We start from the raw sequence: 56,564 nt of genomic DNA, 5'->3' as shown, positions 1-56,564 counted from the left end.
CGCCCGAGGAGGCCGTCGCACGATCGTGCTGCGCGCCCATGTTGTGGCCCAATTCGTGCGCGAAGGTTTCGTCGCGGCAGAAATAGGTCGTGCCGCCGTCGTTCTGGCGCCCATCGCTGACGACCGAATAACCGTTGGGCGCCGATGACGTGGTGATCGGTTGCTGGCCGCCGCCGAGCAACCATGCGATGCCGCAACCGTCCTGTGCAGTGCGATCGTACTTGCGCACGAACGAGACCAGATCGGCGCCGTATTGGTCGCGCGCCGCACGCAGTGCATTGAAGGCCGGATCGACCGGCGTCGTGCGCGTGCCGGTCATCTTTTCCAACGCGCTGCCGTTGTCGGAGCTGTCCGCATAGTTGACCTGCATGGCGTGGACCATGCGGATACGCGCGGTGATCTGGCTGTTGACGTAGGCCTGATTGGTGACTTCGACCAGGTAGTTGAGCCGGGTGACGGCCTGTGACGCGCCGCCCAAGCCGGTGGCGAAACCGTTGCTGTAACCGACCAGGACATCGACCAGGACCTGGCCGTCGGCCGCGGTCTCGGCGGCGCCGATCGAAGCGCTGGTCGGCGCGACGCTCGATGCCTTCGCCGCCGCGCTCGGTATCAGATAGTCGTCTGCGTTATCGGGGCCGCGCGCGTTGTCGATCAGCGCCAGCTTCGCCGGATCGGTCTCGACCAACCAGGACTTGCCGTCGCGCAAGGTCAACTTCAGCGCGGGCTTGCCGGGCTGGGCGATGCTGCCGAACACGGCGCGTTCGCCGAAAGTGATGATGGCCTCTTGGGCGAGGCCGCCACGTTCGATGCGTCCGACCCAGGTCCAGTCGCCGCTCGGATGTTCGACATGGCGCTCGTAACGGAAGTCGAGTTTTTCGCCCGAGGGCGTGGTGATGCGCAAATGGCCGCCGGCGATCGCGGCGAGCGCGTGCTCCTCGCTCAATTCGACGCGATGCCAGGTATAGGCGCCTTCGGAGAGTGCAGGCTGTTTGGGCGGATAAACGGCCAAATCGCCGCGATCGGGGAGACGTGCGAAGCCGGCCGCGGCGGCCCGTCGCGTCGCAAGCCGCGCCGATACCGGATCTGCGAATGGACTCGGTGCCGTCCCCATTGCCGGAGCGGGCGTCGCCGCTCCGCTCGCAAGCCTTGGACCGACTGAGGAACGACCGGAGTCGGATGACGTGCAGCCGGCCACGAACAGGACCAGCATCCCCAGGAAAGCCAAATTGCGCATCGCGACCAGCCAAATAAAAGCAGCGCCGCATCCTGCATCCGTGGCGGAGATACTTCAATGGCCGTCGAAAACGCACGCGACATCAATTGAGAACCTCGTCTCAATTTTGCGGATGAACTGCTGTACATGGCCTCGCGAGGCCGCCACTGCGCTGTTCAGGCGGCGAGCAAAGGCACTCCGGTCTTGGCCCGCAGTTCGTCTTCGTTCACCCCTGGAGCGGTCTCGACCAGCACCAGACCGCGCTCGGTCACGTCCATCACCGCCAGCTCGGTAATGATGCGATCGACCACGCCCAGGCCGGTCAGCGGCAGCGTGCATTCGGGCAGGATCTTGTGCTCGCCGTTCTTCGCGCTGTGCTCCATCAGCACCACCACGCGCTTGACGCCGGCGACCAGATCCATCGCGCCGCCCATGCCCTTGACCATCTTGCCGGGCACCATCCAGTTGGCCAGGTCGCCCTTGTCGGTGACCTGCATCGCGCCGAGGATCGCCAGGTCGATATGGCCGCCGCGGATCATCGCGAAGCTGTCGTGGCTGCCGAAGTAGCTCGCACCCTGACGCGCGGTCACGGTCTGCTTGCCGGCGTTGATGAGATCGGCGTCGATTTCGCTTTCGGTCGGGAACGGACCGATGCCGAGCAGACCGTTCTCGGACTGCAGCCACACGTCCATGCCGTCGGGAATGAAGTTGGCGACCAGGGTCGGCAGGCCGATGCCGAGGTTGACGTAGGCGCCATCGGTGAGTTCCTGCGCGGCGCGTTGCGCCATTTCATCGCGAGTCCAAGACATTGAGTGTTCTTCCTGTATAGGTGGACGCAAATGGATCATCAGCGGAGAAAATCGGTCTGCCGCGATAGGCTCCGGCAGCTTTCCCGTAATTAGCTGAAAAATCGGATCGGCTAAGGACAGCAGCTGCCTACGCCGAACGGCTACGAGCTCGGAAAGACAGGCGGGAGAGTCTCGACGATCGCTTCGACTTCAAGGCGTCGGTCGACTCGGCACGCGCGAAATCGAAACGACGCGGCCCCTCCTGCTCAGCCAGCCCGCACCGTCCGCTGCTCGATGCGCTTCTCCGGCGTCGCATTGACGACGATGCGATCGACATAGATGCCCGGCAGGTGCACGTGATCGGGATCGATCGCGCCGACCTCGACCAGTTCCTCGACTTCGGCGATGCAGACCTTGCCGGCCATCGCGCAGGCCGGGTTGAAGTTGCGCGCGGTCTTGCGGAACACCAGGTTGCCGGCCTTGTCGGCCTTCCACGCCTTGACCAACGACACGTCGGCCTTGAGCGCGGTTTCCATGACGTAATGGTGGCCGTCGAACTCGCGCGTCTCCTTGCCCTCGGCCACGACCGTGCCGTAGCCGGTGCGGGTGAAGAAGGCCGGGATGCCTGCGCCGCCGGCGCGCAGGCGCTCGGCCAGGGTGCCCTGCGGGTTGAACTCGAGTTCGAGTTCGCCGGACAGGAACTGGCGTTCGAATTCCTTGTTCTCGCCGACGTAGGACGAGATCATTTTCTTGATCTGGCGCGTTTCCAGCAGCAGGCCCAGGCCGAAACCGTCGACGCCGGCGTTGTTGGAGATCGCGGTGATGCCCTTGACCCCGCTGTCGCGCAGCGCGCCGATCAGGGCCTCGGGAATGCCGCACAGGCCGAAGCCGCCGACGGCCAGGGTCTGCCCGTCCGCCACCACATCGTGCAGGGCTTGTTTCGCACTGGGGTACAGCTTGCTCTTCGCGGCGCCGGTGGGCGTCGCGGCGATGGCCTCGGCCATGGGACAACTCCTTTGCGGGATGGGCGCAGTTTAGCCTGCGGCCGGGTCGGGACGTAGCGGACTTTCGGGCAATACCGCGACAATGCCCCGATCGTGTGCCGACGCTAGACTTGCGACATGAGCCGACTCGCCCTGGTCACCGCCATCGCCGCCGCCGGGCAGGACGACGACCTGTCGCCCCTGCTCCAGGCCTGTACCGAACGCGGCATCGCCGCCGAGATCCGCGCCTGGGACGACCCCAGCGTGGCCTGGGCACGATACGACGCCGTACTGCTGCGCTCGCCCTGGGACTACACCGAACGCCTCGACGAATTCCTGGCCTGGTGCGCACGTGTCGACAGCCAGACGCGCCTGCTCAATCCCTGGCCGGTGGTGCACTGGAATACCGACAAGCATTATCTGGCCGACCTCGCCGCACGCGGCGTGCCGGTGGTGCCGAGCGCGTTCGTCGAAACCGACATGGACCCGTTGCCGGCCCTGCAGGAGTTTCTCGCGGCCCATCCGGATGCCGAGGAGTTCGTGGTCAAACCGGCAATCAGCGCCGGCTCGCGCGACACCCAGCGTTATGCGCGCGCGCAGGAATTCGCCGCGGCCAACCACGTCGCGCGCCTGCTCGACGAGGGCCGCAGCGCGATGCTGCAACCCTATCTGGCTTCGGTCGACCGCGACGGCGAGACCGCACTGATGCATTTCAACGGGGTGTTCAGTCACGCCATCCGCAAAGGCGCCATGCTGCAACGCGAGGATGCGCTGAACCTGCGCGCGGTCGAACGCATCACCGCGCGCGAGGCCGGCGACGACGAACGCAGAGTCGCCCTGCATGCGCTGACCGCGATGACCGCGCGGCTCGACCTCGAAGAACCCTTGCCGTACGCACGCGTCGACCTGATCCGCGACGGCGAAGGCCAGCCGCAGTTGCTGGAACTGGAGTTGTGCGAGCCCTCGCTGTTCTTCGCCCACGCCGAAGGCAGCGCCGCGCGGTTCGCCGAGGTGCTGGCCGAGCTGCTGGCGACGATGCAGGTCGATTGAGCCGCTCGCGCTCGCACCGGCGAGCGTCGACACGGCCCTCGCATCGACGAGGCCACAAAGAAGAAACCGGCCAGGCGGCCGGTTTCTTCATGCGCGATCGCGACCGACGGCTCAGGACCGCCCGTACACGTCCTCAAGGCGGACGATATCGTCTTCGCCCAGATACGCGCCCGACTGCACCTCGATCAACTCGACCGGCTCGGCGCCGTTGTTGCGCAGGCGATGGACGCTGCCGAGCGGGATGTAGGTACTCTCGTTCTCGTGCAGGTCGAACACCTTATCGTCGCAGGTCACTTCGGCCACGCCTGACACCACGATCCAGTGCTCGGCGCGCTTGTGGTGCTTCTGCAGGCTCAAGGCCGCACCCGGCTTGACCACGATGCGCTTGACCTGGAAGCGCGGTCCGACATCGATCGAATCGTAATACCCCCAAGGCCGGTAGACCTTGCGATGGAATAGATGCTCCTGACGCCCGGCCTTCTTCAGGCGATCGACGATGGTCTTGACGTCCTGCACCCGGTCCTTGCGCGCGACCAGGGTGGCGTCGGGCGTATCGACGATGACCAGATCCTCCACACCGATGGTGGCGATCAGACGCCGCTCCGAGGCGCGCACCAGGCTGTCGCGGGTATCCAGCGAAATCACGTCGCCTTCGTAACGGTTGCCGTCTTCGTCGCGCTCGGCCACCGCCCACAGCGACGACCAGGAACCGATGTCGCTCCAGCCGCAGCTGACCGGCACCACCGCGGCGCGTTCGGTTTTCTCCATCACCGCGTAGTCGATCGAATCGCTGGGGCTGGCCGCGAATTCGTCCCTGCCGACGCGGATGAAGTCCAGATCGCTTTGCGCCGTCGCATAGGCCGCGGTCGCGGCAGCATGGATCTGCGGCGCATAGCGCGCGAGCTCTTCGAGATAGCGCTCGGCCTTGAACAGGAACATGCCCGAGTTCCAGGAATACGTGCCCTCGGCCAGGTAGGTTTGCGCCGTCGCCAGGGCCGGCTTCTCGACGAAACGGGCCACCCGGTAGCCGTCCTGCCCGAGCGCTTCGCCGCGAGCGATATAGCCATAGCCGGTTTCCGGGTAGTCCGGCTGGATGCCGAAGGTGACCAGCCAGTCCTGCTCGGCAAGCACGGCCGCACGTTCGACCGCGGCCCGAAAAGCCGACTCGTCCTCGATCAGATGATCGGCCGGCAGGACCAGCATCACCGCGTCGGGGTATTGGTCGAGCAGATGCAAGGCGGCCAATGCGATCGCCGGCGCGGTGTTGCGGGCGCTGGGTTCGAGCAGGATGCCGCCGCTGCCCACGCCGATGCCCTGCAATTGCTCGCCGACCATGAAGCGATGCCCCTCGGCGCAAACCGTCACCGGCAGGCCTGCCTGCGGCAGGGCGCAGGCGCGCAGCACCGTTTCCTGGAACAGCGAACGATCGCCGATCAGCGACAGAAACTGCTTGGGCTGGTTCTCGCGCGACAGCGGCCACAGGCGCGAACCGCTGCCGCCGCTCAATACGACAGGATGCAGCATCCCGGCTCCGAAAGATGGGGATGGGCAAGAATAGCCCGGCCGGGCAGCCGGAGGCTTCATGTATCGTGACCGCATGGCCCGTCGGCACGCCGGGCCGCGGCCTATAGAATCCTGCGAACGTCCTATCGGACGCGCGCCGGCGTACCGACGGCGGACTCCGCCCTACCAAGGACAGGCTTGTGGCTCCCGACTCGAACGACGCAGTTACCGACGCTCTGCGCCTCCAGGTTCCGGGCGGAGTCGAGATCCAGGCCACCGCATTCGGCGCACACGCCGTGTCCTGGCAATGCCAGGGCCAGGAACGCCTTTTCCTTAGCCCTCGCGCCAGCTTCGGTGCCGGCAAGGCGATCCGAGGCGGCATCCCGGTGATCTTTCCGCAGTTCGGCGGTCGCGGCAGCGGGCCGCGCCATGGCTTCGCTCGCACTTGCATATGGGAAGTCATCCCCAGCCCGCTGGCGGCTCCAGGCTTGGCGTTCTGTCTGCGGGACGATGAAAACACTCGCCTCCACTGGCCGCACCGGTTCGAAGCCGAGCTGGTCCTGCAACCCAGCGACGACCGGCTGCGCATCGGCCTGACGGTACGCAATGTCGACAGTGCCCCATTCGAGTTCACCGTGGCACTGCACACTTATCTGCGCGTGGCCGATATCGAAGGCACACTCATTCACGGGCTGGAAGACCGGCCGTACCTGGATTCGGCGGACGGCGGTAAACCGGTCGAGGCGACCGATGCCCCGGTGCGCTTCGAGGGCGAGGTCGATCGCATTTACACCGGCACCCACAGGCCGCTGCGCGTCACCGATGGCGACCAATTATTGCGTCTGGAAAGCACGGGCTTTGCCGACACCGTGGTATGGAACCCCGGCGCCGCGCTGACGGCCAGCCTGAACGACCTCGGTGGGGACCAATATCGGCGTTTTATCTGCGTCGAAGCCGGCAACGTACTGGCCCCCGTCCACCTGGAACCGCAAACGGCCTGGGAGGGCGTGCAGACCCTGATCATCGAGCCGCGGGCGGGGACATAAGCCTCCCTGCGCGATAGAACGGTCTCCGCTAGAATTGGCGGTTCTCGGCCGCTCCCGGCCCAGCACCCCCACAAGGAATCCCCGCACGATGAAGATCCTCGTCGGTTACAAGCGCGTGGTGGACTACAACGTCCGCATTCAGGTCAAGCCGGATGGCTCCGGCGTGGTCACCGACGGCGTCAAGCTGTCGGCCAATCCGTTCGACGAAATCGCCCTGGAAGAAGCCCTGCGCCTGCGCGACAAAGGCATCGCCACCGAGGTCGTGGTCGCGACGATCGCCCCGGCCGACGCCCAGGCGCACCTGCGCAACGGCCTGGCCATGGGTGCCAACCGTGCCCTGCACGTGGTCTCGGACCAGCCGATCCAGCCGCTGACCGCCGCGCGCGCCCTGCTCAAGCTGATCGAGAAAGAACAGCCGGACATCGTCATCCTCGGCAAGCAGGCCATCGACGACGACGCCAACCAGACCGGCCAGATGCTGGCCACGCTGTGGGGCCGCCCGCAGGCGACCTTCGCCTCCAAGCTCGAGGTTGCCGACGGCAAGGCCACGGTGACGCGCGAAGTCGACGCCGGCCTGGAAACCCTGGAAGTCGACCTGCCGGCGGTGGTCACCACCGACCTGCGCCTCAACGAGCCGCGCTTCATCAAGCTGCCGGACATCATGAAGGCCAAGAGCAAGCCGCTGGAGACCATCGCGTTCGCCGATCTCGGCGTCGACACCGGCGACACGCTCAAGACCACCCATTACGCGCCGCCGCCGAAGCGCAGCAAGGGCGTGATGGTCAAGGACGCGGCCGAACTGGTCGCCGCACTCAAGGCTAAGGGGCTGCTGTAATGAGCAAGGTTCTGATCGTCGCCGAACATCTCAACGGCAAGCTCAACGCGTCGTCCGCCAAGTGCGTATCGGCCGCGCAGGCATTGAAGCCGGACTCCATCGACCTCGTCGTGCTCGCCGCCGACCCGGCCGCGGTCGCCGCCGAAGCCGCGCAGATCGCCGGCGTCGCCAAGGTGCTGACCGTCGCCAATGCCGCCAACGCCAACGCGGTCGCGCAGGTGCTCGCACCGCAGGTCGCCGCGCTGGCCAAGGGCTACAGCCACGTGTTCGGCCCCAGCACGACCTTCGGCAAGGACCTCATGCCCTGCGTCGCCGCCCTGCTCGGCGTAGCCCAGGTCTCCGACGTCATGGCCGTCGACGGCAGCCACACCTTCAAGCGCCCGATCTACGCCGGCAATGCCATCGTCACCGTCGAAGCCCCGGCCGACCATACCGTGGTCGCCACCGTGCGCACGGCCTCGTGGCCGGAAGCGGCGAAGGGCGGCAGCGCCGCGGTCGAAGCCGCCTCGGTCGAAGCGACTCTGCCGACCCACACCCGCTACGTCGGCCTGGCCGCCGGCAAGTCCGACCGCCCCGACCTGCAGAGCGCCAAGCGCGTCGTGTCCGGCGGCCGCGGCGTGGGCTCGGCGGACAACTTCAAGATCATCTACGACTTCGCCGACAAGCTCGGCGCCGCCGTCGGGGCCTCGCGCGCCGCGGTCGACGCCGGCTACGTGCCCAACGAGATGCAGGTCGGCCAGACCGGCAAGATCATCTCGCCCGAGCTTTACGTCGCGGTCGGCATCAGCGGCGCGATCCAGCACCTGACCGGCATCAAGGACGCCGGCACCATCGTCGCGATCAACAAGGACGGCGAAGCGCCGATCTTCGAGATCGCCGATATCGGCCTGGTGGGAGATCTGTTCAAGCTGTTGCCGGAGCTGGAAGCGGCGCTGGCTTGATCGCGCCAGCGGCCGGGTTGCCCCTCATGCCACGCCACGGCGACGGTCGCCCGGCATGCTGCCGATACGGACATGCCCCCGTATCGGCAGTTGCCCGGACAAGACGCGGCCCCTACGACTCAGGACTCCCGAGCCTTGACGGAACATAAGACCCATCCCGAGCAGAACGGCATCGCATTGTGCGTCGACCTCGACGGCACCCTGCTGAAGTCCGACCTGCTCTATGAATCGCTACTGGCCTTGCTCGGCAAACAGCCGCTATTGCTGTTCCTGCTGCCGTTCTGGCTCTTGCGTGGCAAGGCGGCGCTCAAGCACGAAATCGCCTCGCGGGTCGAACTGGATGCAGGCTCCCTGCCCTACGACGATCGCGTCGTCGAAGCGCTGCGCAAAACCCAAGCGCGGCCGCGTGTGCTGTGCACCGCGAGCAATACCAAGTTCGCCCAGCAGGTCGCCGCACACTTGGGCGTGTTCGATCTGGTCCTGGCCAGCGACAACGGCGTCAACCTGTCCGGTGCCAACAAGGCAAAGGCCTTGGTGGAACGGTTCGGCGAGCGCGGCTTCGACTATATGGGTAACGCAAGCGTCGACCTTACCGTGTGGGCGCGCGCGCGCCACGCCTGGGTGGTCAACGGTCCGCGCGGCCTCGCCGAGCGCGCAGCGCGGGTCGGCACTGTCGCCGAGCAACTACCGCCCACCGCTGCCGGACTCAAGACCTGGATCAAGGCGCTGCGCATCCATCAGTGGCTGAAGAATCTGCTGGTGTTCCTGCCGCTATTGGCCTCGCATCGGTTCTTCGACGCCGAGGCGGTGATCGCTTCGGTGCTCGCCTTCCTCGCTTTCGGCCTGTGCGCCTCCGGCGTCTACGTACTCAACGATCTGCTCGACCTGCCCTCGGACCGACAGCACCCGCGCAAGCGCCTGCGGCCGTTCGCCGCCGGCCGCCTGCCGCTGCTGCATGGCCTGTTCGCAGCGCCGCTGCTGACCCTTACCGGCTTCGCCGTGGCTTTGCTCGCCAGCCCCTGGTTCGCTTTGGTGCTGGTCGGCTACTACGCGATGACCCTGGCTTACTCACTGCGCCTCAAGCGCATCGTCATGGTCGACGTAGTGCTGCTGGCCGGTCTATACACCGTGCGCATCATCGGCGGCGCGGCCGCGATCGGCGCGTCGCTGTCGTTCTGGCTGCTCGCGTTCTCGATGTTCATCTTCCTCAGCCTGGCGATGCTCAAGCGTTACACCGAGCTCTCGGCGATACTCGGTAGCGGCCGCAACACGGCGAGCGGACGCGGTTATTCGGTCGAAGACCTGCCGCTGATCCAGTCACTCGGCGCCGCAGCGGGCTATCTCGCCGTGCTGGTGTTCGCGCTTTACATCAACAGCCCGGAAAGCCTGACGTTGTACGCACGGCCGCAGGTGCTGTGGGTGATCTGTCCTTTGCTTCTGTACTGGATCAGTCGGCTGTGGATCATTTCTCATCGCGGCGCGATGGACGACGATCCGGTGGTATTTGCGGTCACCGACCGCGCCAGCCAGATCGTGATCGCGCTGTGCGGCCTGCTCGCGCTGGGCGCGATCGGATGACCGAGCCCGGCCAGTCCTGGGGCCGTTACCCGCTGGCGCGCCAGCGGATCCTGTCGCTGACCGACCGGCGCCGCGCGTTGCCGGTGTTCGACGGCAGCGCACTGCCCCACGGCAACGGCCGCAGCTATGGCGACAGCTGCCTCAACCCCGACGGCACCCTGTTGCATGCGCGCGGCCTCGACCGCTTCCTGAGCTTCGATCCCGCCAACGGCGTGCTGCGCTGCGAAGCCGGGGTGACCTTTGCCGAGATCATCGCCGTGGCGCTGCCCAAGGGCTGGTTCCTGCCGGTCACGCCAGGCACTCGCTACGTGACCGTAGGCGGAGCGATCGCCAACGACGTACACGGCAAGAACCACCACGGCTCCGGCAATTTCGGCCACCACGTGCGCTGCTTCGAACTATTGCGCAGCGATGGTAGTCGGCAGCTGTGTACGCCCGAGGACGATCTGTTCGCGGCGACCGTCGGCGGCCTGGGTCTGACCGGCGTGATCGTCTGGGCCGAAGTGCAGCTCAAGCGAGTGCCCGGCCCCTGGCTCGAAACCGAATCGATCCGCTTCGACCACCTCGACGATTTCTTCGCCCTATCCGCGGAGTCGGCGCACAGCCACGAATACACCGTCGCCTGGATCGACTGCCTGGCCCGCGGCCGCTCGCTCGGACGTGGCCACTTCCTGCGCGCCGACCATTCGCCCGGCGACACCGCCCTGCGGCCGCCGCCGACGAATGCTCGACTAGCGATACCATTTACGCCGCCCATGTCGCTGGTGAACCGACTCAGCCTACGTCCGTTCAATTGGCTTTACTACCATCGTCAGTGCACACCGCGGCAACGCGCTGCCGTGCATTACGGCCCGTATTTCTACCCGCTCGACGGCATTCGCGACTGGAATCGGATGTACGGCCCGCGCGGCTTTCTGCAGCACCAGTGCGTGCTGCCGCCGGAGACCGCACGCGACGGGATCGCCGCCCTGCTCGGCGAAATCTCGCGTAGCGGCAGCGGCTCGTTCCTCGCCGTGCTCAAGGAGTTCGGCGAGATTCCCTCTCTTGGCCTGCTGTCGTTCCCGCGCCCAGGCACCACCCTGGCCCTGGACTTCCCCAACACCGGGCCGGAAATCTTTGCCTTGCTCGACCGTCTCGATGCCGTCGTCGCCGAAGCCGGCGGCGCCGTGTATCCGGCCAAGGACGCGCGCATGTCCGGTCCATTGTTCCGCAGCGCCTATCCGCAGTGGGAGCGCTTCAGCGCCCACATCGATCCGCAGTTCTCGTCCGGCTTCTGGCGCCGGGTGATGGAGTAAGCATGCACAGAGTTCTGATCATCGGCGCGACCTCGGCGATCGCCGAAGCCACCGCCCGCGTCTATGCCGCACGCGGTGGCGCGCTATTCCTCGTCGGCCGCGATCTCGAACGCTTGAACGCCATCGCCGCCGACCTGGCCGTGCGCGGTGCGGCCAAGACCGCCACGTACGCGCTCGACGTCAATGCCTACGAGCAGCAGCAAGCCGCGCTCGACAGTGCCTGGGCCGAGTTCGGCGAGATCGACCTGGTCTTGATCGCCCACGGCACCCTGCCCGACCAACCGGCTTGCGAGGCCTCGGTCGAGCTGGCCTTGCGCGAGTTCTCGACCAACGGCCTGTCGACCATTGCCCTGGCCACGGCGATCGCGCCGCGGCTCAAGGCCGGATCTACCCTGGCGGTGATTTCCTCGGTCGCCGGCGACCGCGGCCGCGCCAGCAATTACCTGTATGGCAGCGCGAAGGCCGCGGTCAGCACCTTCCTCAGCGGTCTGCGCCAACGCCTCAATGCAAGCGGCGTCAATGTGCTGACCATCAAGCCGGGCTTCGTCGACACGCCGATGACCCAGTCGTTCAAGAAGGGCGCGCTATGGGCCAAGCCGGACGAGATCGCACGCGGCATCGCCGGTGCGGTCGACAAGCGCCGCGCCGTCGCCTACCTGCCGTGGTTCTGGTGGGGGATCATGCAGGTGATCAAGAGCATCCCTGAATTCGTCTTCCGCCGCATCAAGCTTTGAATCGCACACCGATGAACGACAAGCACACCAAAATCGTCCTCACCGGCGCTGCCGGCCTGGTCGGCCAGAACCTGATCGTCGAACTGAAGGCACAGGGCTATACCCGTCTGGTCGCGATCGACAAGCACGCGCACAACCTCGACATCCTCAAGTCGCTGCATCCCGACGTCGAAACCATCCATGCCGACCTGGCCGAACCCGCCGAGCGGGCAAAGTGGGAGCCGGCCCTGCGCGATACACGTTGTCTGGTGCAACTGCACGCGCAGATCACCGGAAAGCACGGTGAACTCTTCACCCGCAACAACCTCGACGCCACCCGCATCGTTCTGGACGCCTGCAAACAGCAGCAGGTGCCCTACTTGGTTCACATCAGCTCCTCGGTAGTCAATTCGGTGGCCGACGACGACTACACCAATACCAAGAAGGTGCAGGAGGCGATGGTCGTCGACAGCGGCCTGCGCCATTGCGTGTTGCGGCCGACGCTGATGTTCGGCTGGTTCGACCCCAAGCATCTGGGCTGGTTGTCGCGTTTCATGGCCCTCACGCCGGTGTTCCCCATTCCCGGCGATGGCAAATTCATGCGTCAACCGCTGTACGAGCGTGACTTCTGCCGCTGCATCGTCAAGTGCATCGAGCGTGAACCGGAAAGCGAGGCCTATGACATCGTCGGCGACACCCGTATCGACTACGTCGACATCATCAAGACGATCAAGCGCGCCAAAGGGCTACGTACCTGGATCGTGCATATCCCGATCGGCTTTTTCGCCTTCCTGTTGCGCACCTATGCGCTGTTCAGTCGCAAACCCCCGTTCACCGCCGACCAGCTCAAGGCGCTGTCCGCCGGCGACGACTTCAAGGGCGTGGACACTCGGGCCGTGTTCGGCGTAACCCAGCATTCCTTCGAGGACGCGGTGCTCGAGAGCTACTGCGACCCCACTTATAGCCACATCGTCCTCAAGCGTTGAGTCTCCCACCATGACCGCTAGCAAGAAAAAGTTCGCCATCGTCGGCGCCGGCCCGATGGGCCTGATGGCCGCCATGGACCTGCTCGTGCAGGGGCATGAAGTCGACATCTACGAGCGCGACGACCGCATAGGCGGCATGTCGGCCAGTTTCAACTTCGACGGTCTGAAAATCGAGCGCTACTACCACTTCATCTGCAAGACTGACTACCCGCTGTTCGAGCTGCTAGCCGAGCTCGGCTTGTCGGACCGCCTTAAGTGGACCGATACCAAAATGGGCTACTACTACGAGGGCAAGTTGTACAAGTGGGGCACTCCATTCGCTCTGTTGGCCTTCCCTAAGCTCGGCCTGATCAGCAAGTTCCGTTACGCACTACACGTCATGGTGACCAAGGGCATCCAGGACTGGACTGCGCTGGACAAGGTCAGCGCCACCGTCTGGCTACGCAAGTGGCTCGGAGAACGCGGCTACGACGTACTTTGGCGCCGCACCTTCTATCTCAAGTTCTTCGAGTACACCGAGAACCTGTCTGCCTCGTGGATCGGCACGCGCATCAAGCGCATTGCCCTGTCCCGGCGCAGCCTGCTCAGCGAGAGCCTCGGCTATATCCAAGGCGGCTCTGACACCCTGCTTGAAGTGATGGAGAAATTCATCCTTGAACGAGGCGGACGGATCCATCTCAAACAAGGAATCGACCAGGTCAACGTCGAGAACGGCTGTGTCGCCGGCGTTCGCATCGCAGGCGAGGATCGTGCCTACGACGCAGTGCTATCGACTGCTCCGATCCAATATGTGCCGCGCATGGTCCCAGGCCTGCCGCGCGAGTTCGCCGATGGCATCCGCAAAATCGAGAATATCCCGGTTGCCTGCGTCATCCTGAAGCTCAAGCACGCCGTGAGCGAGAATTTCTGGATGAACATCAGCGATGCAAGCATCGAGATTCCGGGTGTGATCGAGTACTCCAACCTCAATCCGGGTACCCGCGACGGCGAACATATCCTGTACGCACCGTTCTACATGCCCAAGACCCATCCCAAGTGGTCGCTACCGAACGACCAACTCATCGACGAGGTCATCGGCTATCTGTCCAAGATCAATCCGGCATTCCGGCAGGATTGGGTTCTCGCCCGCCATTGCCACCGCTACGACTTCGCTCAGACCATCTGCCCGCCTGGTTTCCAGGAGATGCTGCCGCCGATGAAGACTCCGGTGGAAGGCTTCTTCATGGCCGATACGTCGTATTACTACCCAGAAGACCGCTCAATCAACGAGAGCATCGCAACGGCTCGGCGCCTAGTCGAGGCGGCAACTAAACAGCCCAATGGCACCGCCTCGGGTAGACACTGAATGATCAGCCGACGCTTCTTGGCCTTTGTAGTGGCTGGCGGCACGGCCGCCTGCGTCAATTTCGGGTCGCGCATACTCTTCAGCAAGCTCATGCCTTATGTGCCGGCGATAGTGCTGGCGTATATCGCCGGCATGATCACGGCATTTGCACTGAACCGGCTATTCGTATTTACCGAAGCCAACAACGAGATCAAGAACCAGGCTTTCTGGTTCCTATTGGTCAACTTGGCGGCGGTCGCTCAGACCGTCGCGATCAGCCTCGCCTTCGCGCGTTGGGTATTCCCGGCGTTGACGATGAATTTTCATCCCGAAGCCATTGCTCATGCGATCGGCGTAATCGTGCCGGTGTTTACCAGCTATATCGGCCATAAGCACTTTACTTTCCGCACCCAGCCTTGAGGCCGGGCTCAATGCGAAGCGAGACAGACCACCTACCCTCGGCGATCATCGCTGAGGCGTCTGCGGCCCGGGTTGCCAAAGTGGCACCTGCCTCAGCAAGGGAATCGCACCGGTGATCGCCTTACGCGCATCGGGATTGTCGAGATAGTAGTATTCGGACATGTTCTCGTTGACGGCGGCCGAAGGATCCTGCGAGCTAAGTAAAGCCGCTTGCGCCGCTGCGACTTTCGGATAGCCCTCGCGCAAGGACCGGATACGCCATGACGTATTGGCGTAATACATCTGCCCAGCGAACACTATCAGTACTACAGATGCAAAACGCTCGATTCTCCGGGGCATATGTCGGGAGAGTATGGCCCAAGCGGCGAGGGGGATCAGCGTTGTGAGGAAGCCGTAATGCAGCTCCAGCCATGGCGTCCAGGGCTGCGCTACCGCGCGCGACACCGCTACCACGAGTATCGTCGCCACGGTCTGTCCCAGCACCGCCAGGATGACCAAGTGCTCGAAGGCATGACGCTCGCGCCGCCGATAACTACCCCAGAACAGCCACAAGGCCAACAAGCTGGCCACACACAGAATCGCCAGCGCTGCTATAAGTTTCACCGTACCCAGCGGAACCGCAAACACTCCCATCCAAGACTTGGACATCCCAAGCACAAATGGAGGAAGGTTTTCGGCCAGGCCATTTTCGGACTGCGAGGTCGCACCAGACGGGCGCCAAGTGGCGATCAATCCGCCGAGGGTTAAGAACCAAAGAGCAACCGACGAGAGTCTCGCGAATCTTCGCGTGTTCGACTGCCGGCGAAGCTCCCAAGCGCACAGCAGCACCAAGGCAGCGCCGAGAAGACCAGAACTGATGATTCCGTTGGCTCCCGACCAGGCGCACAGTGTCAGGCATATAAACGCGTACTCCACGCCATGATGCATCAGGCCGCGCAGATACCATATGGCGAACCATGCACTCAGCGAAACGAAAGCAACCGAGGACACGAACTGAAAACTGAAGCCCCAAGATACGGCGTTGAAGCCACCGCCCAATAGAATCAAGGGGATCACCGCGTCGCCGAAAGACCTGCGGCCGTCGCGCATCAAGCAAGCGATCTGCATCCAGCAGTAAGCAGTCACCGCGGCGAATGCCATGTTCAGCATCATCAGCAAACGGAAGTCGCCACCACTCGACTTGAGCAGCAAATAGTGCAGCAACTTCTGAATAGGGATGCGGTGATCGTTATGCAGCCCGAAAACCCAATCCAGCGTCAGAAGCGATCCTGCCGGCAGGACCGCCAGATAAGACCAGTCATCGCTGAAAGGGTACGACTTCAACAAAGGAAACATCAGCGCCACGAAAACGCCAAGCGTCGCCAACAAGGTCAATCGTGGCGCCGCTTTTTCCAACGATGCGTAATTCATTTCGTTCCCGTTGAACCCTACTTCGACCCCGAAGCACAGCATGATCACTCGACCGCCACTTCCCGACCCAAGTCGCACTGGAACAGCTCGTCGCCCTTGTCGAGAACCAGATACAGACGATAAGTCCCTACGGGAATATCCTTGATCAGACCATAGCGATCGTAACCGGAATTACGATACCTTTCGCCGCCCTTGGCTGCAGCGACGTCGTCTCTGCGTTGGGCGAAATTGAGCGCGACGAAACCATCGAACGCAGGGCTCCCGGTTACCGGCTTCCATTCCAGCAGCATACGCTTTACGGGGCCTTCGGCCGGGAGGGCGGCCCACCCCGAAATCTTCGTCGGCGCGCCCTTCTTGAGTACCTTCGCCGACGACGCAGCGCCGTCCTGCCCAAGATAATCAAGCGCGCATTCGCCGCCGGCAACGGACGCCGTGGTGATAGCGGAGGCCGTCCCATCGAGAAAAGCGACATCGTCGCCATCCTTGAACGAGCGAGGCTGAGCGGGTGCTTGTTGAGCAGCACCGACAACGGATTCCACTGCGGTGCCACCGGGCCCCTTGATCGCCACGTATAGACCAGCCAAGGAGAAGCATCCGACCAGGGTTGCGACGAATCCGAATAGAAACCTGTTGTCTTTCACTCATTACCCCTCTTGCAAGTACTCTCTATTCCGAATGGTCCGCATCCGCCAACAATCGTGTCATTCCCGCTTCGTTTAGGAATCCTCCTGCTCCCGCGAGTCCATGGCATCTTGCTGTTCTTCCTCGGCAGATTCCGCAGCTTCCGGCGGCTCAGATCGTTCGATGTCGGATGACAGGATTACCCGTGGTGCGTCGTCGCTCGAGTGGAGCTCTTGGTCTGTCTCGTCGAGTCCCAAACTGGAGTCCGACGACTCCGTCAAAGCGGCCGGCCCCGAGGAGTTCTCGATTTCGTGTTCGGTGGTCGCTTGCGGCTCGCCATCACCTTCCGCTTGCACCTCTGTCGTGAGCTCCGCAGGAACAGCACCTTGTTCGGCAGCGGACTCTTCGACTTCCGGCGTGGTGCCGTAGCCCACCAACTCCACATGCACGGGACTTGCCTTGATAAAGAATTGCAAGGCGCACAGTTCGACCAGTTCACGAGGTTCTACGTTAGAGATGCTAATCCGATCGAACTTCAGACTACCGTCGGCCGGCAATCCCGCATTCAGGACTCCTGACAGCGGCGGATCCACATTCGCTTGTACATGGCGCACACCATAGCCCGTTTCCTGCAGCATACGAATCGCGCCGTCGAGGGTAAAGAAGCGAATATGGGTGATGTCCAGCAAACCCCACTTCTGATAATCGAAGCGACCATCTACGAGATCGGATATTAATGTGATATTACGCACATTCGGAATGCTGATAACGACTTCAGCATTCTTTGCCAGGAAAGGCCTGATCTGCAGCAACGCCCGCCAAGGGTCGTACATATGTTCGAGCACATCGGCAAGCAACACGGCGTCGACGCTACCGTGGGAGAGGCCCTCGGCATGCAGGTCGATATCTTCCAGCTTCTGGGCGAATACCTTGTCGATGCGCTGAGCCGCGATCGCGGCCGCAGCGGACTCCGGCTCGACGCCCCAAGCCACGAGCCCCGGGATAGTCTGCTTCAGCAGGGCCGAAGTCGCGCCGCTGGCGCAACCGATATCCAACAGCAGCTTGCGGTCAGCCGAAAACAAACCGGTCAATTCGCTCCTGGCTTGCCCACGATAAGAGTCCTCGAACTCTTCGCCGGAGATGGTTTGTCCCAGATGTCGCTCCCACGTATACATAGTTGTCTCCGAGCAAACATCAATGGTAACGATCTTCAGTTCTTCGCTACTGGCCGGGGGCACGATCATCAAAGGCTAACCTCGATTCTGCGACTGAGACCTCATACCTGGTAAGGCAATCCCTTTCGCCACGCCTCGCCCCCTCGGCCACAAGCCGACTTTCGGCACGAAAGTCGCGGAGGTCAGTAGCGCGCCCTCAGAACCATTACAGCCTGCGGCAGATAATTTCTGTCGTCGATATAGTCCAAGACTTCGAAGTACTTGGACCAGTGCGCCCTCACATAACCTTCTGGAATGATCGCTTCGCCATAGGTCTCACCGGGAAGCTCCGGTCCGCCGCTACTGGGCTGATACAGATACTGCCCTTCGTCGTACTCCTTCCGGGCCTTGTCCGCATCCACGAAGGATTGCTGCAGACCCCGATGCCACTCTGTCGCTGGAGGAGCAGCTCGCAGGGACTCGCAAAAGTCGATGAAAGTCCTGCCTTGCGTAGTCAGTACCAACAGCCCGCCGGGAGCGACGATGCGCGCGAATTCCGCGATCCATGCATTGGCAGCCTTCGGGCTGAGATGCGAGAAGACCGAATAGGCGAAGATCAATTTGAACATCCCATCGCGCAGGGGCGTCGGTGGCAGCAGATTGCATTTGATCAGCTGGCCGTACACTCCAGTGCGCTTGCAGATTTCGATCGCGTCGAACCAGGGGTCGATTCCATACAAGCGATCCCAAGGCAGGTCGCGATAGAAGTAGCGCATGTAGCGCCCCCAACCGCAGCCGAAGTCGAGCACGTTGTCGCTGTCGCCCAGCGTCACTCCGTGTTTGGTCATATGCTCGTGCATGACCCGATAGAACACCGATGCTTCGGTCAAGGCATGTTCGTTGGAGGAGCCGACGAAGCCCGCCTGAATCTCGTCGGGCGGAAAACCCGGCAACTGGAACCCGTTCCAGTCCCTATCGGAGACTGAGCCGATCAACGCCTGATACCACTCATCGATGCTGGTGCCACGCGCCGCTTCGTAAAAATCCGATGGCTTCACACTATTCTCCGCTTAGTCGTCGTTGGACAGATCGTAGTAACAGCGATATTGGTCAGACATCATCAGCTCGCGGAACGAGGTATTCTTCCGAAGCAACGGATACTGAGGATGCCGCCTGAACTCTTTGAAAAATCCCTTCAGAAGCGTTTCGGTTTCCGGCTCGGACAGATGAGTCGAAGCGGAGAACGTGTTGCTGGTATGCATCCGGTAGAAGTAACCCGGCAGGTCCACCATCAACAGCGGAGTATGAAAGCTGGCCCTGAGCACGAAATCCCAATCGTGACAGAGCCTTAGCTGGGAGAAACCGCCCAATTTATTGAACAACGCCCTGGTGAATACCAAGTTACCCGTTGTTACGCATACGTTGTACTTGAGCAAATGGACCATGAGCGGATCCGACGACTCGAAACACTCTTCTTGTCGACGATACACTTCTGCGGCCACCGGATGATCTTCGGACAGTTCTCCGCCGTCCTGATCGATTACCGTCACGCGACCGAACGCCAGCCCCGATTTTTCCTTCTCCATTGCGCTGATCAGCGTGGCCAAGCGATTGGCCGGCCATGCATCGTCGGAGTTAATTATCGCGATGTACTCTCCGCTTGAATTCGCGATACCGAAGTTGATCACGTTGAAGGCATCAGCATTAATCGGCATGCGATACAGACGCGCCTTGCCGGACGCATCGAATTCGGCGAGGACCTTCTCGGCGACCTGATAGGTCCCATCCGGAGAACAGTCGTCGATCACGAGCAACTCGAAATCGTCGAAGCTTTGATCCAACACACTGCGGATAGCCTGCTCGACATACCGCTCATGCTTGTAAGTCGGCATGATGACGCTGATCTTAGGCCGGGCGACCTTCTCGATACGAGTCAGGGCATTGTGGCACACCATGAGATTTGCGTAGCCATAACGGCGATCTGGCTCAAGGAACGCGCCCTCGGCCCACTCGTTCCACGCATTGATGAAGACCATACGCTCGCCGGGCGGCGCTTGGCGCACACTCTGGTCGATCAAGGCATTCAACCATTTTCGGAAATCCTTGGGGCTGGATTCGGCAAAAATGTGAGCGCGTTTGCCCTTACGAGCCGTGTTGTCCCAACCCGGCATAGCGCAACGATAAAGCCGATAGTCGGGATAGGTCCGCACCGACTCGGTCGCTACGACGTCCCGATAGTCATAGATGGTGACTTTCGAATCCTCATCGAAATGTTCGTAGCCGCCCTGCTTCTCAGACACCTGTACGCCATGCGGTGGAAACTCCACACCCGCATCGAAGCCCAGCGAAGTAGGATCTTTGAGGCCGAAGCTCTGGGCCGCGACCATGTGGATCTCGCCGACACCTTGTTCGATGCAGCGTTGGCGCCAACGCATCAAGGTTTCCTTAACATCCGGAAGGATAGCGGCGCGATAAATGATCATTACAGGTTTGCCATCGACGCGCAGATAGCGCGGATCGCGAAATGCCCGAATGAGATCGTCGATGATCGCAATGTCGTCCTCGGGCGAATGATTCTGGGCGATCAACACGTCCTGTTCGGAACCGTCCCAACGACGGCTCCAGTTCTCGTTGGCCCAGCACAGACAAAAACCGATATCGATCGAAGGATCCTTGAGAAAGGCCTCGACCGGCGACTCCAGCAGACGATGTCCGTCGAACCAGTAGTAGTGGAAGCAGAACGCCTCGATACCATGCTGCTTGGCCAGCTTGGCCTGGTCGCGCATGATTTGCGGATTGCGCAAGTCGTAGTAGCCAAGTTCGCCGGGCAAACGCGGCTGACAATGGCCTTCGAACATCGGCATAGCCTTGCCGACATTGGTCCATTCGGTGAAACCCTTGCCCCACCATCGATCGTTCTCGGGAATGGGGTGGAATTGCGGCAGGTAGTACGCCACCAACCTGACGCCCACATCCGGTGCGGCTTGCAGTGCGGGTGCCGCGATAAACTCACGATCGCGCTTGGTCAGTACTTCTACCATTTGCCGCTGGAAGGCCGAAGCATCCTGTATCGACCGACCGGCCAGACTCTGGACGTCCCGTTGATTCCCAATCACGCGATTGGCAAGCGCCATTATACCTTGCTCGCGCCATACCCCGGCTAGCTTACGTGCGGCGCTCAACACCAACCAAAACCGTTGCATGTTGACCACGGGCTTGAGCGCAAAAATGCCGGCCGCACAGGTCGGATCGAAACGAATCGCCCTTGCATTCGGCGGAATGTTGACGAGGAACGACACCAGATCCCCCGGAGGCCGGGGCTCCGGATGGAGCATCAGTTTGCCGGCCTCGCCGATGCCTTCGCCGAGATCGAAGTACATGGCAGGGTCGATCCATTTGGAACTACCAACCTTGGTCTCGAAGACGAAGCGGCACGCCCCGGATGGGAAGCATCCGCCGCCTCTGGGCCTGATGAGAAATTGCGGGTCGGCGGAAAGGCTTTCCCAAATCCCATCTGATTCCTGCCCGATAGCGCGGCAGTCGTAGTACGGCTCAATCCTTATCTTCACCAAAACCCCCAAACGCGACTACTGCGCTGCCGAAAACTCTTCAGAGACGATCTTTCCGTGCTCCAGCGTGATCACTCGATTGCACACGCTGCGTATCAGATCAAGATTATGCGACGCCAGGACGATGATCTTGGCATTGTCTATTAGATTTTTTAGCCGCTTTTCGGCCTTGGCTGAAAACTCGGCATCGCCGACGCTCAACCACTCGTCCATCAGAATGATGTCAGCGGCCACCGCCGTAACGATGGAAAATGCCAGACGCATTTGCATGCCGCTCGAATATACCCGGACCGGAAGATCCAGATAATCGCCCAACCCGGAAAATTCGGCAATATCGTCGCGCAAACTCTCTATCTGCTGGCGGCTCATACCGTGCAGCAGCCCTCGCAGGGTAATATTCTCATGCCCCGAAGCGTCTTGCTCGAAACCCATCGCGGGATCGATCAGGCTCGCGATCGAGCCGGAAATCTCGATCGCCCCCTCGCTAGGGGAATAAATTCCGGCGAGCGCCCGCAAAAGCGTCGTCTTACCCGAGCCGTTATGCCCCCACAGGCCGACGCGATCACCGGGAGAAGCTTCAAGATTAATTTCGTTCAGCGCCCGAACGACAGTGATGTCTTTCGAGTTGGCGGCGATTCTGCCGCCTGTAGCGGCATTGATGACCATCTTCTTCAGGGATCGGCTCGACACTCCATAAAGCGGATAGTCGAGGGTGCAATTGGTGACTGAAATCTTCGCCATGAATTAGACCCAGTACGCAACGCGACGGCGAAACCGCGCGAACATGAAAAGACCGACCACGGTTACGACCGTGGTCAAAGCTATCGCATTGAAGTAATAGAGCGGCTTTGCGGCATAGCCGAGCATCGGCGCGCGAATAATCTCGATCAACCAGAAGAACGGATTCGCCTCGACGATCATTACCCGACCGCTAAGCGCTCCGGGCTTCCAGATGATGGGCGTGAGAAAGAACGCGAACTGAAGTATGTTCAAGATTATCTGCTGCATATCGCGAAAACGCGCGCAGAAGGTACCGAGCAAATAGCCAGAAGAAACAATGAAAACGGTCAATATCAACAACCCGATCGGCAGCAGCAACAGCTCCCACCCCGGATTGACTTGATAGATCAACAGGAATGGAATCAGCGCCGCAAGGTTGTGTGCGAACAGCAGCAAACTGCGGGTCGTCGCTCGCAGCACGTGCACTGTTAGCGGCGCGCCCGTCGATTTGATCAGATTCTCTGAACTGATGAAGGCGTTCGAGGCCTCGGTCAAGCCTCCGGAAATCAGCGACCAAGCGATCAAGCCTGCGGCAAGATTCGGCACGTAATCTGCAGCCGCCATATTGAACAGCCGTGCATACAGCGGCCCCAAACCGGCGATCACCACAATCATGGTGATGGTGATCCAGAACGGGCCGATCATCGATCTGCGATATCGCTGACGAATGTCCTGTGTAGCCAACATCCACCACAGATCTACATTGAAGAACCCTTTGCGGAGATCCTCCCAAACGCTACTGGCAACCTTCACGGGCTCAACCCCTTGTTCAAATCCGCGATCAAATCGACACCGTCCTCCACGCCCACGCTCAGGCGCACCAGGTTGTCGGTGATGCCCAGCGCGGTGCGGCGGTCCGGCGGAATCGAGGCGTGGGTCATCATGGCCGGGTGGTTGACCAGGCTTTCCACGCCGCCGAGCGATTCGGCGATGGTGAACAGTTCGCAGCGCTCCATCATCCGGCGCGCGCCGTCGAGGCCGCCCTTGACGTAAATGCTGACCATGCCGCCGAAGCCGTGCATCTGCCGCTTGGCGAGCTCGTGCTGCGGGTGCGATTCGAGGCCCGGGTAGATCACCTTCTCGACCGCCGGGTGGGTCTGCAGCCATTCGGCCAGCGCCTGCGCGTTCTCGCAGTGGGCCTTCATGCGCAGATGCAGGGTCTTCAGGCCGCGCAGGGCGAGGAAGCTGTCGAACGGGCCCTGGACGGCGCCGACCGCGTTCTGCAGGAAGGTCATGCGCTCGGCGAGGTCGGCGTCGTCGCCGACCACGGCGATGCCGCCGACGATGTCGGAGTGGCCGTTGAGGTACTTGGTCGCCGAGTGCATGACGATGTGCGCGCCGAGTTCGAGCGGGCGCTGCAGGATCGGCGAGGAGAAGGTGTTGTCGACCACCACCACCAGCCCGCGCTTGCGCGCGATCGCGGCGATGGCGGCGATGTCGACCAGCTTCAGCAATGGGTTGGTCGGGGTCTCGATCCAGACCAGCTTGGTCTCGGGACGGATCGCGGCTTCGAACGCGGCGACGTCGCTGAGGTCGACCCAGCTGAAATCCAGGCCGGCGGAACGGCGGCGGACGCGCTCGAACAGGCGGTAGGTGCCGCCGTAGACGTCGTCCATCGCGATGACGTGGCTGCCGGCATCGAACAGCTCGAGGATGGTCGAGGTCGCGGCCAGGCCGGAGGCGAACGCGTAGCCGTGGCTGCCGCCTTCGAGGCCGGCGATGCAGCGCTCGTAGGCGAAGCGGGTCGGGTTGTGGCTGCGCGAGTACTCGAAGCCCTGGTGCTGGCCGGGGCTGCTCTGGGCATAGGTCGAGGTCGCATAGATCGGCGGCATCACCGCGCCCGTGCTCGGGTCGGGCGACTGACCGGCATGGATCGCGAGGGTACCCAGGCCGAACTTGCGGGCCCCGTCTTCCGGCTGCTGTTGGCTCATTGAATGCTTCCGATTCCGCTCATTGGCGCAACCGGGAATTCTAACATTGCCGCTGCGACCGGCCGCCGCGACGCCGCCTCACTTCAGGTCGGATGCAGGCGGGATATGCAGATGGGCGGCCTGGCACCGACGGCGGCCCCGAGGCGCGCCGGCACAAGCTGAATGCGCGTTTCACCGGTATCTGGGCGGATGCGCCCACCGGTGGACGGGAGCGGCCTGAGCCGAGCCGCAGCCGAGCCAACCCCTTCGAGTGTGCTTTCGCCTCACCCGACAGGGGTCGCGGCTCGCGCCGCTCCGCCCCCCAAAAACCGGCCGGACGACCTCCGCCCGGCGTGCGGGCGGAAGGCCTTGGCGCTTACTGCACGCGGCGACGCAGGAAGTTGAGCAGGTCGATGCGGGTGATCAGGCCCAGGAAGCGCTCGCCGTCGACGACGATGGCGACGTGGCCGCGATCGAACACCGGCAGCAGCGATTCGATCGGCTGGCCGACCGGGATCTTGTCGAGCTTGCTGACCATGGCGGTCGAGACCGGGTCGCGGAAGCGCGACTCGTCGCCGTACACGTGCAGCAACACATCGCTTTCATCGACTATCCCGACGATGTGCTCGCCGTCCATCACCGGCAGCTGCGAGACGTCGTACAACTTCATGCGTTGGTAGGCGGTGACCAGCAGGTCGCCCGGCCCCACCACCACGGTGTCGCGCTGCGAGTACGGGCGCAGGATCAGGTCGCGCAGGTCGCCGTGCTGTTCGCGCTGGATGAAGCCGTTGTCGAGCATCCAGTAGTCGTTGTACATCTTCGACAGGTACTTGTTGCCGGTGTCGCAGACGAACACCAGCACCTTCTTGGGCTCGGTCTGCTCCTGGCAGTACTTGAGCGCCGCCGCCAGCAGGGTGCCGGTCGAGGAGCCGCCGAGGATGCCCTCTTTCTCAAGCAGGGCGCGCGCGGTCAGGAAGCTTTCCTTGTCGCTGATCGCATAGGCCTTCTTGACCCGGGTGAAGTCGGAGATCGGCGGCAGGAAATCCTCGCCGATGCCCTCGACCAACCAACTCGCCGACTTGTCCGACAAGGTGCCGCGGTTGATGTATTCCTCGAGGATCGAGCCGACCGGGTCGGCCAGGACCAGCTCGGTCTTGGGCGAGAGCTTGGCGAAGGCGCGCGACAGGCCGGTCATGGTGCCGGAGCTGCCGCAGCCGAAGACGATGGCGTCGAGTTCGCCGCCCATCTGTTCGAGGATTTCCGGGCCGGTGCCGAATTCGTGCGCGGCCGGGTTGTCGGGGTTGCCGAACTGGTTGATGAAGTAGGCCCCGGGCGTCTCGCGGGCGATGCGCTCGGCGAGGTCCTGGTAGTAGTCCGGGTGGCCCTTGGCCACGTCCGAACGGGTCAGCACGACCTGGGCGCCCATCGCCTTGAGGTTGAAGATCTTCTCGCGGCTCATCTTGTCGGGGACCACCAACAGCAGCTTGTAGCCCTTCTGCTGGGCGACCAGGGCCAGGCCGATGCCGGTGTTGCCGGCGGTGCCTTCGACCAGGGTGTCGCCGGGCTTGATCTTGCCGGCCTTCTCGGCCGCTTCGATCATCGACAGGCCGATGCGGTCCTTGATCGAACCGCCGGGGTTCTGCGATTCGAGCTTGAGGTACAGCTCGCAGACGCCGGTATCGAGGCGCTGGGCCTTGACGATCGGGGTCTGGCCGATGAGTTCGAGTACGGAGAAATGAATGGCCATGCGAATCCTGTAGGCCGCGACCATGCGGCGGACCCGGCCATTCTAGCGAGGCCTCGGCGGACTGCGCTGCGGCGTGGACGCGTTCGGATCGGATCGGGGGCGCGGGTCGTCGACGGCGGCCACGTTTCGCGCGCAGGGTTCGCGCCTCGACCGTGCGAGACGGGATCAGGTTTAGGGAGATCAGGTTTCGAAGATCCGGTTTCGAAGATCAGGTTTCGAAGATCCGGTTTCGCAGGATCAGGGTTTCGAAGGATTCGGTAGCCGCGAGCGGTGGCGACCGACGAGGATGGCCGCCACCGCCCGCGCTAGACCTGGAGCCGCCGACCGCAGGCGGGTCGGGGTCCATACGATCAACGCCGGCAAGCTCCTTGCCGACGGGCGCCGCACCGGCGTCGCGCCGATGCCGCCTGGATCAATGCTGTTGGTCGTACAACTGGGTCAAGCGGTCCTTCGCAGCCAGCTTCTCGCGCTTCATCTGCCCCAGGGTGGTGTCGTCGATCGGCAGTACGCCGAGTTCGGCGTCCATGACCTTTTTGTCGAGGTCTTTGTGGCGCTGGTAGAGCTGTTTGAATTCCGGATTGCTCTTGATGAGCGCGTCGATTTCAGGCTGCGGTTGTTCTTCGAACATGAAAGCCTCCTTCAGCACGAATGCAAACGCCCCGGCCGTCAGACCAGGGCGTTGCGGGGGACCGTGAGGATCATCAGGCGCGGTGCGGCGTCCACTTCACGCAACCCGGCCGCATGCAGATGTGCGGCGGCGGGGTCCTGCGGAAAGGGCGTATCGGTCATCGGCCTGGCTCTTCGCCAAGCGGTCGAAGAACCGCTTGGGTATCTGACCCTACTCCTGTGCCCGGGATCGGGCAAGGGCGCCTGCAACCGTTTTCAGGGTGCGGACAGACTGAGCGCCAGGCGCCCAACCCATCTGTAAATCATTGTTTTATCTGAAATTCACTGCCGGACCCGCCAACATGAACAGCCATGGACAGGGCCGCGGTGGAAATGCTGCCCCGGCCTGCACCGTTCGTCGGAAGCGCAGCCGCCCGATACGGCAAGGCGCGGGGCGGACGGGCATGCGGTCTCGCGGCGCCGCGATGGCGACGCGGCATTCGGGGCCTACCCCGGCACGATCTGGTCGGCTTACTTCTTCTTCGGCTTCGGCTTGGACGGCTTCGGCGGGGTCGAGGACTGGCCGAGCAGCTCGGCTTCCTTGCGCGCCAGCTCGGCGTCGCGTTCGCGCGCGGCGCGCAGCTTGGACGCCTGCTGGTTGGCGACGTTGTCGAGCAGGCCCTCGGCCTCCTGGCGCGCCAGTGCTTCCTGGTCGGCGGCCTGGCGCAGGCGCTCGGCCTCCTCGGCCTGGATCTGGGCCTGCACGCGCAGGCGTTCGGCCTCGGCGCGGGCGCGATCGGCGTCGCGACGGCTGGCTTCGACCAACAGCTCGCTGCGCTCGCGGTCGAGGCGGTCGACCTCGCGCTGGGCCAGCTGGGTCCGGGTCACGACCTCGGCGGTCTCGACCCGGCGATCGGCGATGCGCAGGGCCCACAGGCGGTCGCGGCTGCGGGCCTGGCGCACCGCATCGATCGCCTGGCGAGCGCGCAGGCGCTCGAAGGCGCCGAACGCGGCAGCGTCCGGATTGGCCTCGATCGCGGTGACGCGCTGGGCGAGCCGGGCGACCTCGGGGTCGTCGGCAGGCGCGGCGAAAGCCAGGCCGCAGGCCACGGACAGGGCCGCGAGCGCCAACAGGCGCATAACGCGAAGACGCGCGCTCATCGGTCGCCTCCCTGCAGGCGACTGCGCAATTCTGCGATCTCGGTCCTGCGCTGGTTGAGTTCGGCCTGGGTCAGGGTCTCGCGGCTGTGGGCATAGGCCAGGTCGGCCTCGGCCGCGGCCGCGAGCGCCATGCGCCGTGCGTCCTCGTCCTTGCCCTGCGACAGCGCGGCCTGGGCCGCGCTCAGCGCGGTACGCGCGGCATTGAGGTCCTGCGGCGCATATTGGTCGGCGTCGGCGTCGGCCGCGCGCATGACCGCCTGCTGCGCGGCGGACAGTTCCCCGGTCGGCGGAGGCGTGGAGGCGCAGCCGGCCAGCCCGGAAGCGAGAACTGCGGCCAGCAGCGGCAATCGAATTTGTGCGAAGCTTGCGGTCATTGGGGAGCGCCGTACGGAAGGGATGTCGCACGGACATTGTCGGAAGCCGGCAGCGTGCTTGCAACGGCGCGCGCCGTCAACAAGGGGTGTGAATGCATGGACATCGGCTATTTCCTGAAGCTGATGACGGAAAAAAACGCGTCGGATATGTTCCTGACGACTGGCGCGCCGGTGTACATCAAGGTCGAGGGTCGACTGTACCCGCTCGGCAATACCGGTCTGCCCCCGGGCATGGTCAAGAAGATCGCCTATTCGTTGATGGACGAGGGCCAGGTGCCGCTGTTCGAGCGTGACCTGGAGTTGAACATGGCGCTAGCCCTGCCCGACGCCGGCCGTTTCCGCATCAACGTTTTCAAGCAGCGCGGCGAAGTCGGCATGGTCATCCGCGCCATCCGCAGCATCATTCCGAGCATCGAAGAGCTGCAGCTGCCGCAGGTGCTCAAGCAGATCATCATGGCGCCGCGCGGCCTGGTCCTGATCGTCGGTTCGACCGGCTCGGGCAAGTCGACCACGCTGGCCTCGATGATCGACCACCGCAACAGCAGTACCGCCGGGCATATCCTCACCATCGAGGACCCGATCGAGTACCTGCACAAGCACAAGAAGTCGATCGTGAACCAGCGCGAGGTCGGCCTGGACACCCACGCCTTCCACAACGCGCTGAAGAACGCGATGCGCGAAGCGCCGGACGTGATCCTGATCGGCGAAATCCTCGACGCCACCACCATGGAGGCGGCGATCGCCTTCGCCGAAACCGGCCATCTGTGCCTGGCGACGCTGCACTCGAACAACGCCGACCAGACCCTGGAGCGCATCCTCAACTTCTTCCCCGAGGCCGCGCACAAGAACGTGTTGATGAACCTGGCCCTGAACCTCAAGGCGGTGGTGTCGCAGCGCCTGGTGATCGGCGTCGACGGGCGCCGCCTGCCGGCCGCGGAAATCCTCATCAACACCCCGCACGTGCGCGATCTGATGCGCCGCGGCCAGGTCCACGAGATCAAGCAGGCGATGGAAGAGTCGCTCGAAGAAGGCATGGAGTCGTTCGACCAGTGCCTGTTCCGCCTCTACAAGGAGGGCCGGATCGAGATGGAGGAGGCGCTCAAGGCCGCCGACTCGCGCGACGGCCTGGCGCTGAAGTTCCGCCTGTCCGAAGGCGGCACCGGCGAGCACGACCCCTACGCGGACATGTACGACGCGACCGCCGCGCAGCACTGACGCGGGACGCAGCACGCAATGCAAAGCCGGCCGTCGCGAGACGGCCGGCTTTTTCGTGGGGCTTGGAAACAGCGCGACCGCTCGGGCCGCGGCGCCGGCTTCAGGCCGGCGGGCAGTCCGGCTGGTTCTCCGGACGCGCCGCATCGAACTCCGGCAAGGCCAGGCAAGCCGCTTCGATCCGCAGCAGGGTCGGGAAATCCTCGAGCGGCACGCCGAAACGGCGCGCGTTGTAGAGCTGCGGCACCAGGCAGCAATCGGCCAGCCCGGGCAGATCGCCGACGCAGAACGTGCCGGTGGCCTCGTCCTCGATCAGCATCGTCTCGAGCGCCTTGAAACCCTCGGAAATCCAGTGTTTGACCCAGCCGTCGCGCTCGGGCTGCGGCACGTTCCAGGTGCCGTCGAGGTACTTCAGCACGCGCAGGTTGTTGAGTGGGTGGATTTCGCAGGCGATGGTCTGGGCGATCGCACGCACCCGCTGGCGCTCTCGCGCGGTCGTCGGCAGCAGGTTCGGACGCGGCCAGGTCTCGTCGAGGTATTCCAGTATCGCGATCGACTGGGTCAGGTTGCGCTGGCCGTGCTGCAGCACCGGCACCAGGCCCTGCGGGTTGAGTTCGCGATAGGCGGCGGCGTGTTGTTCGCCGCCGTCGCGGACCAGGTGGACCGGCACGATCTCGTAGTCCAGGCCCTTGAGGTTCAGGCCGATGCGCACCCGGTACGAGGCGCTGGAACGCCAGTACGAATACAACCGTAATTGTTCGCTCACCCGATGCGCCTCGATTGCCTTGCCCGATCGGCAGGACGCAAACCTTACCGGTTGCGCCGTGCCGTCGGACGACCTCTCGTCGTACGCGCCGCTGCCGTCAGGCGGAAGGACGTTCCATGCGCTGCTCGATCGCGCCGAAGATGCTGCGGCCTTCGGCGTCGAGCATCTCGATGCGCACGGTGTCGCCGAACTTCATGAAAGGCGTCGACGGCTTGCCGTGCTCCAGCGTCTCGACGGTGCGCTTCTCGGCGAAGCACGACGCGCCCAGGCTGGTGTCTTCGTTGGCCACGGTGCCGGAGCCGACGATGGTCCCGGCCGACAGCGGCCGGGTCTTGGCGGCGTGGGCGACGAGCTGGGCGAAATTGAACTGCATGTCGATGCCGGCTTCGGGCGCGCCGAACCATGCGCCGTTGATGTGGGTCAGCAGCGGGCGGAGGACCTTGCTGTCGATCCAGGCCGGGCCGAGCTCGTCGGGGGTGACGAACACCGGGCTCAGCGCCGAGCGCGGCTTGGACTGCAGGAAGCCGAAGCCTTTGGCGAGCTCGTTCGGGATCAGGTTGCGCAGCGATACGTCGTTGACCAGGCCGATCAGCTGGATATGCCCGGCGGCGTCCTCGGGCGTGGCGGCCATCGGCACGTCGTCGGTGACGATCACGACCTCGGCTTCCAGGTCGATGCCGTAGTCCTCGCTGACCACCCGCACCGGATCGCGCGGGCCGTAGAAACCGGCGCTGACCGCCTGGTACATCAGCGGATCGACGTAGAAGCTTTCCGGCACCTCGGCGCCGCGGGCGCGGCGGACGCGCTCGACGTGCGGCAGGTAGGCGCTGCCGTCGACGAATTCGTAGGCGCGCGGCAGGGGCGCGGCCAGGGCGGCGAAATCGACCTCGAAGGAATCCGTGGCGCGGCCCTCGTTGAGCGCGTCCGACAGGGCGTTGAGGCGCGGCGCTGTATTCGACCAGTCCTCCAGCGCGCGCTGCAGGGTGTCGGCGATGCCGGTGGCGCGCACGGCGCGGGTCAGGTCGCGCGAGACGACGATCAGCGTGCCGTCGCGGCCGCCTTCCTTCAGGGATCCGAGTTTCATCCAGGCCTCGATGTCGATGCAGGGCGCCGCAGCGCGATGGTTTCAATTGTAACCACTCGCGCGCCGGTAATCACCGCCCGGCGGCGGCCGGGCCCATTCGGGCCGACCGGATCGCCTGCCGCGAGGGGCGCGCCCCGGGGTCCGCGGGCGCCGTTTCGAGCCCCGGCAGCCTACCCCGAAAAAAAGTTTCGCGGCCGTGATGGGTCCGGCCGCCCTTTGCCGGTTTGTTGAGTTAAGCGCGGCGTGGTCACGCCCGGGTTCGCCGGGGCAGGCCCAGCCAGTTGGAGCCGGAACAGGGAGTCGACGATTCCCCTGGCGCCAGCGAGTTGAGGGCATGGCCCTCTGCGACCGCGTGATTCCTCAATCATGCCTTCGGAGTTCCATCATGAAATCGCAATCCGCTCTCGTCCTGCGCGCCCTGCCCGCCGCCCTCGCCCTGTGGTTCGGCGCCAGCGCCGGCGTCCATGCCCAGGCCCTCACCATCGACGTGGTCAATCCGATCAAGGACGGCCGGGTCGTGTTCGAAGCGATCGGCCCGGCCCAGGTCGGCGGCGCCAAGCAAGGCCGCGTGTCCCTGCGCATGGGCATCCGCAACGACGATGCCGTGCCGCTGACCATCACCAAGGTCGAGATCCTCGACCAGCTCGCGTCCAACTTCCTTGCCCCGGTGCAGATCGACCCGGGCAAGACCTATGCCTTCCAGAACTGCAAGTGCAATTACTTCAATGCCGATCCGGACGCGCCGAAGGTGCCGTCCTCGTACCCGATCGTGATCACTGCGCCCTACCCGAGCACGGTCAAGGTCGCGGTCTACGTGCAGGGCTTCCGCAACCCGGTGATCAAGAACCTGTCGTTCGCGCGCGCCACCAACGTCAACGGCCCGCTGCGCTACCCGGGCAAGGTCACCGACCTGCGCGCCAACGAAGCCTGGCAGACCTCGAGCAACCACCCCGGCGGCAGCCAAGCCTTCGGCCTCGACACCAGTGTGACCGGCTGGACCGGCACCACCTGGGACGCCAAGCGTCCGGGCGCCGATCCGAACAAGGCCGAAGGCCAGCGCGCCTATGGCCTGCCGCTGTACGCGATGGCCGACGGCATCGTCTGCAGCGCGCTCAACGATTTGCCGGAATGGAAGAACTACCCGCGCGTCAGCAAGGAGATCGAACCCGAACCGACCGCACCGAGCACCGGCCAGTACTCGGCCGGCGGCAACTTCCTCAAGATCAAGAGCGGCGACGAGATCGCTCTGTATGCGCACATGCAGCCAGGCTCGATCCCGGCCGAACTGCTGGTGCCGGGCGCGACCATCAAGCAGGGCCAATACCTGGGCAAGGTCGGTTACTCGGGCAAGTCCAGCGGCCCGCACGTGCACGTCCACGTCACCCAGGAAAGCACCAGCACACCCTGCGACGGCAACGACCTGCGTCCGCGGCCGATGACCTTCGCCCAGATCCAGAGCCTGACCTGGGGCGAAGCCAAGGCCATGGCCGGCGCCAACAGCATGGACCCGACCGACTGGACCCCGCTGAGCAACCACTCCGCGCCGCATCCCTACAGCCTGGTCTATCCCTCGAGCACGGCTTATCCCTTCGATGCCGCCGAGACCGACGCCAAGACCTTCCTCGGCGTGTGGAAGGCCAGCAGCGAGATCGAGCTGCGGGTCAATCGTCCAAGCTGGACCGCGTTCACCCAGAAGTGGTCGGAGCTGTCGGCCGACGGGTTCCGCCTCGAACAGGTCGAGAACTACGTCGAGAACGGCGACCGCCATTTCGTCGGCGTGTACAAGCGCGGCAGCGGCGCCGGCGCCCTGTACAACTTCGACAACTGGGACGACTTCACCGCCAAGTGGAAGGAACTGTCCGACGACGGCCAGCGCCTGCTCGACCTGACCACCTACCTGAGCGGCGGCAAGCGCCACTACGTCGGCGTGTTCCGCGCCGGCAACGGCAACGCCGGCCTGTGGAGCCACACCGGCTTCAGCGCCTTCGCCAATCAACGCGAGATCGCCAAGGGCCTGGGCCTGCGCCTGATCGACATGGAAAGCTTCGACATCGGCAACGGCCAGCGCCAGTTCGTCGGCGTGTACCGCGAAGGCACCGATAACCACGCCCTGTGGCGCTCCAACAGCTGGGCCGCGTTCACCAGCAAGTGGGACGAACTCAGCGACAACGGCCTGCGTCTGATCGATGTCGACAGCTTCGTCGAGGACGGCGTGCGCAACTATGTCGGCGTGTTCCGCGCCGGTTCCGGCGGCTATGCGCTGGAAGCGGTCAAGAGCTACCAGACGCTATACCAGTCGGCCGAGAAGTACGCGACCAAGGGCCTGCGCCTGGTCGACGTGCAAGCGGTCGAGTGATCGGCGAGGACCGCATCGGCCACCCCTCGCGGCCGTAACCACCGTAACGAACCGACACGCCGCCTTCGGGCGGCGTGTTTTTTGCGCAACCCCCGCTCAGCGCGCCGCCACCTGCACCCGCGGCGCGCCCAGCTTCGCCGCCTGCAAGCGCCGCAGCAGTTCCGATTCGCTGGACATCTCGCGCCGCAACACCGTCTCGGCCAGTTGCAACTGCGCGGTCGCCGCGCGCGCATCGCCGCGCGCCAGCAACACCTCAGCGTAAGGCACGCGCAAGCGCGCGGTCTTGACCTGCTGCGCACCGTAAGCGGCGCGACTGTCTTCGATCGCGTTGGCCCAGGCCCGCGCGGCTTCGTCCCAGCGCCCGCGGCGTTGCGCCAGCTCGGCTTGCAGCCCGGGAATCCGCGCCAGCATGAAGGCGTTGTACTCGCCGCGACCCAGATCGATCGCCGCCAGTTCGGCCTCGGCTTCGTCGAGGCGGTCGCGGCTCATCAGCCATTCGACCCGGGTCAACGCCACCATCAACAGGCCGGCGTGATCCTCGCCGTAGCGTTGGCGCCACACACTCGCCGAGCGCTCGACCAGCGGCCGCGCCTCCTCGCTGCGGCCGGCGCGCGCGAGCACCAGGCCGAGGCCGTTCTCGGTGCGCAATACCCGGCGCTCGTCCGGCCCCAGATGCTCGCGACGGATCGACAAGGCCTGACGCAGGCGACGCTCGGACTCGGCCAGATCGCCGCGCTCCAGCGCCAGGGCCGCGTAGTTGTTGAGGATCCGGGCGTAATCGAGGCTGCGCTCGCCGGCGACCACGGCCATGATCTCCAGCGCGGCGCGATAGTGTTCGCCGGCCTGCCGGTAGTCGCCGAGGTCCTGGGTCGCATTAGCCAGATCGACGTGGATGTTGGCGACCATGTCGCTCTGCTCGCCGTACAGGTCGCGCGCCAGGCTCAGGTTCTCGACCAGCTCGCGGCGGGTTTCGGCGACCCGCCCCTGGCCGAACAGCACGCTGGCCAGGCCGAACTGGTTGACCTGGGTGGCGACCGGGTCGCTGCCCGTCTCGCGGTTGATCTCGAGCGCGTCGCGATAGGTCTGCTCGGCGCGCTTGAGTTCGCCGCGGCGCCGGTAGAGCTGGGCGAGGCGAGCGAGCATCGCCGCGCGCTCGTCGGGCGACTGGCGCAGGCCGCGTTCGCTGCGCAATTGCTGCGAGCGCTCGAAACTGCGTTCGGCCTGCGCGTACTGACTGTCGGCCACCTGGGCCAGGCCGAGGGTGTCGTAGGCATCGGCGAGGCCTCGCGGGTCGCCGTCGCGCTCGCGCAGGGCCAGCGAGCGGCGCGCGGCGGCGACGGCCTGGGCGCCGTACTGGCGATCGCTGAGCGAACGCGACAGATCGGCGAGCGCCTGCGCGGCCTGGTCGGGCCGGTCCACCGCCGGGTCGAGGAACTCGCGCGCGGCCTGGTCGAGCAATGCTTCGGCGCGCTGCGGCTGGCCGAGATTGCGGTAGGCGCGGCCGAGCACCGCGCGCAGGCGCGCGCGGATCGCCGGGGTGTCGTCGAGCCCTTGTTCGATGCGCGCGGCCGAAGCGTCGAGCACCTGCCGCGCGCTCAGGTCCTGCCCGGCCTGCGCGCCGCGCATGCGCGGGTCGGCGGCATCGAAGGCCGAGACCAGGAAATCGCTGACCTCGCGCGCCACCGAGGCCTCGCGCTCGGCGCGCGCGCGCTCGGCGGTGACCCGCCAGACGAAGCCGCCGGCCAGCGACAGCACCAGCGCCGCCGCCGCGGTCTCGCGCCAGTGCCGGCGCAGGTAACGGCCGAAGCGGTAAGGCAGCGTCGGTGCGCGCGCCGATACCGGGCGCCAGGCGAGATGGCGGCCGATGTCCTGCGACAGCGCTTCGACCGAGGAATAGCGCTGCCGCGGATCCAGCGCACAGGCGCGTGCGGCGATCGCATCCAGGTCGCCGCGCAGGCGCTCGCGCCAAGGGCAATCCGGCCCGGCCCATTCGCTCGGCAGCGGCACCGCGACGTCGCGATCGCCCAGCCCGCGTTCGATCGAACGGCAAGCCAGCAATTCGGTCAGCAACACCCCGAGCGCGAACACGTCGCTGACCACGCTGACCCGCGCGCCGCCGAGCAATTCCGGGCTCGCATAGGCCGGGGTGCAGAAGCTGCCGTAGGAGGCGTTGTCGTCGCCGGCCTGGTGGTCGAGCACCTGGGCGATGCCGAAATCTAGCAGGACCGGCTCGCCGTCGTCCTGCACCATCACGTTGCCGGGCTTGAGGTCGCAATGCACGATCAGACGCTGGTGCGCGCTCTGCACCGCCGCGCAGATGCGCTGGAACAACTGCAGGCGCTGGCGCAGATCGGGCTGGCGCTGCTCGCAGTATTCGTCCAGATCGCGGCCGAGCACGTACTCCATGACCAGATAAGGCTGCCCGCTCGGCGTGGTGCCGCCGTCGTAGAGGCGAGCGATGTTGGGGTGCTGCAGTTCGGCCAACAACTGCCGCTCCACCGCCAAGCGGCGGGCGAATTCGGCCTGGTTGAAGCCGCTGCCGCGCAGCAGTTTGATCGCCACCTGCTGGCGGAACAGACCGTCGGCGCGCTCGGCGACGAACACCGTGCCCATGCCGCCGCTCGCCACGCGTTCGATCAGGACCCAGGCGCCCAGGCGGTCGCCGGCCTGCAGTTCGCTGTCGGGCAGGCCCGCGACCAGATCGCTCAGCGGCTGTAGCGCACGATCGAAGTGCTCGGTCTGCGCGCCGAGCAACTGCATGGCTTCGGCGATCAGCGCGGGGTCGTCGCTGATCGCGTGCAAGGCTTCGGACCAGCGCTCGGCCGGCAGCTCGCATACCGCATCGAACAATCGGCGCAGGTCGTGCCAACGCTGGGTTTCCATGTCGCCTCCTGTCGCGTCCGCTCGCTCAGCGCAATTGCTGACCGAGCCAGGCGCGGGCGAAACGCAGGTCGCGTTCGACGGTCGGCACCGAGACTTCCAGCACGCAGGCGATCTCGCTCTGCTCCATGCCGCCGAAATAGGCCATTTCCACCGCCCGCGCCGAACGCGGATCGCGCTCGGCCAGGCGTTCGAGCGCATCGTGCAGGGCCAGCACGTCGAAACCGACCGTCTGCCCGCCGTGCAGGTCGGCATGCGACAAGGTCAGCATCACCGGACGCGCGCCGCGCTTGGCCGCCGCCTGCGCGCGCGCCTGGTCGACCAGCACCGCACGCATCTTCAGCGCCGCGAGCGCATAGAAGTGGGCGCGGTCCTGCCACTCGACCTCGCCGCCGATCAGGCGGATCAAGGCCTCGTTGACGAGCGAGGTGGGCTGCAGGGTGCGATGGCCGTTGCGCGCGCCCAGGCGTGCGGCGGCCATGCCGCGCAAGGTGTCGTAGACCAGGGCGAACAGCTGATCGCGCGAAACGACGTCGCCGCCGCGCCAGTCATGCAGCAATCGAGTCAGATCCTCGCTCATGTGCGCTCCGCAACGCGGCTTTCGCCGCCCCTGCGCCGCGGATGGTAGCCGAGTAGCGCGAACTGCGGAGACCAGGCGGTCACAGCTGCGATCAGTCGCGACGGCCGGCAGCGTACCGCGGCGCCTGCGCTGCGACGGGTTCGCGCACAGGCTGTGCCCGCCATCGGCCACGATCTACGCCCGCACCGGCGCTACAGTGGCGCGCTGCGCCCCTTACGCCCAGACGCCATGCCGACTGCCCGCGCCATCGACACCAGCGACCGCCACCCCATCCGCGCCTTCCTCGACCTGCGCTGGGGCGGCCCGACGATCATGCTCGACGGCCGCGCGATCGACGCCGCCGCCCTGCCGGGCTTCGTCGCTCTGGATGCGGACGGCGCGATCGCCGGCCTGATCACCCTGCTCGACGATGCCCTGCAGTCGGAAATCGTCACCCTCGACGCGGTACAAGCCCAGGCCGGCCTGGGCACGCACCTGCTCGAACTCGCCGCCGAACGCGCACGGGCGCTCGGACTGGGCCGGCTGCTGACCCGCACCACCAACGACAACCTCGATGCGCTGCGTTTCTATCAGCTCCGCGGCTTCCGCCTGCATCGCCTCGCCGCCGGCGCGATCGACCTGGAACGCGAGGCCGACCCGGCCATCCCCCTGCTGGGGCGGCATGGCATCCCGCTGCACGATGAGATCAGCCTGATCAGGGTCTTGGGCGCGGACTAAAAACGCGGATTGGCGGCACTGCCATGGGAGGCGGTGCGGGCCACAGAAACAAGAAACCCGCCTGATGGCGGGTCCGTACCCCACGAACAAGAAATCCGCCTTGCGGCGGGCTCATCTTCGATAAAAACAAGAAACCCGCCTTGCGGCGGGTTTCAGGTCGCCGATTCGAGCCGTTAAGCAGGAATCGGACTTGGGTATGGCAGCCCCGGATGGATTCGAACCACCGAATGCCTGAGTCAGAGTCAGGTGCCTTACCGCTTGGCGACGGGGCTATGGAACCGATATTAACGCAAAAACGCGACGCGAAAAAAGAACTATTAGCGCTTCGAGAACTGCGTTGCGCGGCGAGCCTTGTGCAGACCGACCTTCTTACGCTCGACTTCACGGGCGTCGCGGGTCATGAAGCCTGCCTTGCGCAGTTCGCCCTTCAGGGTTTCGTCGTACTCGACCAGCGCGCGGGCGATGCCGAGACGGATCGCGCCGGCCTGGCCGGTGATGCCGCCGCCGGCGACCGTCACATTGACGTCGAACTTGTCGGTCGACTGGGTCAGCTCGAGCGGCTGGCGGACGATCATGCGCGCGGTTTCGCGGCCGAAGAACTCTTCGATCGTACGCTGATTGATGGTGATCTTGCCGTCGCCCTTGCGCAGGAACACGCGAGCGGTGGAAGACTTGCGGCGGCCGGTGCCGTAATTCTGCTGGATAGCCATGGTCTTTACCTTAGATGTCGAGCGGCTGCGGCTGCTGGGCGGTATGCGGATGCTCGGAGCCCTTGTAGACCTTGAGCTTGCGATACATGGCGCGGCCGAGCGGATTCTTCGGCAGCATGCCCTTGACACCGATCTCGATGACGCGTTCCGGGTGGCGCTCGAGCGCCTGGCCCAGCGTCTCGCTCTTCAGGTTGCCGACGTAACCGGTGAACCGGTAGTACATCTTGTCCTGCAGCTTGTTGCCGGTGACGGCGATCTTCTCGGCGTTGATCACCACCAGGTAATCGCCGGTATCGACGTGAGGGGTATAGACGGGCTTGTGCTTGCCGCGCAGACGACGCGCGAGTTCGGAGCACAAGCGGCCGAGCGTTTTGCCCGACGCGTCGACGACGTACCAGTCGCGCTGGACGGTCTCGTTCTTGGCGGTAAAAGTCTTCATGACAACTCTTTATGTAGGCACAGTGGTCGGGCTGGTTCCGCCGTTTCCCGGTGCGGGAAGGGCGTCGGAACGTCGCCTCGCGTTGTGATGACGGAACGAAAGAGGCGGAATGATAGCGGGCCGCCCGGGATCGTGCAAGCCTGGGTTGGGCCCGTGCTAGCATCGATGGTCATGCCGCACGACCGTCGCCCGCCCTCCGCCGATCCCCTGGTGGCTCTGGCCGACCGCTGCGTGCAATGCGGGCTGTGCCTGCCTTCCTGCCCCACCTACGGCCGCGACCGGCTCGAAGCCGAGTCCCCGCGCGGGCGCATCGCCCTGGCCCGGGCCTGGGCCCTGGACAGCATCCCTCCGACCCCCACCTCCGACGCCCACCTCGATCACTGCCTCGGTTGCCGCAGTTGCGAGTCGGTGTGCCCGGCGGGCGTGGATTATGGCCGATTGCTGGTCCTGGCCCGCACCCGCCAGAGCGATCGCCGACCGCCGGCCTGGCGCCAGCGCCTGATCGAAGGCCTGGCGGCACGGCCGCGCTGGCTGGCCGCGGCCCTGTCGCTGTACCGGATCGGCCACCCCTGGCTGCCCGAGGCCTGGCGTTCGTTGCCGCGCCCGCCGCGACGGCTGCCGATGCCGGCAGCGCGCCCCCAGGCGGCCGCACAGACCCGCGCCGGGTTGTTCGTGGGCTGCGTGGCCGGTTCTTACGAGAGCGCCCTGCGCGCCGCCACGGTGCGCCTGTGCGCCTCGCTGGGCGTCGCACTCGACCCGGTCGCCGGTCAAGGCTGCTGTGGCGCCCTGCATGAGCACGCCGGCAATGCTGCCGCGGCCCTGGACCTGGCCCAGGCCAACCGCAGCGCCTTTTCCGGCCATGCCACCGTCCTGAGCCTGGCCAGCGGCTGCCACACCGCACTGGCGCATGCGCTGGCTCCGCAAACGCAGGTGGTGGACGCCATCGCCTACCTCGACCAGGCCGGCGCCGGCCTGCGCTTCCGCCCCTCGCTACAGCGTGTCGCCGTGCACCTGCCGTGCACCCAGCGCAACGTGGTCAAGTCGGCCCCGGCCTTGCGGCGCTTGTTGGCGCGGGTGCCGGCGCTGCAGGTAGTCGAACTCGACGCCGGCTACGGCTGCTGCGGCGCCGCCGGCAGCCAGATGCTGACCGACCCGGCGCGCGCGGCCGAGTACCGCGCGCCCTTGCTCGAACAACTCGCGCACAGCGGTGCCACGCTGTTGCTCAGCGCCAACATCGGCTGCCGCCTGCACCTGGGCGGCGGCACCGCGATCCCGGTCCAGCACCCGCTCGAGTTCCTGGCCGGCCTGCTCGACGGCGCCGCCGCCGAGCCGGCGGCCGATTAACCGACTTCTACGCCGGCCTCGCCTTAGAATCGGCGCCATGACGACCCGCGAACTCAGCCCTCTGGACCGCGTGCTCAGCGAAGCACAGCGCGCGCTCGATACCGTATTCGGCGCTCCCGGCGCCGAACGCCCGAACCCCGCCGGCAACACCGCCGAACTGGTGCTCGAACCCGACGAACGCCGCCATTCGGCCGGCCTGATGCGGATCAACCACGTCGGCGAGGTCTGCGCCCAGGCCCTGTACTGCGGCCAGGCCGCGGTCGCCCGCGACGAATCCACCCGCGGCCACCTGCTCGAAGCCGCCCAGGAAGAGACCGACCACCTGGCCTGGTGCGCCGACCGCCTGCGCGAACTCGACAGCCGCCCGAGCCTGCTGAACCCGCTGTGGTACGCCGGCAGCTTCGCCATCGGGGCCCTCGCCGGCTTGCGCGGCGACGGCTGGAACCTGGGCTTCGTGGTCGAGACCGAACGCCAGGTCGAGGCCCATATCGACGAGCACCTGCAGTCCTTGCCCGAAGGCGACCAGCGCAGCCGCGCGATCCTGCGGACCATGAAGGCCGACGAGGCGCGCCACGCCGAGAACGCCGAAGCCGCCGGCGCGCGGATCCTGCCGATGCCGGTGCCGGCGCTGATGGCGGCGGCGTCCAAGCTGATGAAGGCCGTGGCTTACCGGGTGTGAGGCCGCGGCCCGCGGGGTATGTACCTCTCCAGCCCTTAGTTTTGAACCCCCTCTCCCGTTCACGGGAGAGGGCTGGGGTGAGGGGCTAGGCCTTCCCCGCGCTGGTGAAGGGTCCAGGGCTCTCATGCCCTCACCCTGGCCCTCTCCCGCAGGCGGGAGAGGGAGACGAGCGGAAGCCCTACCCACTTCGAGCCCCTGCCCCGAGGCAGGAAGACGAGCGGCCTGGGCTTCCTGCCTGATCGATCAACCCCCTCTCCCGTTCACGGGAGAGGGAGACAAGCCGGGCGGCGGGGAGGGTCCGGCGACCTCATCCCACAACGAAAAAGGCCGGCTTTCGCCGGCCTTTCGCATGCACCCCGTAGCGCTCAGTCGACCAGGTTGCGGCCGTGGTAGAGCTCTTCGATCTCGCGGCGCAGGCGCGCTTCGATCTTCATGCGCTCCTTGAACGAGAGGTTCTTGGCCTTTTCCTCGAACAAGTAGGTGTCGAGGTCGAATTCCTTCAGGTGCATCTTCGTGTGGAAGATATTTTCCTGATAGACGTTGACGTCGATCATCTCGTAGCGCGACTTGATGTTCTTGGCCAGGTAGTCCTGGATCGAGTTGATCTTGTGGTCGATGTAGTGCTTCTTGCCCTTGATGTCGCGGGTGAAGCCGCGCACCCGGTAGTCCATCACCACGATGTCGGACTGGAAGCTTTCGATCAGGTAATTCAAGGCCTTAAGCGGCGAAATCACGCCGCAGGTCGCCACGTCGATATCGGCCCGGAAGGTCGCGATGCCGCTGTCCGGGTGGGTCTCCGGATAGGTGTGGACGGTGATGTGGGACTTGTCCATGTGCGCGACCACGGCGTCGGAGATGATCTCCTTGCCGGCCGCCTTCTTGTCGATCACCGGTTCCTCGGAGATCAGGATCGTCACCGAGGCGCCCTGGGGGTCGTAGTCCTGGCGGGCGATATTGAGGATGTTGGCGCCGATGATTTCCGCCACATCCGTAAGGATCTGGGTGAGGCGGTCGGCGTTGTACGCCTCGTCGATGTATTCGATATAGCGCCCGCGCTCGTCTTCCGAGGCGGCAAAGCAAACATCGTAGATATTGAACGAGAGGGCCTTGGTGAGGTTGTTAAAACCCTGCAACCGCAGGCGCGGCAACGGCTTGACCACTGTAGGAATATCCGGACGGACGGCGAGGGCCGCGATTATGAGGCAATTGGCCCCGGGGGGAAACGCAGCCGGGTTTTGGACTGCGTCGATTACAAAAGCGTGACCGTCTCTGCGCTTCCATCATCGCTCTCTATCGGACCGGGAGTTTCAACGGCAGGATTTGCTCACGCGGCCGTATCGCCCTAAGCTCGGCCGAAAGCCAAAGCCCATTCCCAATGTCCGCCAACCCGGTAGCCCCCTTGACTGCATTGCGCAGAACCAATAGCCCGTTGTTGCCGGACGGCGCAACGATCGAACGCTTCCTGGCCCATTGCCACCGTCGTCGTTACCCGTCCCGCACGGACGTGTTTCGCCCCGGGGATCCGGCCAGCACGCTGTATTACGTCGTCTCAGGCTCGGTGAGCATCATCACCGAGGAAGAGGACGGCCGTGAACTGGTCCTGGGCTATTTCGGCCCCGGCGAGTTCGTCGGCGAGCTCGGCCTGTTCATCGAGAGCGACCATCGCGAGGTGATCCTGCGAACGCGCAGCACCTGCGAACTGGCCGAAATCGGACACGAGCGCCTCTACGACCTGCTGCTGACCCGGCTCTCGCTGGACGCGCCCAAGCTGCTGTATGCGATCGGCGCGCAGATTTCCCGGCGCCTGCTCGACACCAGCCGCAAGGCCGGCCGCCTGGCCTTCCTCGACGTCACTGACCGCATCGTCCGTGCCCTGCACGACCTTGCCAAGGAACCCGAGGCCATGAGCCATCCGCAGGGCACTCAGCTGCGGGTGTCGCGCCAGGAGCTTTCGCGCCTGGTCGGTTGCTCGCGCGAAATGGCCGGTCGTGTACTGAAGAAGCTGCAGGCCGACGGCAAGCTGCACGCCCGAGGCAAGACCGTCGTCCTCTACGGGACCCGTTAAGGGCCCGGTGGGACGCATCGCGCCCTCCTCCGAGACCGCACCGACGGTGCGGCTCGCGGAGTTGGGCGATGCCAGCGATGTCGCCGAGCTGCTCAGCCAGCTCGGCTATCCCTGCACCCGCGATGAGGCCCTCGAGCGCATCGCCGTGCTGCGCGAAGACCCGCGCCACGATCTCCTGCTGGCCGAACTCGACGGCCACGCCTGTGGCCTGATCGCCAGCCACACCCGCTATTCGCTGACCCGCGGCAATCTGCTGACCCGCATCACCGCCCTGGTGGTGGCCCAGTCCTGTTATCGCCAGGGTATCGGCCGCCTGCTGCTGCGCGAGGTCGAGCGCCGTGCACGCCGCGACGGGGTCGGCCGAGTCGAAGTCGCGAGCAATATCCGCCGCACCGACGCCCACGACTTCTACCGTGCCTGCGGTTATTCCGACGGCTCGTCGGTCAAATTCGTGAAGACGCTGGGCGATTGAGGCGCCGGGCTGAGGCGCCGCCGTAGCCGGATTCACTCCTGAATATCCAGGTTGCGCCGTGTCGGGCGGCATGGCGGTCGCGGCTCGCGCCGCTCCTACCCTTGTTGCGCCGCTTCTGGGTAGGAGCGGCGCAAGCCGCGACCACGCCCCACCCGTGCCGGCGAATATTCACCGGCTGACGGCTACTTCGCCGCCGACGACACCGCATCCCCGCTCCGCCCCGGGCAACCCCAGTTCAGGATCGGCGTGCCGGCCGGCAGCACACGCCGGAACATCTCCACCCGCGCCGCCTTCGGATTGACCACCACCGGCTTGCGCGCGGCCTTGAGCAGCGGCAGGTCGGCGCTGCTGTCGGAGTAAGCGGCCTCGACCGGCCCGGTGAAGCCGGACTCGCGCAGCATCTTCATCTTCATTTCGGAATGGCAATGGCGACGGGCGCCGAGTGCGCCCAGGCGCGGGCCGACCAGGGTGCCGACCACCGGCACGTCCTCATGGGCGACGAAAGCCAGGATGGCGCGCGCCAGTTCCGGCGGCGCGCCGGTCGCGATCACCACGTGGTCGCCCTGTTCGCGGTGGTGATGCAGCACGTCGAGCGCGATCGGCAGCAGCCGTTCGCGGATCTGCGCGGTGTGCAGGGCGACGTAGCGGTCGATCATCGCGTCGAGCGAGCCCACCCGGTGCATGCCGATGGTGCCGACCCAGACGAAGGCCGAGATGCCGAGGCGGCGCGTCTTCAGCCAGGCCACCATCGGCCCGGCGACCGGCGCGATCAACAGCGCCAACAGCATCCGCCACCACGAGCGCTTGATCAGCCAGGCGAACAGATGGCTGCCGGAGTCGCCGTCGTACAAGGTGTGATCGAAATCGAACACGATCAGCGGCGCGTCCGCGCGCACCGCCGGAAAACGCGCGGGCCGGACCGCGCTCACGCCGCGAACAACCGCCGCAGCGCCGCGCCCGGGTCGCGTTCGCGCATGAAGCTTTCGCCGACCAGGAAGGTCTCGACGCCGGCGCCGCGCATGCGTTCGACGTCGGCCAGCGTGGCGATGCCGCTCTCCGTCACCAACGTGCGGTCGCGCGGCACCGCCGCGCGCAGCGCGATGGTGGTGTCCAGCGAAACCTCGAAGGTGCGCAGATTGCGGTTGTTGACCCCGATCAGCTCGCAATCGGTCTGCAGCGCGCGTTCGAGCTCGTCGATGTCGTGGACCTCGACCAGCACGTCCATGCCCAGCTCCATCGCCAGGCCGGCCATTTCGATCATCGGCCCGTCCTCGAGCGCGGCGACGATCAGCAGGATCGCGTCGGCGCCGATCATGCGCGCTTCGTAGATCTGGTAAGGGTCGACGGTGAAGTCCTTGCGCAGCACCGGCAGCGAGCAGGCGCCGCGCGCTTCGCCGAGGTAGGCGTTGCTGCCCTGGAAGAAATCGACGTCGGTCAGCACCGACAGGCAGGCGGCGCCGCCGGCCTCGTAACTGCGGGCGATCTCGGCCGGCTTGAAGTCGGCGCGGATCAGGCCCTTGGACGGGCTGGCCTTCTTGACCTCGGCGATGACCGCGGCTTCGCCGGCGGCGTGCTTGCGCTTGATCGCGTCGACGAAGCCGCGCGCCGGCGCCTGCGAGGCCGCGCGCGCGCGCAGGTCGGCGAGCGAACGCACCCGGCTGCGTTGTTCGATCTCCTCGTGCTTGCGCGCGAGGATGGTGTTGAGGATGTCGCTCATGCCTTGCCCTTGCTCCCGTACGCGCGTTCGACCTTGGCCACGCGCAACTCGAAATGTCGATACCAATGTTCGCGCCCGTAGGCGCGGGTGGCGGCGTGTTCGGCCTGCCGTTTCCAGGCGGCGATCGCCGCCTCGTCGGACCAATAGCTTACGGTGATGCCGAAGCCGTCGCTGCCGCGGGTCGACTCGACCCCGAGGAAGCCCGGCTGGCTCGCGGCGAGTTCGACCATGCGCTCGGCCGCCTCGCCGTAACCGGCGTCGTCCCCCTCGCTGCGCTGCGAGCTGAAGATGACCGCGTAATACGGCGGTTTCGGTAGTTCGGCGAAGCGGGCGGACATGCTGGCTCCTGGGGTCTCAATACAAGGCAAAGGCGGGAGCAACGGCAAATCCCCCCTGCCCCCCTTTCTTGAAGGGGGGAACAGCAACGGCAGCGGTAGCCACTGCGGCGGAAATCACCGAATGCAGCGAGGTCGGCACGCCTCTTGAGCCACAGCGCAGCTCTTCCCCCCTTTGGAAAAGGGGGGGTAGGGGGGATTTGCTCTTCCCGCGCCCCATCACGCCCCCGCCAGTTCCCGGGTCAGCGCGACGAACTCGTCGAGCTTCGCCCGCGCGGCACCGGAGGCCAGCGCGCTGCGGGCGCGCTCGATGCCGTCGGCGATGCTCTCGGCCACCCCCGCGGCGTACAGCGCGGCGCCGGAATTCAGCGCGACGATCTCGCGCGGCAAGCCGTCGCGGTTTTCCAGCGCCTGCAGCAGCATGGCCTTCGATTCGGTCGCATCGGCCACCCGCAAGTTGCGGCTGGCCGCCATCGCGATGCCGAAGTCCTCCGGGTGCACTTCGTATTCGCGCACCACACCGTCGCGCAATTCGCCGACCAGGCTGCCGGCGCCGAGCGAGAGCTCGTCCATGCCGTCGCGGCCCCACACCACCAGCGCGCGTTGCGCGCCCATTTCCTGCAGTACGCGCACCTGGATGCCGACCAGGTCGGGATGGAACACGCCCATCAGGATGCTCGGCGCGTCGGCCGGGTTGGTCAGCGGGCCGAGGATGTTGAACAAGGTGCGCACACCCATCTCGCGCCGCACCGGCGCGACCACCTTCATCGCCGGGTGATGCACCGGCGCGAACATGAAGCCGATGCCGGCGCGGTCGATGCACTGGCTGACCTGCTCGGGCTGCAGCTCGATCGCCGCGCCCAGGGCTTCCAGCACGTCGGCGCTGCCCGACTTCGACGACACGCTGCGATTGCCGTGCTTGGCCACCTTGGCCCCGGCCGCGGCGACCACGAACATGCTCGCGGTGGAAATGTTGAAGGTGTGGGCGCCGTCGCCGCCGGTGCCGACGATGTCGACCAGATGAGTGCGGTCGCTCACCTGCACCGGCCGCGCGAATTCGCGCAACACCGTCGCCGCGCCGGCGATCTCGCCGACGGTTTCCTTCTTGACCCGCAGGCCGGTGAGGATCGCGGCGGTCATGGTCGGCGAGATTTCGCCGCGCATGATCATGCGCATCAGATCGACCATCTCGTCGTGGAAGATCTCGCGGTGCTCGATCGTGCGTTGCAGGGCTTCTTGGGCGGTCAGAGGCATCGTGATTCGTGTCCTGGCAGGCGCGGCCTCGGCCGCACCATGGCGGTTATCGGGTCAGGAAGTTCTTCAGCAGCGCGTGGCCGTGCTCGGTCAGGATCGACTCGGGGTGGAACTGCACCCCCTCGACCGGATACTCGCGATGGCGCAGGCCCATGATCTCTTCGAAGCTGCCGTCCTCGTTCTCGGTCCAGGCGGTGATCTCGAGCGAGTCCGGCAGGCTGTCGCGCGACACCACCAGCGAGTGATAGCGCGTAGCCCGGTAGGCGTCAGGCAGCCCGGCGAATACGCCGCGGCCTTCATGGCGGATGCGCGACGTCTTGCCGTGCATGATGGTCTGGGCACGGATCACGTCGCCGCCGTAGGCCTGGCCGAGGCTCTGGTGGCCGAGGCAGACGCCGAGGATCGGCACGCGCGGGCCGAGCTCGCGGATCACGTCCAATGACACGCCGGCATCGTTCGGCGTGCCCGGCCCCGGCGAGATCATGATGCGTTCCGGCGCCAGCCGGTCGATTTCGGCCACGCTCAGGTCGTCGTTGCGGATCACCTTCACTTCCGCCCCGAGCGCCTGCAGGTACTGCACGAGGTTGTAGGTGAAGCTGTCGTAGTTGTCGATCATCAGAACGGACATGACGCGCCTCGAATGCGGGTGATACCGGAAAGCTGCGCGATCGCGGGCCATGGGGCCGCCATCGTGCCGGTGGCGTGTTGCGGGAGATGCGGCGCGCTCGCACGCGGCCGTCCGTAGCGGTACGGTTTGGCCGCGCCGGCGAACGGCAGCCCACGATTATCCCGCCTCGGTGAGGCCGGAGACAGGGGTCGGGGCTGGAAAAGCACTCCCGCGCCGGGGAGGCCTCGGCCGCGCTTAGCGGCCGGAAAGTACTGGCCGCGCTCGGCGGGTGGAAAGCCTCGGCCGCGCTCAGCGGCCGGAAAACATCGAATCGTAGGCGGGGTCACGCAGGGAGTCCTCGTAGGGCGGCAGGAAACGGACGACGGCGGCACGCCACCATCGCCAAGCCTGGCCGGCTTTCGGGGAGTTCTGCGGGATTGCGCGAACGGTCATGCGGCTACTGTAACCGCTGGACGCCGGTCTGTGCGAGGGCGGCCGGGTCGGCCCCGCCGGCGGGCGGCGGGCGGGATCGGGCCGCCGTTGGGACGGAGGTCGCGGCCCCTCGCAATGGCCGCATCCGCCCGGAGCCCGTTCACTCGCGCCCGCACGGAATCGGTTTGAGTCCGAAGTATTCGGCCGCGCCGGTATCGTCGCGCCTGATGAAGTGACAGCCGGTTTCGTCGTCGCATTCGCCGGCATGAATCGCCAGCCGCCAGCGCACCGCCGGCGACTCTCCGCAGTACACGCCGGTGCCGATGCGCACGAAGACGATCGTCCACAGGCCGGCTGCCAATGCGGTCGCGATCGCGACGCCCATTGCCCATCGCAACCAGGTTCTGGGTGCGCTCGGTCGATTGAGTGTTGATGCGGACATGCCTGGGCTTCGATAGCGCGGCGAAGAACGCGCGAGCGCGGAGCATAGCCCGAGTGTCGCCATCGCGCTGCGCATCGGTCTGCGCTACTCGCCGCCACCGACGCCCTGCCCCCGCCGCCCGAATGTGTGCCAGTTGGCAATAGAGAGAAACGAAGCAGTCTCCGACCGAGCCGACCGATAGCGTGAATGCCGCCGGCCGCTCGCCGCGGCATCGCTCCGGCGCCTTCGTTGCGCTCCGCAACCCGCCCCCTACTGAAGGATGGACGTCATGCACGCTCCACGTTCCTCGTTACTCCGCTGCGCGATTCTCCTGGCCGCTTTGACCGTCGTCCCCAGCGCGACCGCGCGCGGCCCGGACCGGATCCGCTCGCCGCTGCTAGCGCCCGGCGACGCCGCCGCCTCGGCGCAGTGCTATCCGTTCGTGCAACCGAGTCCGCAAGTCCTGCGCACCTCGGGCAAGAAAGTGTTCGCCTGGTATTTCCCGCCGTTCCAGCTCTCGACCCACAACGAGCTCGACAGCAAGAACTGGTACGAGCGCTGGCTCAGCCCGACCGGCGCCAGCAGCGGCAACCTCGAATACCTCAGCACCGGCGGCTTGCTGCGCGACCGCCCGCTGCCGATGCCGAAACGGCCGGAGCCGAACTGGAAGCAGCTGAACTTCGAGGTCGAGATCCGCCAGGCCATCGCCATGGGCCTCGACGGTTTCATCCTGGAAATGTCGTACCGGCAGGTCCATTCCGACGACCGCTTCAACCGCGTGCGCGACATGCTGGCCGCGGCCAAGGCGGTCGATCCGGAATTCCGCATCCTGCTCGCACCGGGTTTCCCGAAGGGCGCGCAGGACACGCCGGACGAACTGGCGCAGACCCTGCTCGCGGTGATCGACCACCCCTCGGTGTTCCGCCTGCCCGACGGCCGCGTGCCGCTGGCGACGTTCTCGCCCGAACGGCCGGCCAAGGACGGCGGCAAGCCGATCCTGTGGTGGCAGCAATTGCTCGACCTGCTGCGCGCGCAAGGCGTCGAGCCGGCGTGGTATCCGATGTTCCTGTCGCGCACCGCAATGAATTCGATCCCGGACATCGCGCAGTGGCGCACGACCATGGCCGGCTATTCGATCTTCGAAGGCAAGACCGCCAGCCAGGCCCCCTCCAACGTCAGCGAGGCGGTGGAGGCACGCAAATACGGCCTGGACTGGATGGCGCGGGTCGCATTCCAGGACATGCGCGTGCGCAAGAGCGCCGAGAAGGTCGAACTGCGCCATTGGGAGTCGTCGAACAGCGCGACCTTGCGTGCGCTGTTCGAAAAGGCCATCGAGAGCGATGCGCAAATGCTCAACATCCTGACCTGGAACGACTACGGCGAAACCCAGGTCGCGCCGTCGCGCGATCGCGGTTATGCGGTGACCGACCTGCTCGCCTACTACACGGCCTGGTTCAAGACCGGCCAGGCGCCGCCGATCGCGCGCGATGCCTTGTACTACTTCCATCGCCAACACCGGACCGACGCGCCCTACGACACCGCGAAACAAACTGCAGGCCCTTTCACGATTCCGTCCGGGCCGGCCGCCGAGAACCAGGTCGAATTGCTCGCCTTCCTGACCGAACCCGGCCTGCTCAGCATCCGTCAGGGCAGCGATTTGCGCAGCGTGCCGGCCGCGGCCGGCATGACCTCGTTCAAAGTGCCGCTGGTCGCGGGCACCACGCCGCAGTTCGAGTTGAGTCGCGGCAACCAGGTGATCGAGTCCCTGACCAGCGCGACACCGGTGCGGGCCTCGGTCGATTACCAGGACATGACCTACTACGCCGGCGGCAGCATCGAGTGCCTGCGTCCGCTGTAATCCAGGCAGCCGCCTGACATTGCGAGCGTCTTCAGCGCGATGCGGACATCGCGCTGAAGACGCGATCGGCCGCGGTCAACGAGTACCCGGCTCCGACGGCAGCACCAGCATCACCCGCAATCCCGGCGCGTTGTCGCCGAGGCCGATCTGGCCACCGTGACGCTGCACGATCGCGCGCACCAGGCTCAGGCCCAGGCCGGTGCCGGCCGAGCCGCGATGGGACTCCATGCGCTGGAAACGGTCGAACACCCGTTCGCGGTCGGCCTCGGGAATGCCGGGGCCGCGGTCGTCGATCTGCACGACCAGGTTCTGGCGCTCGCGCCGCAGGCTCAGCGCGACCTCGCTCGCGGCGGGCGCGTACTTGACCGCGTTGTCGAGCAGGTTGACCAGCATCTGGAACAGCTGATCGGCATCGCCGCGCAGGCGCGTTTCATCGGCGCCGACGAGGTTCGCGCTGACCGCGATGCCGCGCTCGGCCGCGATCGGTGTGTACAGCTCGACCGCATCGCGCACCAGTTCGGACAAATACAATTCCGGCTCGTCGTGCACCGGCGGCTGCGCCTCGATCCGCGCCAGGCGCAGCAGGGCACCGAAGGAATGCAGCAACTGGTCGGTCTCGCCGATCGCCGCGTCGAGTTGCGCACCGGCTTCGCCCGCGCCCTGGCGTCGGCGCAGCTCTTCGAGGCGGTTGCGCAGACGGGTCAACGGCGTACGCAGGTCGTGGGCGATGTGATCGGTCGCATGGCGCACGCCGCCGAGCAGTTCCTCGATGCGGTCGAGCATGCCGTTGAAGCGGCGCGCGAGCCGGTCGAAGGCGTCGTCGCTGCCGTCGAGCCGTGCGCGCAGACCGAGTTCGCCGCTGCCGACCCGGCTTGCGGTGTCGTCCAGATGGCGCAGCCGGCGCGAGACCCAACGCGACGTCATCCAGCCGATCAGCGCGCCCAAGGTCGCTGCAACCAACAAAGCGGCCAGCGCGGTGCGCAGCATCAGGGCGAGGAAGCGGTCCTGGCTGCGGGTGCGAGTGCCGGTCAGCAGGGTCGTGCCGTCGGGCAGCCGCTGCACTTGTGCGACCACGCGCAGATCGCCGTCGCCGCCGTGTTCGGTGAACTCGACCCAGCGCGCGCCCTGGCGATGCCTGGGCAGGTCGCGGTAGTCGCCGGCGACGACACGGCCGTCGGCGGCGGTCAGCGCATACACCGCATCCGGGTCTTCGTCGTTGGCGATGCGTTCGCGAAGTTCGCCGAGCAAAGCGGCGCGGCCCTCGTCGCGGTACACCTCGACCAGACCGGCTGCGTCCACCCGCACCAGTTCGCGTGCATCCTGGGTCAGCATCGCCGATACCGCGTAATGCACGCCGATGCCGAGCAGCACGAAGGCGAGCAGGAACGAGACGGTCACCGCCAGCGCCAGGCGGGCGCTGGTCGAGCGGGGGCTCATGCGCATGTGTCGTGCCCGCACGAAGTACAAATTCCGCCTGCCCGCCTTTTGCAAAGGAGGGAGCTCACGGCGCTGGGCGTCGGGATGGGCGCGAGCGTATGCAATCCGCTCACGCGCCCAACCGATAGCCTGCGCCGCGCACGGTGTGCAGCAACGGCCGCGCGTGGCCCTGGTCGATCTTCTGGCGCAGGCGGCTGATGTGCACGTCGATGACGTTGGTCTGCGGGTCGAAGTGATAGTCCCAGACCGCTTCCAGCAACATGGTCCGGGTCACTACCCGCTCGGCCTGGCGCATCAGGTATTCGAGCAGGCGGAACTCGCGCGGCTGCAGTTCGATGCGCTTGTCGCCGCGACGCGCTTCGCGGCTGAGCAGGTCCAGTTCGAGATCGGCCACGCGCAAGCGGGTCGGTTCGCTGCCGCCGGCCTGGCCGCGGCGCAGGATGCTGTCCAGGCGCGCGCTGAGTTCGGCGTAGGCGAAGGGCTTGACCAGGTAGTCGTCGGCGCCGGCGCGCAGACCTTCCACGCGGTGATCGACTTCTCCGAGCGCGGTCAGCAGCAACACCGGCGTGCGGTTGCCGGCGCCGCGCAAGGTCTGCAGTACGACCAGCCCGTCGAGCCCGGGCAGCATGCGGTCGAGCACGATGCTGTCGTAGCGTTCGGTGGTGGCCAGGAACAGACCGTCCTTGCCGTTGCCGGCGTGGTCGACGGCATGGCCGTCCTCGCGCAGGCCCTTGGCGATGAAGCCGGCGGTGTGGGGGTCGTCTTCGACGAGCAGGACGCGCATGCCGACTCCGGAATCGCTGACGTTGCGTGAGGCGGGACTGAAAAAGAATACCCCGCCGGCGGCTGCCGGCGGGGCGTGAAACCCACGCCGACGATGCGTGGGGCTCGGGGGAGCGGCGAAGGATCAGTTGGCGGCGGGTGCCGCGGCGGCGGGAACGGTCTTCGCCGCCTTCTTGGCCTGGTGATGCTTGTGCTTGACGGTCTTGGCGGCGGGCGCGGCGCTCGAAGCGGTCGTCGCCGGCGCGGCGGCGAACGCGGAACCGGCGAACGCGGTGAGAGCGACGGCGATCAGGGCATTGCGGACGTTCATGGGTGGCTCCTGGAAACGGTCTGGGACGGTTCGTTTGGGATTCCTGCCGGTGGGGGCGTCCCCATCGCGAAGACAGGTTGCGCCGGCGGGCTTCACCACGAGCTTTCCGCTGCATGAACTTTTTTTAATGTGGCGCGGTGTGGGGAAGCGGCACCGGCCGCGCAGCTCGTCCAGGCCGGATCGCCACGGCATACAGCTCCATCGGTCTCGGGCATGATTCGGGCGAGACTCACCGCCTACAGGAGCCGACTCATGATCTGTCGCATCTGGCACGGCCGTACCCATACCGCGCGGGCCGACGCCTACGCTGTCTTCCTGCAGGAACGCGCGGTGCCGGATTACCGCTCGATACCCGGCAATCTGCAAGTGCAGATCCTGCGGCGCGAAGACGGCGAGGCGACCCACTTCCTCACCGTCACCCACTGGGAATCGGAAGCCGCGATCCGCGCCTTTGCCGGCGAGCATCTGCTGCAGGCCAAGTATTACGACGAGGATCGCGATTTCCTGCTCGAATTCGAGCCGCTGGTGCAGCACTACAGCGTGGTCTGAACCCGCGGCGCCAGACAGCCGCTCAATCGCGTCGAAAACAGCAGCGCAGCTTCTTGTAGGAGCTGCGCAAGCTGCGACCGCGTCAAACCGCCGACCGGCGCGGGTCGCGGCTCGCGCCGCTCCTACCCCAAAGCGGTTTCGGGCGATCGGGCATTAACCGGCGAAAACGGCAGCGCAGCTCGTTGTAGGAGCTGCGCAAGCTGCGACCGCGCCAAACCACCAACCGGCGCAGGTCGCGGCTCGCGCCGCTCCCACCCCAAGGCGGATCCGCGCGCTGCTTACAGCCCGCGCGCAGCCTCGCCTACGGCACGGAACAGGGCGCGGCCCTTGTTCATCGTCTCTTCCCATTCCTTCTGCGGGTCGGAGTCGTAGACGATGCCGGCACCGGCCTGCACGTGCAGGCGGCCGTCCTGGATCACGGCGGTGCGGATCGCGATGGCGGTGTCGGCGTCGCCGTGCCAGCCGATGTAGCCGACCGCGCCGGAGTAAACGTTGCGCTTGATCGGTTCGAGCTCGCGGATCACTTCCAGCGCGCGGATCTTCGGCGCGCCGCTGACCGTGCCGGCCGGGAAGGTCGCGCGCAGCACGTCCATATAGCTCATGCCCGCCTTCAGACGGCCGGTCACTTCGCTGACGATGTGCATGACGTGGCTGTAGCGCTCGATCACGAACTGCTCGCCGACTTCGACCGTGCCCGGTTCGGACACGCGGCCGACGTCGTTGCGGCCGAGGTCGATCAGCATCAGATGCTCGGCGCGCTCCTTCGGGTCGGCCAGCAATTCGGCTTCGAGCGCATTGTCTTCCTCGACCGTCTTGCCGCGCGGACGCGTGCCGGCGATCGGTCGCACGGTGACTTCACCGTCCTGCAGACGCACCAGGATTTCCGGCGACGAGCCGACCACCTGGGTGCCGCCGACATCGAGGAAATACATGTACGGCGACGGGTTCAAGGCGCGCAGCGCGCGATAGACGTCGACCGGCCGCGCCTTGAACGGCACGCTCAGGCGCTGCGACAGCACGACCTGGAAGATGTCGCCGGCGCGGATCAGTTCCTTCGACTTCTCGACCGCGTCGATGAAGCCTTCGCGGGTGAAGCCGGAAACGAAATCGCCTTCTTCGAGCCCGGCCGGGTCCAAGGTTTCCGGATAGCTCGCGCCGCCGATGCGCAGCCGGTGCACGAGCTGGTCGAGACGGCGATTGGCGCGGGCGAAAGCCTGCGGCTCGCGCGGGTCGGCGTGGACGATCAGGTACAGACGGCCCTTGAGGTTGTCGAATACCGCGATCTCCTCGCTCTGCATCAGCAGGATGTCGGGAGTGCCCAGCTCGTCGGGTTTGTTGTTGCCCGTCAGGCGATGCTCGATGAACTGGATGCACTCGAAACCGAACCAGCCGACCAGGCCGCCGGTGAATCCCGGCAAGCCGTCGATCTTGGGCACCTTGTATTCGGTGCGCAGGCGCTCGACCTCGGCCAGCGGGTCGTCGACCACGCGGCTGTCGATCAGCTCGCCGTGCTCGGTGACGAATAGAGTGTGGCCGGCGAAGGCGTATACGCGCTGTGCGGGCAGGCCGATGATCGAATAGCGGCCGAAGCGTTCGCCGCCCTCGACCGACTCGAACAGGTAGGTGTGCGGGCCGTCGGCGAGCTTGAGATAGACCGAGAGGGGGGTGTCGAGGTCGGACAAGACCTCGCGTACGACCGGAATACGGGTGTAGCCGTTAGCAGCCTGTTGCTGGAAGAGTTCGTGCGAAATCACGCGGCAGTTCCTTCATGGACGAGTGGGCAGGAGCGACGATGGCCGACGGCCACCATCGCCAACCCACGTCGGCACAAAGGAAATGCGGGTTCGCCCAGGCTTTCATGGACGCTACTGTAGCCGCTTCGCCGGCGCCGCGCGACGGCCTCAGCCGCCGGCTGCCCGGGGCGATTCTTCCAGGGTCGGCGCCATCGCCGACAACAGCGGGCAGGCGACCGGCAGGTGCATGCGCACGCGGCCGGCCACGCAGTCGATGCGGAAGTGGTGCGAGCAGACCGGTTCGCCGTCCAGGTTGAGGGTCAGCGTCCGCGGCGATTCGATCTCGACCCAGCGCAACTGCACCCGGGTGGCGACGCGGTCGAGCGCGGCATGCTTGCCTTCGGTCAACAGGGTGCGCACGGTCGCGCCGACTTCGCCGGACAGGTCGGGCACCACGGTGACGTCGAGCAGGCCGTCGTCGATCAAGGCGTCCGGGCACAGGACCTGGCCGCCACCGGCCTGCTTGCCGTTGCCGATACCGAGCGCGATGAAATCGCCCTCCCACTCGAAGCCCTCACCGTGAATACGGGCGCGTACCGGCTCGATACGGCCCAGTTTGGAAATGCCGGTGACCAGATAAGCCAGGCCGCCGAGCATCTTCTTGAGGCCGGCGTCGGTCTCGACCGTCACCTGGGTGCCGAAGCCGCCGCTGGCGAGATTGGCGGCCCAGTGCAGGCCGTCGGGTGCTTCGAGACGGATCAGGTCGATCGGCTGCGGCGGCCGGCGTGCGATCAGATCCAACGCCTGCGTCGGGTCGGTCGGGATCAGCGCGGCGCTGGCGAAATCGTTGGCGGTGCCGAGCGGCACCAACCCGAGCGAGGGCAGCACGTCGGCGGATTCGTCGCGGTGGGCCAAGGTGGTCGCGACCTCGCTGAGCGTGCCGTCGCCGCCGGCCGCGACGATGGTATCGACGCCGTCGGCGATGGCCTCGGCCACATAGCGCTCGGCGTCGCCGCCCTCCCAAGTGACGCGGACGTCCAGGTCGATACCGCGCTCGCGTGTCGCGACCACGGCCTCGCGCAGGTCATCGTCGCCGGCCGATTTGCCGTTGAGAATCAAGCGCCACCGAGGCTTGGGCATGGAGAAGGGTGTCCGAGCGGGAAGCCCGCGAGGCTAACAGCGCCGGGGAAATTTTCGGTGAACGCCCGTACGTGTGGGTACCGGGCCATGGCTTGCGACGACGACACGCCCTGTCGAGGACGTCTGGACCGCCGAGCTTCCGAATTCGCCACTTTTGTCACACGCCGGTCATCGTTGACCCGGAGTATGAGAGTCCATATCAGGGACGACGGGCGGAGGCTGGATTGCCTCCAATTATTCCAGGACGCGGGCCGCAAGGCCCGCGTCCTTTTGCTTTGGGCGCTTTGCTGGGCTCGAACACACCCTGCGCCATTCGCCGTAGTCCCGCATCGCCGACCGTTGCCGTTGCCGTTGCCGTTGCCGTTGCCGTTGCCGTTGCCTTAAAGATTTTGCTGTGGCTGTGCGTCGCCGCGCACTAGCGAAGGCAATGAAAGACCCGGAGGGCGGCGCGCAGGGATGCGCGCCGTTTTTCATCGGGACAGGGATGTCCCGTATGTAGATCCCTGCGTATGCACCGCTCGTGCGGGCCTGTGATTCAAAGAGAGCATTTTTCTTTGGTTAGGCGGTCTCTAAGCTTAAGTGCATCACCCACCGAAGGGTTCTGCACATGGGCCACCACTACACCCACCTGAGTCCCGAAGAGCGCGGCGCCATCATGGCCTGGGTCCGCCAAGGTC

General features: G+C 65.5%; 54 protein-coding genes and 1 tRNA gene (1 of these 55 running past the window's edge). 19 read left to right on the top strand and 36 right to left on the bottom strand.

The window, feature by feature from the left end; genetic code table 11:
* From ACTOWK_RS02955 to ACTOWK_RS02945, 3 genes are all read right to left on the bottom strand, one after another.
* Positions 1-1,234: the 5' portion of a ricin-type beta-trefoil lectin domain protein gene (locus tag ACTOWK_RS02955; RefSeq protein WP_441328706.1), read on the bottom strand. Its footprint begins 1,019 nt before the window's first position; only the first 1,234 of its 2,253 coding nucleotides appear in the window; it begins with the start codon at positions 1,232-1,234; its stop codon lies off the left edge, out of view.
* 155 nt (positions 1,235-1,389) lie between these two features.
* A complete protein-coding gene (locus tag ACTOWK_RS02950; RefSeq protein ID WP_441328705.1) occupies positions 1,390-2,022 on the bottom strand; it encodes a CoA transferase subunit B in 633 nt (210 codons plus the stop codon).
* 245 nt (positions 2,023-2,267) lie between these two features.
* Positions 2,268-3,005: a CoA transferase subunit A gene (locus ACTOWK_RS02945; protein WP_441328704.1), complete on the bottom strand. Its 738-nt coding sequence runs from the start codon at positions 3,003-3,005 to the stop codon at positions 2,268-2,270.
* Positions 3,006-3,122: 117 nt separating this feature from the next.
* Between ACTOWK_RS02945 and ACTOWK_RS02940 the strand changes: the two genes are divergently transcribed.
* A complete protein-coding gene (locus ACTOWK_RS02940; protein ID WP_441328703.1) occupies positions 3,123-4,034 on the top strand; it encodes an ATP-grasp domain-containing protein in 912 nt (303 codons plus the stop codon).
* A 111-nt stretch (positions 4,035-4,145) separates the two neighbouring features.
* Here ACTOWK_RS02940 and ACTOWK_RS02935 read toward each other — a convergent pair whose 3' ends face one another.
* On the bottom strand, positions 4,146-5,558 hold the full coding sequence (locus tag ACTOWK_RS02935; protein WP_441328702.1) for a mannose-1-phosphate guanylyltransferase/mannose-6-phosphate isomerase: 1,413 nt from the start codon (positions 5,556-5,558) through the stop codon (positions 4,146-4,148).
* A gap of 179 nt (positions 5,559-5,737) precedes the next feature.
* Between ACTOWK_RS02935 and ACTOWK_RS02930 the strand changes: the two genes are divergently transcribed.
* The 9 genes from ACTOWK_RS02930 (at position 5,738) to ACTOWK_RS02890 (ending at position 14,675) form a co-directional block, all read left to right on the top strand.
* A complete protein-coding gene (locus ACTOWK_RS02930) occupies positions 5,738-6,583 on the top strand; it encodes a D-hexose-6-phosphate mutarotase (protein WP_441328701.1) in 846 nt (281 codons plus the stop codon).
* Between the two features lie 88 nt (positions 6,584-6,671).
* Entirely contained in the window at positions 6,672-7,418 is a 747-nt protein-coding gene (locus ACTOWK_RS02925) for an electron transfer flavoprotein subunit beta/FixA family protein (protein WP_441328700.1), read from the top strand.
* The gene (locus tag ACTOWK_RS02920; protein WP_441328699.1) at positions 7,418-8,359 is read left to right on the top strand and encodes an electron transfer flavoprotein subunit alpha/FixB family protein; all 942 of its coding nucleotides are present in this window, start codon (positions 7,418-7,420) and stop codon (positions 8,357-8,359) included. Before ACTOWK_RS02925 ends, ACTOWK_RS02920 begins: the two co-directional genes overlap by 1 nt.
* Positions 8,360-8,494: 135 nt before the next feature.
* Positions 8,495-9,937 carry a UbiA family prenyltransferase gene (locus ACTOWK_RS02915; protein WP_441328698.1) on the top strand — a complete coding sequence of 481 codons (1,443 nt, stop codon included), beginning with the start codon at positions 8,495-8,497 and terminating at the stop codon, positions 9,935-9,937.
* Positions 9,934-11,232, top strand: a complete 1,299-nt coding sequence (locus ACTOWK_RS02910) for an FAD-binding oxidoreductase (protein WP_441328697.1) — start codon at positions 9,934-9,936, stop codon at positions 11,230-11,232. The genes ACTOWK_RS02915 and ACTOWK_RS02910 overlap by 4 nt, the downstream gene beginning before the upstream one ends.
* 2 nt (positions 11,233-11,234) lie before the next feature.
* Positions 11,235-11,966, top strand: a complete 732-nt coding sequence (locus ACTOWK_RS02905) for an SDR family oxidoreductase (RefSeq protein ID WP_441328696.1) — start codon at positions 11,235-11,237, stop codon at positions 11,964-11,966.
* An 11-nt stretch (positions 11,967-11,977) separates the two neighbouring features.
* A complete protein-coding gene (locus ACTOWK_RS02900) occupies positions 11,978-12,931 on the top strand; it encodes an NAD-dependent epimerase/dehydratase family protein (RefSeq protein WP_441328695.1) in 954 nt (317 codons plus the stop codon).
* A 10-nt stretch (positions 12,932-12,941) separates the two neighbouring features.
* Positions 12,942-14,276: an NAD(P)/FAD-dependent oxidoreductase gene (locus ACTOWK_RS02895; protein WP_441328694.1), complete on the top strand. Its 1,335-nt coding sequence runs from the start codon at positions 12,942-12,944 to the stop codon at positions 14,274-14,276.
* Positions 14,277-14,675 (top strand): GtrA family protein, encoded by a 399-nt coding sequence (locus tag ACTOWK_RS02890; protein WP_441328693.1) that lies wholly within the window; start codon positions 14,277-14,279, stop codon positions 14,673-14,675.
* A gap of 45 nt (positions 14,676-14,720) precedes the next feature.
* Here the strand turns inward: ACTOWK_RS02890 and ACTOWK_RS02885 are convergent, their stop codons facing one another.
* The 13 genes from ACTOWK_RS02885 to ACTOWK_RS02825 all read right to left on the bottom strand — a co-directional run bounded on the left by ACTOWK_RS02885 (position 14,721) and on the right by ACTOWK_RS02825 (position 28,007).
* A complete protein-coding gene (locus ACTOWK_RS02885; protein ID WP_441328692.1) occupies positions 14,721-16,085 on the bottom strand; it encodes a hypothetical protein in 1,365 nt (454 codons plus the stop codon).
* A gap of 44 nt (positions 16,086-16,129) precedes the next feature.
* Positions 16,130-16,726: a hypothetical protein gene (locus ACTOWK_RS02880; RefSeq protein WP_441328691.1), complete on the bottom strand. Its 597-nt coding sequence runs from the start codon at positions 16,724-16,726 to the stop codon at positions 16,130-16,132.
* Between the two features lie 75 nt (positions 16,727-16,801).
* On the bottom strand, positions 16,802-17,950 hold the full coding sequence (locus tag ACTOWK_RS02875; RefSeq protein WP_441328690.1) for a class I SAM-dependent methyltransferase: 1,149 nt from the start codon (positions 17,948-17,950) through the stop codon (positions 16,802-16,804).
* Positions 17,951-18,063: 113 nt separating this feature from the next.
* On the bottom strand, positions 18,064-18,918 hold the full coding sequence (locus ACTOWK_RS02870) for a class I SAM-dependent methyltransferase (RefSeq protein WP_441328689.1): 855 nt from the start codon (positions 18,916-18,918) through the stop codon (positions 18,064-18,066).
* Positions 18,919-18,930: 12 nt separating this feature from the next.
* The gene (locus ACTOWK_RS02865; protein ID WP_441328688.1) at positions 18,931-21,429 is read right to left on the bottom strand and encodes a glycoside hydrolase family 99-like domain-containing protein; all 2,499 of its coding nucleotides are present in this window, start codon (positions 21,427-21,429) and stop codon (positions 18,931-18,933) included.
* Positions 21,430-21,447: 18 nt separating this feature from the next.
* A complete protein-coding gene (locus ACTOWK_RS02860) occupies positions 21,448-22,170 on the bottom strand; it encodes an ABC transporter ATP-binding protein (RefSeq protein ID WP_441328687.1) in 723 nt (240 codons plus the stop codon).
* 3 nt (positions 22,171-22,173) lie between these two features.
* Positions 22,174-22,962, bottom strand: a complete 789-nt coding sequence (locus ACTOWK_RS02855; RefSeq protein ID WP_441328686.1) for an ABC transporter permease — start codon at positions 22,960-22,962, stop codon at positions 22,174-22,176.
* Entirely contained in the window at positions 22,959-24,140 is a 1,182-nt protein-coding gene (locus ACTOWK_RS02850; protein WP_441328685.1) for a cystathionine gamma-synthase, read from the bottom strand. The genes ACTOWK_RS02855 and ACTOWK_RS02850 overlap by 4 nt, the downstream gene beginning before the upstream one ends.
* 355 nt (positions 24,141-24,495) lie before the next feature.
* Positions 24,496-25,866 (bottom strand): pyridoxal-phosphate dependent enzyme, encoded by a 1,371-nt coding sequence (locus ACTOWK_RS02845; RefSeq protein ID WP_441328684.1) that lies wholly within the window; start codon positions 25,864-25,866, stop codon positions 24,496-24,498.
* A 412-nt stretch (positions 25,867-26,278) separates the two neighbouring features.
* The gene (locus tag ACTOWK_RS02840) at positions 26,279-26,494 is read right to left on the bottom strand and encodes a YdcH family protein (RefSeq protein ID WP_435394425.1); all 216 of its coding nucleotides are present in this window, start codon (positions 26,492-26,494) and stop codon (positions 26,279-26,281) included.
* Between the two features lie 38 nt (positions 26,495-26,532).
* The gene (locus ACTOWK_RS02835; protein WP_255610692.1) at positions 26,533-26,655 is read right to left on the bottom strand and encodes a hypothetical protein; all 123 of its coding nucleotides are present in this window, start codon (positions 26,653-26,655) and stop codon (positions 26,533-26,535) included.
* Between the two features lie 348 nt (positions 26,656-27,003).
* On the bottom strand, positions 27,004-27,633 hold the full coding sequence (locus ACTOWK_RS02830; RefSeq protein WP_441328683.1) for a hypothetical protein: 630 nt from the start codon (positions 27,631-27,633) through the stop codon (positions 27,004-27,006).
* Positions 27,630-28,007, bottom strand: a complete 378-nt coding sequence (locus tag ACTOWK_RS02825) for a DUF4398 domain-containing protein (RefSeq protein WP_441328682.1) — start codon at positions 28,005-28,007, stop codon at positions 27,630-27,632. Before ACTOWK_RS02825 ends, ACTOWK_RS02830 begins: the two co-directional genes overlap by 4 nt.
* Positions 28,008-28,103: 96 nt before the next feature.
* On the opposite strand from ACTOWK_RS02825, the gene ACTOWK_RS02820 reads away from it, so the two are divergent.
* Positions 28,104-29,222 (top strand): PilT/PilU family type 4a pilus ATPase, encoded by a 1,119-nt coding sequence (locus ACTOWK_RS02820; protein ID WP_408952583.1) that lies wholly within the window; start codon positions 28,104-28,106, stop codon positions 29,220-29,222.
* Between the two features lie 100 nt (positions 29,223-29,322).
* On the opposite strand, the gene maiA is transcribed toward ACTOWK_RS02820, so the two are convergent.
* Together maiA and ACTOWK_RS02810 are read right to left on the bottom strand one after the other, a co-directional pair.
* Complete coding sequence (gene maiA, locus ACTOWK_RS02815) at positions 29,323-29,985, bottom strand: maleylacetoacetate isomerase (RefSeq protein WP_441328681.1); 663 nt, start codon at positions 29,983-29,985, stop codon at positions 29,323-29,325.
* Positions 29,986-30,082: 97 nt separating this feature from the next.
* Positions 30,083-31,069 carry a fumarylacetoacetate hydrolase family protein gene (locus ACTOWK_RS02810; RefSeq protein ID WP_441328680.1) on the bottom strand — a complete coding sequence of 329 codons (987 nt, stop codon included), beginning with the start codon at positions 31,067-31,069 and terminating at the stop codon, positions 30,083-30,085.
* A 385-nt stretch (positions 31,070-31,454) separates the two neighbouring features.
* Here ACTOWK_RS02810 and ACTOWK_RS02805 point away from each other — a divergent pair, with 385 nt between their 5' ends.
* Positions 31,455-33,425, top strand: coding sequence for a M23 family metallopeptidase (locus tag ACTOWK_RS02805; RefSeq protein WP_441328679.1), 1,971 nt, complete (start codon positions 31,455-31,457; stop codon positions 33,423-33,425).
* Between the two features lie 96 nt (positions 33,426-33,521).
* Here the strand turns inward: ACTOWK_RS02805 and ACTOWK_RS02800 are convergent, their stop codons facing one another.
* Positions 33,522-36,308: a tetratricopeptide repeat protein gene (locus tag ACTOWK_RS02800; RefSeq protein WP_441328678.1), complete on the bottom strand. Its 2,787-nt coding sequence runs from the start codon at positions 36,306-36,308 to the stop codon at positions 33,522-33,524.
* Positions 36,309-36,333: 25 nt separating this feature from the next.
* Positions 36,334-36,885 carry an ECF-type sigma factor gene (locus ACTOWK_RS02795; RefSeq protein ID WP_441328677.1) on the bottom strand — a complete coding sequence of 184 codons (552 nt, stop codon included), beginning with the start codon at positions 36,883-36,885 and terminating at the stop codon, positions 36,334-36,336.
* Positions 36,886-37,113: 228 nt separating this feature from the next.
* Here ACTOWK_RS02795 and ACTOWK_RS02790 point away from each other — a divergent pair, with 228 nt between their 5' ends.
* Positions 37,114-37,602 carry a GNAT family N-acetyltransferase gene (locus ACTOWK_RS02790; RefSeq protein ID WP_441328676.1) on the top strand — a complete coding sequence of 163 codons (489 nt, stop codon included), beginning with the start codon at positions 37,114-37,116 and terminating at the stop codon, positions 37,600-37,602.
* Positions 37,603-37,799: 197 nt separating this feature from the next.
* Here ACTOWK_RS02790 and ACTOWK_RS02785 read toward each other — a convergent pair.
* The 3 genes from ACTOWK_RS02785 to rplM form a co-directional block, all read right to left on the bottom strand.
* Positions 37,800-37,874, bottom strand: a tRNA-Gln gene (locus tag ACTOWK_RS02785).
* A gap of 45 nt (positions 37,875-37,919) precedes the next feature.
* The gene (gene rpsI / locus ACTOWK_RS02780) at positions 37,920-38,312 is read right to left on the bottom strand and encodes a 30S ribosomal protein S9 (protein WP_031371497.1); all 393 of its coding nucleotides are present in this window, start codon (positions 38,310-38,312) and stop codon (positions 37,920-37,922) included.
* A gap of 10 nt (positions 38,313-38,322) precedes the next feature.
* Positions 38,323-38,751 carry a 50S ribosomal protein L13 gene (gene rplM / locus ACTOWK_RS02775; RefSeq protein ID WP_031371496.1) on the bottom strand — a complete coding sequence of 143 codons (429 nt, stop codon included), beginning with the start codon at positions 38,749-38,751 and terminating at the stop codon, positions 38,323-38,325.
* A gap of 171 nt (positions 38,752-38,922) precedes the next feature.
* On the opposite strand from rplM, the gene ACTOWK_RS02770 reads away from it, so the two are divergent.
* Positions 38,923-40,095 (top strand): (Fe-S)-binding protein, encoded by a 1,173-nt coding sequence (locus ACTOWK_RS02770; protein WP_441328675.1) that lies wholly within the window; start codon positions 38,923-38,925, stop codon positions 40,093-40,095.
* 37 nt (positions 40,096-40,132) lie between these two features.
* A complete protein-coding gene (gene coq7 / locus ACTOWK_RS02765; RefSeq protein ID WP_057916849.1) occupies positions 40,133-40,774 on the top strand; it encodes a 2-polyprenyl-3-methyl-6-methoxy-1,4-benzoquinone monooxygenase in 642 nt (213 codons plus the stop codon).
* Between the two features lie 365 nt (positions 40,775-41,139).
* On the opposite strand, the gene speD is transcribed toward coq7, so the two are convergent.
* Positions 41,140-41,934: an adenosylmethionine decarboxylase gene (gene speD / locus ACTOWK_RS02760; protein WP_031371493.1), complete on the bottom strand. Its 795-nt coding sequence runs from the start codon at positions 41,932-41,934 to the stop codon at positions 41,140-41,142.
* 239 nt (positions 41,935-42,173) lie between these two features.
* Here speD and crp point away from each other — a divergent pair, with 239 nt between their 5' ends.
* Both crp and ACTOWK_RS02750 read left to right on the top strand, forming a co-directional pair.
* On the top strand, positions 42,174-42,839 hold the full coding sequence (gene crp / locus ACTOWK_RS02755; protein ID WP_036148366.1) for a cAMP-activated global transcriptional regulator CRP: 666 nt from the start codon (positions 42,174-42,176) through the stop codon (positions 42,837-42,839).
* 7 nt (positions 42,840-42,846) lie between these two features.
* The gene (locus ACTOWK_RS02750) at positions 42,847-43,311 is read left to right on the top strand and encodes a global regulator CLP-associated N-acetyltransferase (RefSeq protein ID WP_441328674.1); all 465 of its coding nucleotides are present in this window, start codon (positions 42,847-42,849) and stop codon (positions 43,309-43,311) included.
* A 182-nt stretch (positions 43,312-43,493) separates the two neighbouring features.
* On the opposite strand, the gene ACTOWK_RS02745 is transcribed toward ACTOWK_RS02750, so the two are convergent.
* The 6 genes from ACTOWK_RS02745 to ACTOWK_RS02720 all read right to left on the bottom strand — a co-directional run bounded on the left by ACTOWK_RS02745 (position 43,494) and on the right by ACTOWK_RS02720 (position 48,041).
* A complete protein-coding gene (locus ACTOWK_RS02745; RefSeq protein WP_441328673.1) occupies positions 43,494-44,240 on the bottom strand; it encodes an HAD-IB family phosphatase in 747 nt (248 codons plus the stop codon).
* Complete coding sequence (trpC, locus tag ACTOWK_RS02740; RefSeq protein ID WP_223619672.1) at positions 44,237-45,028, bottom strand: indole-3-glycerol phosphate synthase TrpC; 792 nt, start codon at positions 45,026-45,028, stop codon at positions 44,237-44,239. Before trpC ends, ACTOWK_RS02745 begins: the two co-directional genes overlap by 4 nt.
* A complete protein-coding gene (locus ACTOWK_RS02735; RefSeq protein WP_441328672.1) occupies positions 45,025-45,366 on the bottom strand; it encodes an antibiotic biosynthesis monooxygenase family protein in 342 nt (113 codons plus the stop codon). Before ACTOWK_RS02735 ends, trpC begins: the two co-directional genes overlap by 4 nt.
* A 216-nt stretch (positions 45,367-45,582) precedes the next feature.
* Positions 45,583-46,617 carry an anthranilate phosphoribosyltransferase gene (trpD, locus tag ACTOWK_RS02730; protein WP_441328671.1) on the bottom strand — a complete coding sequence of 345 codons (1,035 nt, stop codon included), beginning with the start codon at positions 46,615-46,617 and terminating at the stop codon, positions 45,583-45,585.
* A gap of 46 nt (positions 46,618-46,663) precedes the next feature.
* The gene (locus ACTOWK_RS02725; protein ID WP_441328670.1) at positions 46,664-47,245 is read right to left on the bottom strand and encodes an anthranilate synthase component II; all 582 of its coding nucleotides are present in this window, start codon (positions 47,243-47,245) and stop codon (positions 46,664-46,666) included.
* Positions 47,246-47,816: 571 nt separating this feature from the next.
* Complete coding sequence (locus ACTOWK_RS02720) at positions 47,817-48,041, bottom strand: hypothetical protein (protein ID WP_441328669.1); 225 nt, start codon at positions 48,039-48,041, stop codon at positions 47,817-47,819.
* 325 nt (positions 48,042-48,366) lie between these two features.
* Between ACTOWK_RS02720 and ACTOWK_RS02715 the strand changes: the two genes are divergently transcribed.
* On the top strand, positions 48,367-49,935 hold the full coding sequence (locus tag ACTOWK_RS02715) for an endo-1,3-alpha-glucanase family glycosylhydrolase (RefSeq protein ID WP_441328668.1): 1,569 nt from the start codon (positions 48,367-48,369) through the stop codon (positions 49,933-49,935).
* Between the two features lie 75 nt (positions 49,936-50,010).
* Here ACTOWK_RS02715 and ACTOWK_RS02710 read toward each other — a convergent pair whose 3' ends face one another.
* The 3 genes from ACTOWK_RS02710 to ACTOWK_RS02700 form a co-directional block, all read right to left on the bottom strand.
* Positions 50,011-51,372 carry an ATP-binding protein gene (locus ACTOWK_RS02710; RefSeq protein WP_441328667.1) on the bottom strand — a complete coding sequence of 454 codons (1,362 nt, stop codon included), beginning with the start codon at positions 51,370-51,372 and terminating at the stop codon, positions 50,011-50,013.
* Between the two features lie 109 nt (positions 51,373-51,481).
* A complete protein-coding gene (locus ACTOWK_RS02705; protein WP_223619668.1) occupies positions 51,482-52,156 on the bottom strand; it encodes a winged helix-turn-helix domain-containing protein in 675 nt (224 codons plus the stop codon).
* A gap of 123 nt (positions 52,157-52,279) precedes the next feature.
* The gene (locus ACTOWK_RS02700; protein ID WP_441328666.1) at positions 52,280-52,465 is read right to left on the bottom strand and encodes a hypothetical protein; all 186 of its coding nucleotides are present in this window, start codon (positions 52,463-52,465) and stop codon (positions 52,280-52,282) included.
* Between the two features lie 252 nt (positions 52,466-52,717).
* Between ACTOWK_RS02700 and ACTOWK_RS02695 the strand changes: the two genes are divergently transcribed.
* Complete coding sequence (locus ACTOWK_RS02695) at positions 52,718-53,014, top strand: antibiotic biosynthesis monooxygenase family protein (protein ID WP_441328665.1); 297 nt, start codon at positions 52,718-52,720, stop codon at positions 53,012-53,014.
* A gap of 278 nt (positions 53,015-53,292) precedes the next feature.
* Here the strand turns inward: ACTOWK_RS02695 and trpE are convergent, their stop codons facing one another.
* Positions 53,293-54,768 (bottom strand): anthranilate synthase component I, encoded by a 1,476-nt coding sequence (trpE, locus tag ACTOWK_RS02690; RefSeq protein ID WP_441328664.1) that lies wholly within the window; start codon positions 54,766-54,768, stop codon positions 53,293-53,295.
* A gap of 147 nt (positions 54,769-54,915) precedes the next feature.
* Entirely contained in the window at positions 54,916-55,887 is a 972-nt protein-coding gene (gene yegS / locus ACTOWK_RS02685; RefSeq protein ID WP_441328663.1) for a lipid kinase YegS, read from the bottom strand.
* Between the last annotated feature and the right edge of the window lie 677 nt (positions 55,888-56,564).

The organism is Lysobacter sp. CA196 (genome assembly GCF_052078695.1).
In the GTDB taxonomy this organism is placed as follows: Bacteria; Pseudomonadota; Gammaproteobacteria; order Xanthomonadales; family Xanthomonadaceae; genus Lysobacter.
Note: the sequence above shows the minus strand (reverse complement) of the source record. Positions and strands in the feature narration are given on the sequence as shown.

Bases quoted from the DNA above. Each gene is read 5' to 3' on its own strand.
- ACTOWK_RS02950 (WP_441328705.1), bottom strand. From the start codon at position 2,022: ATGTCTTGGACTCGCGATGAAATGGCGCAACGCGCCGCGCAGGAACTC.
- ACTOWK_RS02945 (WP_441328704.1), bottom strand. From the start codon at position 3,005: ATGGCCGAGGCCATCGCCGCGACGCCCACCGGCGCCGCGAAGAGCAAG.
- ACTOWK_RS02940 (WP_441328703.1), top strand. From the start codon at position 3,123: ATGAGCCGACTCGCCCTGGTCACCGCCATCGCCGCCGCCGGGCAGGAC.
- ACTOWK_RS02935 (WP_441328702.1), bottom strand. From the start codon at position 5,558: ATGCTGCATCCTGTCGTATTGAGCGGCGGCAGCGGTTCGCGCCTGTGG.
- ACTOWK_RS02925 (WP_441328700.1), top strand. From the start codon at position 6,672: ATGAAGATCCTCGTCGGTTACAAGCGCGTGGTGGACTACAACGTCCGC.
- ACTOWK_RS02920 (WP_441328699.1), top strand. From the start codon at position 7,418: ATGAGCAAGGTTCTGATCGTCGCCGAACATCTCAACGGCAAGCTCAAC.
- ACTOWK_RS02910 (WP_441328697.1), top strand. From the start codon at position 9,934: ATGACCGAGCCCGGCCAGTCCTGGGGCCGTTACCCGCTGGCGCGCCAG.
- ACTOWK_RS02905 (WP_441328696.1), top strand. From the start codon at position 11,235: ATGCACAGAGTTCTGATCATCGGCGCGACCTCGGCGATCGCCGAAGCC.
- ACTOWK_RS02900 (WP_441328695.1), top strand. From the start codon at position 11,978: ATGAACGACAAGCACACCAAAATCGTCCTCACCGGCGCTGCCGGCCTG.
- ACTOWK_RS02895 (WP_441328694.1), top strand. From the start codon at position 12,942: ATGACCGCTAGCAAGAAAAAGTTCGCCATCGTCGGCGCCGGCCCGATG.
- ACTOWK_RS02890 (WP_441328693.1), top strand. From the start codon at position 14,277: ATGATCAGCCGACGCTTCTTGGCCTTTGTAGTGGCTGGCGGCACGGCC.
- ACTOWK_RS02885 (WP_441328692.1), bottom strand. From the start codon at position 16,085: ATGAATTACGCATCGTTGGAAAAAGCGGCGCCACGATTGACCTTGTTG.
- ACTOWK_RS02875 (WP_441328690.1), bottom strand. From the start codon at position 17,950: ATGATCGTGCCCCCGGCCAGTAGCGAAGAACTGAAGATCGTTACCATT.
- ACTOWK_RS02860 (WP_441328687.1), bottom strand. From the start codon at position 22,170: ATGGCGAAGATTTCAGTCACCAATTGCACCCTCGACTATCCGCTTTAT.
- ACTOWK_RS02850 (WP_441328685.1), bottom strand. From the start codon at position 24,140: ATGAGCCAACAGCAGCCGGAAGACGGGGCCCGCAAGTTCGGCCTGGGT.
- ACTOWK_RS02845 (WP_441328684.1), bottom strand. From the start codon at position 25,866: ATGGCCATTCATTTCTCCGTACTCGAACTCATCGGCCAGACCCCGATC.
- ACTOWK_RS02840 (WP_435394425.1), bottom strand. From the start codon at position 26,494: ATGTTCGAAGAACAACCGCAGCCTGAAATCGACGCGCTCATCAAGAGC.
- ACTOWK_RS02835 (WP_255610692.1), bottom strand. From the start codon at position 26,655: ATGACCGATACGCCCTTTCCGCAGGACCCCGCCGCCGCACATCTGCAT.
- ACTOWK_RS02830 (WP_441328683.1), bottom strand. From the start codon at position 27,633: ATGAGCGCGCGTCTTCGCGTTATGCGCCTGTTGGCGCTCGCGGCCCTG.
- ACTOWK_RS02825 (WP_441328682.1), bottom strand. From the start codon at position 28,007: ATGACCGCAAGCTTCGCACAAATTCGATTGCCGCTGCTGGCCGCAGTT.
- ACTOWK_RS02820 (WP_408952583.1), top strand. From the start codon at position 28,104: ATGGACATCGGCTATTTCCTGAAGCTGATGACGGAAAAAAACGCGTCG.
- ACTOWK_RS02810 (WP_441328680.1), bottom strand. From the start codon at position 31,069: ATGAAACTCGGATCCCTGAAGGAAGGCGGCCGCGACGGCACGCTGATC.
- ACTOWK_RS02805 (WP_441328679.1), top strand. From the start codon at position 31,455: ATGAAATCGCAATCCGCTCTCGTCCTGCGCGCCCTGCCCGCCGCCCTC.
- ACTOWK_RS02800 (WP_441328678.1), bottom strand. From the start codon at position 36,308: ATGGAAACCCAGCGTTGGCACGACCTGCGCCGATTGTTCGATGCGGTA.
- ACTOWK_RS02795 (WP_441328677.1), bottom strand. From the start codon at position 36,885: ATGAGCGAGGATCTGACTCGATTGCTGCATGACTGGCGCGGCGGCGAC.
- ACTOWK_RS02790 (WP_441328676.1), top strand. From the start codon at position 37,114: ATGCCGACTGCCCGCGCCATCGACACCAGCGACCGCCACCCCATCCGC.
- rpsI (WP_031371497.1), bottom strand. From the start codon at position 38,312: ATGGCTATCCAGCAGAATTACGGCACCGGCCGCCGCAAGTCTTCCACC.
- rplM (WP_031371496.1), bottom strand. From the start codon at position 38,751: ATGAAGACTTTTACCGCCAAGAACGAGACCGTCCAGCGCGACTGGTAC.
- ACTOWK_RS02770 (WP_441328675.1), top strand. From the start codon at position 38,923: ATGCCGCACGACCGTCGCCCGCCCTCCGCCGATCCCCTGGTGGCTCTG.
- coq7 (WP_057916849.1), top strand. From the start codon at position 40,133: ATGACGACCCGCGAACTCAGCCCTCTGGACCGCGTGCTCAGCGAAGCA.
- trpC (WP_223619672.1), bottom strand. From the start codon at position 45,028: ATGAGCGACATCCTCAACACCATCCTCGCGCGCAAGCACGAGGAGATC.
- ACTOWK_RS02735 (WP_441328672.1), bottom strand. From the start codon at position 45,366: ATGTCCGCCCGCTTCGCCGAACTACCGAAACCGCCGTATTACGCGGTC.
- trpD (WP_441328671.1), bottom strand. From the start codon at position 46,617: ATGCCTCTGACCGCCCAAGAAGCCCTGCAACGCACGATCGAGCACCGC.
- ACTOWK_RS02725 (WP_441328670.1), bottom strand. From the start codon at position 47,245: ATGTCCGTTCTGATGATCGACAACTACGACAGCTTCACCTACAACCTC.
- ACTOWK_RS02720 (WP_441328669.1), bottom strand. From the start codon at position 48,041: ATGGGCGTCGCGATCGCGACCGCATTGGCAGCCGGCCTGTGGACGATC.
- ACTOWK_RS02715 (WP_441328668.1), top strand. From the start codon at position 48,367: ATGCACGCTCCACGTTCCTCGTTACTCCGCTGCGCGATTCTCCTGGCC.
- ACTOWK_RS02710 (WP_441328667.1), bottom strand. From the start codon at position 51,372: ATGAGCCCCCGCTCGACCAGCGCCCGCCTGGCGCTGGCGGTGACCGTC.
- ACTOWK_RS02705 (WP_223619668.1), bottom strand. From the start codon at position 52,156: ATGCGCGTCCTGCTCGTCGAAGACGACCCCCACACCGCCGGCTTCATC.
- ACTOWK_RS02700 (WP_441328666.1), bottom strand. From the start codon at position 52,465: ATGAACGTCCGCAATGCCCTGATCGCCGTCGCTCTCACCGCGTTCGCC.
- ACTOWK_RS02695 (WP_441328665.1), top strand. From the start codon at position 52,718: ATGATCTGTCGCATCTGGCACGGCCGTACCCATACCGCGCGGGCCGAC.
- yegS (WP_441328663.1), bottom strand. From the start codon at position 55,887: ATGCCCAAGCCTCGGTGGCGCTTGATTCTCAACGGCAAATCGGCCGGC.